This window comes from Plantibacter sp. MMLR14_011 (genome assembly GCF_001865025.1).
Lineage (GTDB): Bacteria > Actinomycetota > Actinomycetes > Actinomycetales > Microbacteriaceae > Plantibacter > Plantibacter flavus_A.
The window spans coordinates 1-56533 of the sequence record NZ_MJGW01000083.1 but is presented as its reverse complement, the minus strand read 5'-3'; the positions used below and the strand labels follow the sequence as shown (position 1 = coordinate 56533).

The following is a 56533-nucleotide window of genomic DNA, read 5'->3' as shown; positions in this document are numbered from 1 at the left end:
CCGCGCTCCGCCCCGACGCGACGGTCGCCGTCGTCACCGAACTCGCGCGGTCCCTCGGCGCCTGGGTCGTGCTCTTCGACGCGCACGCGACCCCGGTGGCGATCGCGGGCGACGGGCCCACCGCCGGTCCCGAGGCCGAGCGCCTCCTGGAGCGGGTGGCCGGCGAGGCCACCATGCTCCTGAGCCGCGGACAGCGTTCGGGGGCGACGCTCGCGAGCCGCACCCGCACGGTGTCGCTCCAGACCCTCGGTCGGCGCGGGGACCTCCGGGGCGTGCTCGCCATCGACGGGACCGACGGCCCGTTGGACGCCGCGGCCCAGAGCGTCGTGACCTCCGTCGTCGCCATCGCCGGGCTCACCCTCGAGCAGGGCGGCGCACTCGGACGGGCGGGGCGCTCGCTGCGCACCGGTGTCTGGCAGCTGCTCCGCGCCGGACAGGCCACCGCGGCGCGCGAGGTCGCCGAACAGCTCGGCACGCCGTTGCCGAGCGGAGCTGTTCGTGTCGGCGTCTGCTCCGGGCCGACCGACGGGCGCGAGGCGCTCCTCACCGAGCTGGAACGGGCCGAGACGCTCGGTCCGGGTTCGCTCTTCGTCGCCGAGCAGGACGGACGGCCCGTCCTGCTTCTCGCAGCGGCTGAGGGGGACACCGAGACGGACGTCGATCGGGCGGTCGAGGCGGTGATCGCGGCGGCCCCCGCACGCCGGCTCGGACTCTCCCGATCCCTCGCGCTCGCTGATCTGCCGACGGGGATCGAGCAGGCTGTCTCCGCGCACGAGCACGCCGTCTCCGCAGGCGAGGCCGTCGTGCGGTTCGGGGCGCTCGCCGCGGCAGGGATGGCAGGGTTGCTCGACCCCGTCCGCGCCGCCGCCGTGGCCGAGGAACTGCTCGAGCCCGTGCTCCGCGTCGACCGCGAGGAGGGCTCCGACCTCGTGCCGAGCCTCCGCGGCTGGCTCGAGGCGAACGGCCAGTGGGAGCCCGCCGCGCGGCGACTCGGGATCCATCGACACACGCTCCGCAACCGCATCACCCGGGTGGAACAGGTGCTCGGGCGACCGCTCGACACCTTCGCCGCTCGGGCCGAACTCTGGCTCGCGCTGGCCAGCCTGCCGGACGGGGATGCGTTGCGGTCCCGCGAGGCCGTTCTGTAGCCTCGACCGCACGGCGCGCGTGTGCTCCGTGGAACCACGAAGGGGGCGGCGCGCATGAGGATCCGAACGGTGGTCGCCCGGGTGCCGGTCACGATCGCCCTGGTGCTGGTCGTCCTCGTCGTGGGTGTCGTCGGGCGTGGCCTCTGGGAGTCGACGACGGCGCAACCGTGGTGGGACGCGGTCGCCTACGGCTTGCCCGCCTTCGAGGCCGGGCGCTGGTGGACTCCCGTCACCGGGACGTTCCTCGTCGTGGAGCCGTGGGCCTACGTGTTCGCGGTGATCGGGTTCGCCTGGGTCGGCCTGCTGGAGTGGTGGCGGGGATCGAAGGTCGCGCTCATCACCTTCGCCGCCGGTCAGCTCGTCGCCGTCCTCGCCACCGCCGGGTTCCTCTGGGCCGCGAGTCAACTGCCCTGGCCGTGGGCGACGAGCCTCGCCGGGATGCTCGACGTCGGTCCCTCCGGCGGGACGATGGCCTGCTTCGCCGCGTGCGTGTCGCTCTTCGCCTCTCCGTGGCGGCAGCGGGGCTGGATCATCGTCGCGTCCTACGCCGCGATCGGGGTCCTCTTCATCGGGTCGCTCGCGGACCTCGAGCACGCCTTCGCGGTGCTCTTCGTCCTCGCGGTGAACCGTTCCTTCCGCATCCAGCGGGCCAGTGTGCGCGAGCGCCGACTGCTCGCGTTCACGACGAGCGTGGCCCTCGGCGTCGTCCAGATCGTCGCCCTGCTCGTGCCGACCAACGGCCCGTTCGGTCCGACCGCTCCGGCGGAGGGCCCGTGGCTCGACGTCGCGATCGACACGGTCGTGATCATCGTCGTCGCCAACGGCCTGCGGCTCGGTCGTCGCTGGGCGTGGGTGCTGAGCGTCGTCTGGGCGATCCTCAACGTCCTGGTCGCGGTCCTGTACCTGGCGCTGTCGCCGCTCGATCCCGCCGACCTCCCGATCGACTGGGGCGACACCGACGTGTTCCTGGCGACGTCGGTGCTCTGGCTCGCCTTCCTGGTCTACCTCGTCGCGACCCGCAGCGCGTTCTCATCCCACCGACGCCGACAGCTCGGCGTCGGGCGCAAGCAGCAGCAGGACCTGCCGTCGGCGGACGACGCCCGCGCGCTCATCCGGACCGAGGGCGGCGGCTCGCTCTCCTGGATGGCCACGTGGGACGGCATGGAGTACTTCCGCACCTCGGTGGGCCTCGTGCCCTACCAGAAGCACGCCGGTGTCGCGATCGTGCTGGCCGACCCGCTCGGCCCACCGGATCACCTGCGGGCGAGCGTCGCGGAGTTCGTCCAGGCGGCCGAGCGCGACTCCCTCATCCCGTGCTTCTTCAGTTCCAGCCAGGGGACGAAGGACGCGATGCCCGAGGGATGGCGCGACCTCATCATCGCGGACGACACGATCGTCGACCTTCCCGGTCTCGCGTTCACCGGCAAGGCCTGGTCGAACATCCGCACGGCGCTCAACAAGGCCGAGCGCGAGGGGATGGTCTTCCGGATGAGCACCTACGCCGCCGAGACGTGGGGCGTCCGACAGCAGATCCGCGCCATCTCCGAGGGCTGGGTCGGCGACAAGGGTCTGCCGGAGATGCGGTTCACCCTCGGGACCCTGCAGGAGGCCGACGACCCCGAGGTCCGTCTGGCACTCGCGATCTCGCCGGACGGCGACGTCGACGGCTTCCTCAGCTGGCTCCCGGTCTTCGGCCCCGACGGCGAGCACCGCGGATGGACGCTCGACCTCATGCGGCGCCGCGAGGAGGGCTTCGGTTCGGTCATGGAGTTCCTCATCGCCTCCTCGGCCAAGGTCTTCGCCGAGGAGGGCGCGCAGATCCTCTCGCTCTCGGGTGCGCCGCTCGCACACCGGGTGGAGGACGACGAGGGCCGCATCGCGCACCTGCTGGGTCAGCTCAGCGGCATCCTGGAGCCCGTGTACGGCTTCTCGTCCCTCCACCGGTTCAAGCAGAAGTTCAACCCGCGATCGGAGCCGATCTACCTCCTGTACCGCGACGAGGGCGACCTCACGCGGATCGCGGCGGCGCTCACCCGTGCGTTCCTGCCGGACGCGACCCTCCGGCAGTTCGCCGGCGCCGGCATCGACATGCTCAAGCGCGACTGAGCGAGGCCGGCCCTCAGGCGGTGTCGCCGCCCGGGAGTCCCGCTGCGCCGAGGTGTGTCGCCCCGCGGGACCGCGCTCGCTGCTCGGCGAGGGCGGCGGCGAACTCCGTCTCCCAGTCGGAAGCGACCTCGATGCCGAGGCGCCCGGCCTCCTCGATGGTCAGCTCCTTCGGGAAGCCGTTCGTGTCGGACAGCCGGAACACGTCGTGTCCCGTCATGATCCGTCCGGCGTACCCCTGGACCATCTGGAGCCCTGCGCCCAGCGTGCGCCGGAACGACTGCTCCTCCTTGACGAGGACGGCGACGACCTCGTCGCGGGCGGCGGCCACCTCCGGGTAGTCGTCGGCGTACAACCCGGCGATGACGGGCACGATCTCGCCGAAGAAGTTCTCGTGGAGATCGAGCGAGAGCGCCAGCCGGATCGCCCGTCGGAGCAGTCGTCGCATGACGTAGCCCTGCTCCTTGTTCGACGGACGCACACCGTCCACCGCGAGGAAGGTCGCACCCCGCAGGTGGTCGGCGATGATGCGCATGGCGGTGGTCTCGTCCTCGTAGCGTCTCCCGGTGAGCTCCTCGAGGCGCGCGACGATGGGCCAGAGCAGCGAGATGCGGAAGACGTCGTCGGAGTCGATCGACGCGGCGGCGATGCGTTCGAGGCCGCCGCCGAAGTCGACGTTGCGTCTGGCGAGTTCCTCGAACGAGCCGTCCTCGCGCCGTCGGTACTGCATGAACACCTGGTTGCCGATCTCCATGAACCGTCCGCCGTCGCTCGCGGGATGCGCGAGGCCGTACGACGGGTCCTGGAACTCGGGGCCGAAGTCGTAGAACACCTCGCTGTCGGGGCCGCACGGGTCGCCGATCGGGGTGCCCTCGAGTGACCCGCCGCGGGACCACCAGTTCTCGCCGCCGTCGTAGAAGAAGATCCGCTCGCCGGGCCGCACCCCGCGGGCGTCGCCGTCGGCCTGGGAGCCGATCTCCGCGATCCCGTTGGAGACCCCGCGCTCGGCGAACACCGACGCCCAGATCGACGCGGCCTCGTCGTCGCGCGGGATGCCGTTCGCGGGATCGCCGATGAAGCAGGTGACGGAGATCCGCTCCGGATCCAGTCCGACGACGTCGACCAGGAAGGTGAAGAACTGCCGGATCTGCGTCTCCTTGAAATAGTCGCCGAGCGACCAGTTGCCGAGCATCTCGAAGAAGGTGGTGTGCCGGTTGTCGCCGACGTCCTCGATGTCCTGGGCCCGGACGCACGGCTGGCTGTCGGTCAACCGCCTCCCATCGGGGTGATCCTCACCGAGGAGGAACGGCAGGAGCGCCTGCATCCCGCTGCCGTTGAAGAGGGTGCTCGTGTCGCCGCGCGGGACGAGCGGAGCCCGCTTGATCAACGCGTGGCCGTTCCGTTCGAGGAAGTCGAGGTAGGCGTTCCGGATGTCGTGGGCGTCCATGCCGACACGATTCCAGCTTTCCGGTCCGAGGGGAAGCCGCTGGCGCGGCGACCCGACTCAGTCCGCGTCGTGGAGTGACCGCAGGGCGGTCACGACGTCGTCGTGCCAGCGGCGGGCCGCAGGGAGCACGCCGCCGAAGATCGGGGTGTCGTGCGTCGCGCCCAGGTACATCGTCCCGCTCGCGTCGACGCCGTCGGCCCGGAGCGCGGCGAGGTAGGCCGCGCCGTCACCGCGGAGGGGGTCGTACTCGGCCGTGAGGATCACGGCGCGGGGGAGGTCCGCGTGCGACCGGGCGAGGAGGGGCGACGCGTGCGGCTCCTTCGCCTGACGTCGGTCCAGGAGGTAGGTCTTCGCCACGGAGCGCAGCTCCTTGATCGCGAAGATCCTCGGGATGCCCATCTCCCGCACAGGACGGAGGTCGATGTGGCCGCCGGTGAGGTCCGTGACCGGCACCTCGAGCAGCTGGAGTCGGATGGGCAGCCGGCCGCGTTCACGGTTCGCGAGCGTGAGCGCCGCCGCGATGCTGCCGCCGGCGGACACCCCGGCGACGGCGATCCGCCCCGTGTCGATCCCGAGCGTCGTGGCCTGGGCGAACAGCCACTCGAGCGCCGCGTGGGCCTGCTCCAGCTGGGTCGGGTACCGGTGCTCGGGAGCGAGCGCGTAGTCGACGGCGGCGATGACCACGCCGGCGTCGGCCGCCCGACGACGGAACCCCGCGTCGGTCGTCGGGTAGTCGATCCCGCCGATGCGGAACGCCCCACCGAAGAAGGACAGGACCGCGGGCACCGCCTGGTGTCCGTCGGCCGTGGGCGGGTGATAGAGCCGGATCCGGACGTCGGGGAAGCCGGCGACCGCGATCGTGTGCTCCTCGATGCGCAGCTCCGGGCCCGGGACGCCGACGGTCGCGAGCTCCTTCTTGTCCCAGTTCCGCGCGGCCTTGCGGTGCTGTGCGCGTGTCTTCTTGCGGCGGGGTTCGGCGGTGGTGGCCTTCGCCGTCGGGCTCGAGGGCTTCGCCTTCGGTCCGGTGGCCTTCGGGGAGGTCGACTTCGGGTCCGCGGCGGGAGCGGGCTTCGGGCGTGCGACGGTGGTCGTCTTCGGCCGCAGGAAGAAGGCCTTCGCCTGCTCGAGTGCGGTCGAGATGAGGTAGGCGCGGTGCGTCCGCGCTCGTTCGACGAAGATCGGGTCGAGAGGCAAACGACTCACCTGCCTTGCTGCTCGGATGGGCGGATCCCAGCAGTCTAGGCGGGCTCGGCAGACGACGACCGTGGCTTGCCTGATCGATCCTTCCGCGCGGCTTCACCTCCTGTTCACCGGGAGGCCCGGCCCTGTTCGGGTGCCGCTCGTAGCGTGATCACACGTACGGCACACAGCAGTGCCCGCGTCGGTCACTCGCGGTTCCGCTCCACCGGAGCCACGCGCGGAGCGGGCGGGTGCATCGGTCCTTCTGAAAGGTACGTCCCAGCACATGAAGCTCTCCCTCACCCGCGTCGCTGCGCTCGGCGCCGCCGCCCTCCTCTCGATCGGCCTGGCCGCCTGCTCGAGCGCCAGCGCCACCGACACCGGTTCCGCCGCGGCCGGGACCTTCGCGGTCGACGACCAGACCCTCGTCTTCGGCGTCGTCCCCGACTCGGTCGACACGCAGACCAACTACCAGCCGCTCATGGACTACATCGCCAAGGAGACCGGCAAGAAGGTCGAATACCACGAGTCGACCGACTACGCGGCCCTCATCGAGGCGGCCGTCGCCGGCAAGATCGACGTCGCGTCCTTCTCCGGCTTCACCTACGTGACCGCGCTCAACAACGGGGCCAAGATCACGCCGATCTCGTCGATCATCACCGTCGAGGGGCAGGAGCCGGGCTACTACTCCGAGGCGATCGTCCCGAAGGACTCGTCGATCAGCAAGATCGAGGAGTTCAAGGGCAAGAAGGTCTGCTTCGTCGACCCGTCCTCGACGTCCGGGTACCTCTTCCCGAGCTACAACCTGCTCGAGGCCGGCATCGACCCCGAGCAGGACATCACCCCGGTCTTCGCCGGCAAGCACGACGTCTCGGTGACGAAGACCGCCGAGGGCGTCGAGTGCGAGGCGGGCTTCGCCGAGGACTCCGAGGTCGAGAAGAACGACGGCGTGAAGGTCATCGACCGCACGATGGTCCCCGGTGCGCCGATCGTCGAGTCCGACTCCCTGCCCGCCGACGTGAAGGAGAAGCTCGAGAAGGCCCTCTCCGAGGTCACGATCGACCAGATCATCGACTCCGGCGTGAAGAGCGCCGACAGCGACGCCTTCCGCGCGACCTTCTACGGCACCTCGCCGGTCGACGACGCGTACTACGACACCATCCGCGACATCTGCAAGAAGACCAACGCCAAGCAGTGCCAGGCCTGATCTGAGCACCGGCACGCCCTTCGACAAGCGGTTCCTGAGCTTGTCGAAGGGCGGTGGCCGGTGCTCCTTTCCAGGTCACCAAGCCCGTCGCGGTGCGACGTCCGCATCACCACCAACCTCACGAGAGGCAGCAGTCATGAGCGTCACCGAGCAGCAGGCGCGTCACACCGCACCCGACGGAGCGGAACCACTCGTGCGTCTCCGCGGGGTCACGAAGCGCTTCGACCGGACGGTCGCCCTGCAGCGCGTCGACCTCGACATCCGTCGCGGTGAGATCGTCGTCCTCCTCGGCCTGTCGGGATCCGGCAAGTCGACGCTCCTCCGTCACCTGGACGGTCTCGAGCGGCCCACCGCCGGGTCCGTCTCGGTCCTCGGCGACGAGGTGCCGGCCCTCGGGCAGCGCGCCCTGCGCCGGCTCCGCGCCCGCGTCGGGTTCGTCTTCCAGCAGTTCGAGCTGGTCCCGTCGCTCACCGTCCTCGAGAACGTCCTGACCGGTTCGCTGGCGGGCGTCCGCGGACCACGTCTCGGCATCCTCGGCTACGGCCGCAACCTGAAGATGAAGGCGCTCGGCCACCTCGATCGCGTCGGCCTCCTGGAGCGCGCCTACCAGCGCGCCGACACCCTCTCCGGTGGTCAGCAGCAGCGCGTGGCCATCGCCAGAGCGCTCATGCAGGACCCCGAGATCCTGCTCGCCGACGAGCCCGTCGCCTCCCTCGACCCGGAGTCGAGCGAGCAGGTGATGGCCCTCATCCGTGAGATCGCGATCGACCGTGGACTCACCGTCGTGTGCAGCCTGCACCAGGTCGACCTCGCGCTCTCCTGGGGCGACCGTATCGTCGGTCTCCGGCACGGCGAGGTGGTCCTCGACACCACGACCGACGGCCTGTCGAAGACCGAGGTGATGGAGATCTACGGCCGGGTCGCGACGAGCACCCGTGAGCTGCAGGCGATCGCCGTGGAGTTGGAGACCGACGAGCTGCTCGGCGACCCCGACGACGACCTCCGCGGCCTGCTCGGCGTCGAGGAGCGCGTGGGCGAGGACGAACTCCCCGACGAACCGGAGTGGGAGTTCGACGCCGATGTCGACGGCCGCGAGCCCGACGAGCTCCGTCGACCTGGCAGGACCCGCTGATGGTCGTCACCGCGCCCGCGAAGACGGCACCGCCCGCCGACCGCCCGCCCGGACTCTCCGGACCCGTCCCGGTCGGTCGGCTCCGCCCGCAGACGATCGCCGCCGTGCTCACGCTCGTCGCGCTGCTCGCGTTCTCGGTCTACTCGCTCCTCGAGGTCGGGATCTCGATCCCGAACATGGTGGCGAGCTGGGGCAACGCGGTCAACTTCTTCAACCGGGTGGGGACGATCACGTTCCCGCCGCCCGGGGAACTGCTGTCGCTCACCGCCCTGACCCTGGGGATCGTGATCTCCGGCACCGTCCTCGCTGCGGTGCTCTCCATCCCGGTCGCGTACCTCGCAGCCGCCAACACGACCCCGGGACCGGCCTGGCGCGCAGTCGGTCGGTTCATCGGCGTGCTCAGCCGTGCCGTGCCGGACGTCGTCATCGCGATGATCCTCGTGCTCATGTTCTCGCTCGGATCGCTGCCCGGCATCATCGCGATCGGGCTGCACTCCGTCGGGATGATCTCGAAGCTCTTCGCGGACGCGATCGAGCAGGTCGACGAAGGGCCGCGACTCGCGATCCGGGCAGCCGGCGGCTCGAAGCTGCAGGAGTTCACCTCGGGCGTCCTGCCGCAGGTCCTCCCGTCCTGGGTGGCCACGGTCCTCCACCGCGGCGACATCAACCTGCGCGGTTCGGTCCTGCTCGGCTACGTCGGCGTCCTCGGCCTCGGCCGTGAACTGTCGCTCGCGTTCAAGTCACTCGACTACTCGCTCGGCATCGGACTCGCGATCGTCATCTTCGCGCTGTGCGTCGTCATGGAGATCGTGTCGAGCACCGTGCGCACCGTGATGCTCGGGGTACAGCCGACCGGACGCGGACTCGGTGACCGCGTCGTGCGTCGGGTGGCCGCGGGTCGGGACGCGCGTCGCGCGGTGAATGGGAGCAGCCGGACGACCGCTGCTCCGAGCGCCGAGTCCCGGATCGCCGCTGCAGCGAAGCGACCCTGGACGCCGGCCCGCGTCCGCGACACCGTCGGTGCCTGGCTCGCCGTGGCGGTGGTGGTCTGGGGCGTCGTCGTGTCCGACATCCAGTGGGGCGACCTCGTGACGTTCTGGGCGAAGGCGCCCGACGTCCTCGCCCGTCTCTGGCCGCCGTCGTTCGGCATGCGCACGACGGAGCAGATGGTCGAGGCGATGTTCGAGACCGTCGCGATCGCCTTCGCGGCGACCCTCATCGCCCTCGTCTGCTCGATCGTCATCGGGTCCCTCGCCGCACGGAACGTCGCCCCGAACCGTGGTGTCCGCACCGGCGCCCGGTTCGCGCTCGTCGGCATCCGCGGCATCCCGGAGCTCATCCTCGCGATCCTGCTCATCGTCGTCACCGGGCTCGGTGCCCAGGCGGGGACGCTCGCGCTCGGCATCTGCGGGATCGGCCTCCTCGGCAAGCTCATCGCCGACTCCTTCGAGGAGGTCGCGCCCGGACCGGAACGGGCGCTGATCGCCGTCGGGGCGACCCGACCGCAGGTCTACGCCGCCGCGACCCTCCCGCAGGGGGCCCGCGCGCTGGTCGGGCACACCTTCTACACGCTCGACACGAACATCCGCGCCGCGACCATGCTCGGCATCGTCGGCGGAGGCGGCATCGGCTACTACCTGATCCAGGCGGACCAGGGCGGGAACTACGACCAGGTCACGGCCATCGTGCTGATGATCCTCGCGGTGGTCCTCGTCGTCGAGGGCATCGCCATGTGGATGCGGAGGGTGTTCTCGTGAACGGACGACGGATGAGCGGCGGGGTGTCGGCGGCGCGGGTCGGCCTCGGCGTCGGCTCGCTGGGTGCTTCGGCCGATCGCGCCGATGTCGTGATCGTCGGAGGCGGCATCGTCGGGCTGTCGGCGGCGCTCGCCGCCGTTGACGCCGGTGCCGAGGTCGTGGTCGTCGAACGCGCGGCTGAAGCCCAGGGCGCGTCGGTCCGCAACTTCGGCCACCTGGCGGCGACGCCGCAGGCCGGGCTCGCCTCGCGCCTCGCCGCGCGTTCGGCCGAGATCTGGCAACGACTCGAGCAGGACGCGGGGCTGTGGGTCCGGCGTTCGGGCACGCACGTGGTCGCCCGGCACCTCGACGAGCTGCGCGTCCTCGAGGACTTCGCGGCGTCCCGTGCTCAGGCGGGTGCCGCGGCCGACGTCCGCCTGTACGACGCGGCCGAGTTCCTGCAGCAGGTGCCGATCAGCGCCGACGACGTGGTGGGCGGCGCCTGGCTGCCACGCGATCTCCAGGTGAATCCGCGTCAGGCCCTGGGCGCCGTCACGGCGTACCTGGAACGCCGCGGTGTCGAGTTCCGGCGCCGGACGACGGTGACCGGACTGCGCTCCGGCTTCGTCGACACCAGCCGCGGCGTCATCGCCGCAGGCCTCACCGTGGTCGCGGTGAACCACGACATCGACACGCTGCTGCCCGAGCTGGCCGAGCGGGCGGTCGTCCGTCGATGCGCGCTCGACATGGTCCGGGTGCGCGCCGAGCTCCCGATGCCGATGCCGGCGCCGCTCCTGACCGGGTGGTCGCTCCTGCGCTACGCGGGATTCGCCGACTCGCCCGCCATCCCGGCACTCCGGGAGCGACTGCAGCAGGACCACCCCGGGCTCGCTTCGCTCGACGTCAACCTCATGGCGACCCAGCTGCCGGACGGCTCGATCATCCTCGGCGACACCCACAGCCGCGGCGAGGCGGTCTCCCCGTTCCAGTCCGAGCACGCCTTCGACGAACTCCTCCGGGCAGGGAGCGCGCTGTTCGGGACGAGGCTCGACGTCCTCGAACGCTGGCAGGGCGTCTACGCCACCGCCCCGGAGGAGTTGCTCATCGACGAACCGACCCCGGGCGTCCGCGTGGTCGCCGCGACGACGGGCATCGGGATGACCACCGGACCCGCACTCGGCGAGCTGGCCGTCGCCGAGCACCTCGGCCCGACCTTCTCGCCGGCGCAGCCGACCAGTGTCCGCGCCGCATCAGCCCACCTTCAGAAAGGCCTCTCGTGACCAGCATCGATCGATCCCAGCAGGACAGCACCACCGCTCCCGACCCCGTCGACGACGTGGAGACCGACCTCGACGACCTCGACGAGCTGGAGGACGGGTTCGACGACGCGCACGAGGAGGACCTCCTGCTCGAACTGGTGGTCCTCGACCTCGCCGGGACGACGGTCTCGGACGACGGCGTCGTCGAGGACGCCTTCCGCGTCGCCGCCGAGACGATCGGCATCGACACCGAGGACGCGCTCGACGCGGCCATCGAGCTCGTCCGCGACACGATGGGCCAGTCGAAGCTCGACGTGTTCCTCATGCTGACCGACGGCGACGAGGCTCGAGCCGCTTCAGGCAACGCCACCTTCGAAGCGGCCTACGAGCGCCTCGTCGGCGAGGGGCGCGTCGAGGCGATCCCCGGAGCCGAGGACACGGTGCGGCGGCTCCGCGAGCTCGGCGTGGGCGTCGTGTTCACCACCGGGTTCGCCCCCGCCACGCGCGACGCGCTCCTCGCGAGCCTCGGGTGGTCCGAACTCGCCGACGACGCCCTGTCGCCCGCCGACGCCGGCCGAGGGCGTCCAGCGCCCGACCTGCCGCTGACGGCGCTCCTCCGGTTCGGTGCGAGCGCCGTCGACACCATGGTCGTCGTCGGCGACACGGCCAGCGACATGCTGTCCGGGGTGAACGCCGGCGCCGGGCTCGTCGTCGGGGTGCTCACCGGAGCGCACGACGAGGAGACGCTGCTCGAGGCGGGCGCCGACGAGATCATCACGAGCATCGCCGAGTTGCCCGCGCTGCTCGGTCTCGACTGAACGACCGACCGGGGGAACCATGCACACGACGCTCACCGCGCACGAGGGCAACGACGTCTTCATCAGACCGTCGCCGATCGCGATGGTCTGGCAGGGGCCTGGGCACCCGCACCAGGCGATGGCGGTGCCCGGGGTGACGCTCGGGCCGGGGGACGTCCTCGTCGAGGTGGAACTGGCGACCGTGTGCGGCTCCGACGTGCACACCGTCCTCGGGCACCGTGACGCCGCCACACCGCTCGTCCTCGGGCACGAACAGGTGGGACGCGTCGTGGCGGTCGGGGGACCCGTCACCGCGGTGGACGGCACCGTCCTCGTCGCTGGGATGCGGGTCGTGTGGTCGGTCGTCGTGAGCTGCGGCGTCTGCGATCGCTGCTCCGCCGGCCTGGAGCAGAAGTGCCGCAGGCTCGCGAAGTACGGGCACGACCGGGTCCACCGCGGCTGGGAGTTGAGCGGCGGGTTCGCGACCCACGTCGAACTCCTCGAGGGCACGGCCATCGTGATCGTGGGGGAGACGCCGCCCGCCGCCGTCTTCGCGCCCGCGTCCTGCGCGACGGCCACCGCGATCGCCGCACTGGATGCGGCCGGGCACGACCTGCCCGGCACGGCGGTGCTCGTGACCGGCGCCGGGATGCTCGGGTTGACCGTCGCGGCCATGGCGGCCGATGCCGGGGCGCGCGTCGTCGTGAGTGATCCGGACCCCGCCCGCCGGCTGCTCGCCGGCCGCTTCGGCGCCATCGCGACGGTCGACCCCACGATCGGCGCCGCCGAGCACCTCGACGCCGCACACCTCGCGGCGGGTGTGGAGGGCTTCCCCGTCGCCATCGAGATGTCCGGCGACGCCCGTGCCGTGGACGCCGCCATCGCGTCGCTGTCGATCGGTGGAACAGCTGTCCTCGTCGGCAGTGTGTCGCCCGGTGCACCGCTCGGCATCGACGCCGAACGCATCGTCCGACGCCTCCTCACGGTGCGCGGGGCACACAACTACCGACCGCGGGATCTGGCCCGCGCGGTCGACTTCCTCACCGGTGCGTGGCGTCGGTATCCGTTCGCCGAACTCGTCGGCCCGGAGTTCCCCTTGCAGGACGTCGACGACGCGCTCGCCGCAGCCGCGTCGGGCACCTTCCCGCGCGTCGGGGTACGACCCTGAACGGACCACGGGGTGCGCTTCGACCTGGCGCGGATCGTCCGATGAGCCAGGCGGGGTCCCGACGACGGCTCGGCGACGGCCCGCCAAGGCGGCGTGACCCCTTCGGGCGCCCCCATTCCGGGGGCCACCGCGGTCGATCCGCCGCGGATTTCCGCCGATCTCGGCTCGTGAATCCCGCCGCATGACCCACCTTGTGGGGTATCCTCGGGCCATGACGGTCACGACTCGCCACCCCGGGGTGGTCCGTGTCGGTGGTCGCCTCATGGTCGTGGATCCCTTCGCGGAACGAGGCGAGCTCACCGAGGGTCAGCAGCGCGGTCACCAGCTGCGGCGGAGGATCACCCTCCTGCTCGGTGCCTTCCTCCTCCTCACGGGCTTCGTCCTCGGTGCGACGGCGGGCGTGCTGGTCGAGTGGTGGCTCGTGCACGACGAACGCTCGTCCGTGTCACTCCCCGGCTTCGACCCGGATTGGGCGCCCGGACTCGACGTCGTCGGCGCCTTGCTCGGTGCGATCCTCGTCGCCGTCCTCCTGCTCGCGTCGGCCGAGCGACGCAACCGCCGCCGCCGACTGGACGGCGGACACCAGCCGTCGCGGTGGATCGATCCGCTCAACGATCACCTCATCGGGCTGAGTGACGACCTTCCGTGGACCTCGCTCTGGACGCTGACGCGCATGTACGCCACTGCGGAGCGGCTGCAGCGGGAGCTCGTGGAGCGCAGCGGCACACGCAGCGAGGTGGGCAGTGACGATTCATGCGATCTCGTCGAGGCACGGCTCGCGGCCGACGATGCACGCGACGCGCTCGAGAAGACGGCCACGCTCATGGGTGTCATCGTGCCGGAGGGGCCGCTGCCCGATGCGCAGGCCATCCTGGCCGACAGCGCTCGGCTCCGTGCCCGTCGGAAGACGAGCTGACCGGTACCTTCGATCAGCGACCGGTGCCGGTGAGGCGCTCGAGGAGTTCGCGGTAGCGGGCGGCCGTCTGCGTGACGATCTCGGCAGGCAGGGTGGGTGGTGTGGGCGTCGAGGCGTCGTTTTGGTCCCAGTTGTGGGCCAACCAGTTGCGGACGATCTGCTTGTCGAAACTCGCCATCCGTGCGGTGGGGTCGTCGCTCGTCAGGTAGACGTCGCGGTCCCAGTATCGGCTTGAGTCGGAGGTGAGCACTTCGTCGCCCAGCGTGATGACGCCGGTCGCCGGGTTGCGGCCGAACTCGAACTTCGTGTCGGCCAGGATGACGCCGTGACGCTCCGCCGTGAGCGATGCCGTCTCGTAGATGCCGAGTGACAGGTCCTTCAGTGCGACCGCGTCGTCCTCGCCGATGAGTTCGACCATGCGGCTGAACGAGATGTTCTCGTCGTGCTCGCCGAGCGGCGCCTTGTACGCGGGGGTGAACAGCGGCTCGGGCAGGCGATCGCCGTCGCGCAGACCCTCGGGCAGCGGGATGCCGCAGACGGTGCGGTTCGCGACGTACTCCTTCCAGCCGGAGCCGGTGAGGTAGCCGCGGACGACGCACTCGACGGGGAACATGTCGAGCTTCCTGACGAGCATCGCGCGCCCGGCGAACTCCACCGGGATGCTGGACACCGCGACGCCCGCGGCGTCGAGCTCATGATCGGGCACGAGGTGGTTCGGCACCTCGCGGAGCTGGTCGAACCACCAGAGGCTCAGGCTGGTGAGCAGATCGCCCTTGCCGGGGATGCCCGGCTCGAGGACATGGTCGAAGGCGCTCACCCGGTCGCTCGCGACGACGAGCAGGAGGTCGTCGGGGCCGGCGGCCGGCTCGTACAGGTCGCGGACCTTGCCCGAGTAGACGTGGTTCCAGGCGTTGGTCTCCGAGGGTGCGCTCACTCGTTCATTATCGCGCATGGCCTCCTCTCTGGCCGATCGTCGGCCTTGCGTCAGCGTCGACGGCAGCGTATATTCCATGTGGAATAGTTCGAGCGGAACGATGGTGGGGGTCATGGGCAAGGTCAAGCCGCTCGGTCCGCTCGCCGTCGCCGCGCTCGGGTATCTGGCCGAGCGACCCATGCACCCCTACGAGATGTACCAACTCGCGCTCCACCGCCAGGAGGACCGCGTCGTCAAGGTGAGTCCCGGCTCGCTCTACCGCGCCGTCTACGGACTCGAGGCCGACGGCCTCGTGCTCGCTTCCGGGACCGACCGCGAGGGAGCCCGTCCCGAGCGCACCACGTTCGAGATCACCGACCTCGGTCGGCACCTGCTGGGGGAGCGGCTGCGCGAGCTGCTCAGCACCCCCACGAACGAGTACCCGGAGCTCGGGCTCGCGCTGTCCGAGGCCCACGAACTGGGCGCCGAGGAGGTGCGGATGCTGCTCGAGACCCGTATCCTCCGGCAGGAGGCCGAGCTCGCCGACCTCGATCGCCGCATGACGTGGGCGCTCGAACGCGGGATCCCGCGCGTGTACTGGATCAACGTCCCCTACTCGGCCGCCATGGTGCGCGCCGAGATCGCCCACCTCGAATCGCTCCTCGCCGAGATCGCCGACGGTGCACTCGCCTGGCACGTGCCGGGGACCCGTGCGCCACTCCACGAGCAGGCGGCGACCCCGCCCGTGTCCTCTCAGCCGACACCCTCCCCGTGAACCTCCGGGACGACCGACCAGTCCGGCCGGCGGTCCCGCTCATCCTCGCGTCCCGAACGCGAACCCGTCCTCCATGCAGAAAGGGACATCATGTCCGCATCCCCCACGCCGCCGCCCGCCGGCGTCCCGTCTCCTGCGAAGGGGGCCGTGCGCCCCTGGCCGGCGCTCTGGTCCCTGGTCATCGGCTTCTTCATGATCCTCATCGACACGACCATCGTGTCCGTGGCGAACCCCGCGATCATGCGCGGCCTCGACACCGACATCAACAACGTCATCTGGGTCACGAGCGCCTACCTGCTCGCCTATGCCGTGCCGCTGCTCATCACCGGTCGTCTCGGCGACCGCTTCGGCCCGAAGAACCTCTACCTCACCGGTCTCGTCGTCTTCACCCTCGCCTCGCTCTGGTGCGGCCTGTCGGGCTCCATCGAGATGCTCATCGTCGCCCGCGTCGTGCAGGGTCTCGGTGCGGCGCTCATGACGCCGCAGACGATGGCCGTCATCACGCGCATCTTCCCGCCGGATCGCCGTGGCGCGGCCATGGGTCTCTGGGGAGCGACCGCCGGTGTCGCGACGCTCGTCGGCCCGATCCTCGGCGGCGTGCTCGTCGACGGCTTCGGGTGGGAGTGGATCTTCTTCATCAACGTGCCCGTCGGTGTCATCGGCTTCATCATGGTCTGGCGCAACGTCCCCGCGCTCGCCACGCACCCGCACAGGTTCGACGTGCTCGGGGTCGTCCTCAGCGGACTCGGGATGTTCCTCCTCGTGTTCGGCATCCAGGAGGGCCAGAGCTACGACTGGGGCACGATCACCGGTCCGATCACCGTGTGGAGTCTCATCATCGCCGGCGTCGTCGTCCTCGGCCTGTTCGTCGTGTGGCAGGCCGTCATGAAGGGTGAGCCGCTGCTCCCGCTGGCGTTGTTCCGCGATCGCAACTTCTCGGTCGGCAACCTCGCGATCTCGACGATCGGGTTCACGATCACGAGCATGTCGCTGCCGCTCGTCTTCTTCTACCAGACCGTCCGCGGCCTGACCCCGACGCAGTCCGCGCTCATGCTCGTCCCGATGGCCGTGCTCTCCGCCGGCCTCGCGCCCGTGGTCGGGCGGGCGATCGACCGCGTGAACCCGAAGTGGTTCGCGCTCGCGGGGCTCCTCCTGCTGGCCCTTGCGCTCGGCTGGTACTCGATCCTGCTCACGCCGGAGCAGCCGATCCTCTTGCTGCTCCTCCCGAGCGCCGTCCTCGGTCTCGCCAATGGCTTCATGTGGGGCCCGGTCTCCAATCTCACTACCCGAGGGCTCCCGCAGCACCAGGCCGGCGCCGGCTCAGGTGTGTTCAACACGACCCGTCAGATCGGAGCCGTCCTCGGCAGCGCCGCGATCGCCGCGCTCATCCAGGGACGTCTCGCGGCCGAGCTGCCCGCCGCTCCCGGTGGGGCGACCGGAGGCGTGAGCGAGGTGACGGGCGGCGAGCTGCCCGAGTTCCTGCACGCCGGCTTCACCACCGCGATGGCCCAGTCGCTGCTCCTGCCCGCAGCGTTGGCGCTCGTGGGCGCCGTCGTGGTGCTGTTCTTCCAGAAGCCGAAGGCGGCGTCCTGGTCGACCCCGGAGACCCAGCACGGTCAAGCGACCGCAGCGGCCGAGGCGGCGAGTCGCGCAGCCGCCGAGTGACGCGTTCGGAGCGACGACACCGGGTCGGCTCAGGGATCGACGAGGTCGCTGACCGTCCTGGTGCCGCCGTTCCAGAATCGGAGGCCGAGGACCCGTCCGTCCGGGTACGGGCCGATCGCAGCCAAGGTGTCGAGCGCTGTGGCCGTCTGCTCCCGGGTCAGCCGACGGGAGAGCGTGACGTGCGGCGTCCAGAACCCCGGCCGAGTGTGGTCGAAGGCGCCCTGGACCAGCGCGGCGATCCGGTCGTGCAGCTCGAGCAGAGCCACCCCTGGGACGACACCGAGCGCGAGGACCGCGCCCGACCGACGAGGGAAGAACAGCGGGGCGCCGAGGCGGACGGGGAACGGTCGGAAGTCGGGTCGTCCCTGCAGCTCCAGCGTCGCCCCGGCGGCCAGGGTGACATGCGGACGGTTGCTGGCACCCTGATGGGTGGACAAGCTCGGCAGGCCGGCCTCGGCCAGGGCACGCCATCGAGCCCGGACGGCCGCGTCGAGCTCGTCGTCGAAGGTCACGTCGATACTGTCCGTCATCAGTCGGTCGGCACCGGCCAGACGTCGTCGAGCGTCGCCGGGTCGTCGGGGAAGATGCCGCTGTAGAGCTCCGGCGCTTTGGCGAGGAGCTTGGACCGGTGGGAGCGATGGACGTCGGCCCGCCCGAGCCACGGCGGCAGCTCGAAGTCGTCCGCCTCGTAGGCTCCGAAGTCGTCCGGGGCGTCGGCGAGTGCCAGCAGGGTCTTCTCGAGGCAGGTGTCGGCGTGACCTCGGCCGACCCAGACCGCGCAGGTGGCGACCTGGTAGTCCATGAGCGCGGGCCGATACCCTCGCCACATCGCCGTCACCGGATGATGCTGCCAGCCGTACCCCGGGACGATGAGCGCCTTCATCACCTGCAGCGTCTCCACCCGCTGCTTGCCCAACCGCTTGTCGTCGAGGACCTCGGCACTCGCCAGGAAGTCGGGGTAGGGGAGGAACGTCTGCACCCTCCCAGTCAACACGGCGGCAGCGCCCGTCGACAGGGCTTGCGGTCCTGGACCGCCTCAGTCGACGGGGAAAAACGGGAAGACGGCTGCGGCGAAGGATCGCGGCTGCTCCACCCAGGGGTAGTGTCCGCACCCGTCGAGCACGATGGCCTGGCCAAGGGGGAACCGCTGCGCGAGGGCGACGACGGGCGCGAGTCCCGTCAGGCCGTCCTCGGAACCCGCGACCACGAGCACGGGTGCCGTGACGGTTCGGAGGGCGTCGCGGATGTCCTCGACCTCGTCGATCGTGGGGGTGTGCACGAACGCGTCCTGCGCGGCCGGGTGCCAGGCGCCCAGGCGCTCGTGTTCGCGGGCGGTGTCGTCCCACTCGCCCCAGGCGATGGGCGCCACCGCCGGGAACAAGCGGTTCCCCGACGCGGAGTCCGGGGCCGCGAGCAGTTCGGGCAGCGCCTCGAGGAAGCCGGGATACCAGTCCTCCGCCGCGTGTCGGGCGATGATCTCCGCGCTGTCGTCGTCCGTGTCGACGAGCCAGGTGGCGGGTGGCGTGATGAGGCACAGGCGGTCGAGCCGGTGCGGGTAGCGCGCTGCGTAGCTCACGGCGACGCGGGTACCGGCGGAGTGCCCGAGGAGTTCGAGGCGGTCGACGTCCAGCCAGCGACGCACGGCCTCGACGTCCTCGGCGAGTTCCGGCCAGCTCGCCGCCGCGGTCGACGACCCGCTCTCGGACCGTCCGACCCCGCGCTGGTGCAGCAGGATGAGGCGACGCCTGGTGCTCAGGCCCGCGAGATCACCGAGGTAGGCCGGGTGACGCGCCGGACCGCCGGCGAGGACGACGAGGGGCGGCAAGGCGTCGTCGCCGATCACGTCCACGTGCAGCCTGGTGCCGTCGTGACTCTCGACGACGGCCGACGACCCGGTTCCCGCTGCTGCGCTCATCCGGGCCGCGATCAGGAGACGCGTGCGGCGATGTCGGTGCGGTACTGACCGCCCTCGAGTTCGATGCGCGACAGCGCCTCGTACGCACGTCCGCGTGCCTCCGGGAACGTGGATCCGAGGGCCACGACGTTGAGGACGCGGCCGCCGGTGGCGACCAGGCCACCGTCGACGTCGGCCGTGGCCGCGTGGACGAGGTGGACCCCCTCGACGGCGACGGCGACGTCGAGGCCGGTGATGCTCCGGCCGGTGACGGGCGTCTCGGGGTAGTTCTGGCTCGCGAGCACCACCGTCACCGCGCTCGCCTCGGCGAACGCGGGCCGTGGCTGCTGGTCGAGCGTGCCGGTGGCCGAGCCGAGCAGGAGCGCCGACAGCGGGGTGACGAGCCGGGGGAGGACGACCTGCGTCTCCGGGTCGCCGAAGCGTGCATTGAACTCGATCACGCGGATCCCGCGCTCCGTGAGGATGAGCCCGGCGTAGAGGAGGCCCTGGAACGGGTTTCCCTCCGACGCCAGCTGCCGCACGACGGGGACGGCGACGGTCTCGAGGACCTCGTCGACGAAGGCCGTCTCGCTCCCGAAGCGGTTGTCGAGCCAGGGCAGCGGGGAGTAGGCGCCCATCCCGCCGGTGTTCGGGCCGGCGTCGCCGTCGAGCAGTCGCTTGTAGTCCTGCGCGGGGGAGAGCGGGAGCACCGTCTCGCCGTCGGTGATGAAGAAGAGGGAGACCTCCTGGCCGTCGAGGAACTCCTCGACGAGGACGCCGCCGTAGCCGAGCCAGTTGGTGGCGTGCTGGATGGCCGCGTCGCGGTCGTGGGTGACGAGGACGCCCTTGCCCGCCGCGAGGCCGTCGGCCTTGACGACGTACGGGGCACCGAAGTCGTCGAGCGCGGCGATCGCCGCGTCGAGGTCCTCGGCGCGGATCGCGCGACCAGTGGGCACGCCGGCCTCGTCCATGATCCGCTTCGCGAAGGACTTCGAGCCCTCGAGCGCGGCCGCCGAGCGGTTGGGGCCGAAGACCGGGATGCCTGCGGCGCGCAGCTTGTCGGCCACGCCGGCGACGAGCGGGGCCTCGGGCCCGATGACGACGAGATCGACCGCTTCGTCGCGGGCGAAGTCGCGCACGATCGAGGGGTTCTCCTGGTCGATGCCGACCACGGTCACGTCGCCCGCGATGCCCGCGTTGCCGGGGGCGGCGATGATGTGGTGCCCGGCCTCTTCGGAGAGGAGAGCCTTGATGATGGCGTGCTCGCGAGCACCGGAACCGAGGACGAGGATCTTCACCCGTCTAGCTTAAGGCGCAATGGCCTAGCCTCGAATGCATGGCCAGACCCAGGATCACGGACGCCGTCGGTCGCGCTGCCCTGGAGCAGGCACTCGGGGACGCACCGGCATCGCGCACGGACACGGCGACCGCGGTCCGCTACCTGTTGGAGCTCCTCGTCGAGCGGGCACCCGGCAACACCGTCGAGGTGCGGGTGCCGCCGTTCGGCGCGGTGCAGTGCATCGAGGGCCCCCGCCACACCCGAGGCACGCCGCCGAACGTCATCGAGATGGATGCGCCGACCTGGCTCGCCCTCGCCTCAGGCCGCATCGACTGGACCACGGCGATGGCCGGCGGCACGGTGCACGCGTCCGGCCAACGCGCGGACCTCACGGGCCTCGTGCCACTGCTGCTGCCGCGCTGACGTTCGGCGGGATTCCGCGTGCTGCCGGGAGCGAACCGGGGTGGTGCATCACCGCCTCGTGCGCTGTGATGGAGGCATGAGCACGAAACGGCTGTTGGTCCTGGGCGGGACGGAGTTCGTCGGGCGAGCGGTCGTCGACGAGGCCGTCGCCGCCGGCTGGGAGGTCACCGTCTTCCATCGCGGCACGAACCGGTCCTCCCCGTCGGACTTCGTCAGCGTGCTGCACGGCGACCGGACGCTGCCCGGCGGACTCGACGCGCTCCGGGTCGGGTCGTGGGACCTCGCCGTCGACACCTGGTCATGGGCTCCGGTCGCCGTCCGCGACGCGGCCGCGCTGCTGGCCGACCGGGTCGGGAGCTACGTCTACGTCTCGAGCCGTTCCGTCTACGCCGACCCGCTTCCCGCCGGAGCTTCGGAGGACGCGCCGGTCGTCGACGGATCGGCGCACGACGAGGGCTTCGCGGACTACGCCCGTGCCAAGCGCGGCGGTGAGCTGGCCGCCGTGCAGGCGTTCGGTGACCGAGCGGTTTTGGTGCGAGCGGGCCTCATCCTCGGCCCGCACGAGAACATCGGGCGGCTTCCCTGGTGGCTGGCGCGGATCGCCGAGGGCGGTGCGGTGCTCGCCCCCGGCGCCGCCTCCGACCCCATCCAGTACATCGATGCGCGGGATCTCGCGGCCTTCCTCCTCACGGCCGGTTCGACGGGCGCGAGTGGTGCGTTCAACGTCGTGAGCGAGCCGCGGGCGGCCACGCTGGGCGATCTGCTCGACGCCTGTATCGCCGCGACCGGGTCAGGCGCGACCCTCCGCTGGGTGGATCAGGAGCGGGTGCTCGCGGCCGGGATCCAACCCTGGACCCAGCTCCCCGTCTGGCTTCCGACCGGACCCCACGCGGACGCGATGCATCACGGAGCGGTCTCGCGTGCGCTCGCGGCGGGTCTCCGTCGGCGTCCGCTCGCCGAGACCGTCGCCGACACCTGGGGTTGGCTGCAGGCCCTCGGCGGTGTGGCGCCGCAGCGTCCGGACCGCCCCGTCGTCGGACTGGACCGTGCCCTCGAGCGGGCCGTGCTCGCCGGGAGCTGAGCGCCTGTCAGCGGACCTCGCGGAGGAGGGCGAGCCGACTGCGCGTCCTGACCGCGTCGCGGGCGAAGCCGCCCGGCCCGAGGGCGGGGTCGGTCACGAAGGTCTCCCGGTCGGTGGCGGCCACGACGTGGAGTTCGACGCCGAGATCGCACAGGGCGTCGATGAGCAGGACGAACCGGGCGCGCGCCTCCCTGGTGAGGGCATGGGATTCGGGCAGGGCGTCGAGCACCCACCGGTCGTAGTCCGCCGCCCAGGCGAGGTAGTCGCCCACGGAGGTCGGACGTTCGATGAGTTCGGCGCTGGCGAACCACACCCTGCCGTCGCGCGCGGCGGCCGCGTGGAACGTGTGGCCACTGATCGTCAACGTCGTCGCCTCGCCCGGCCCCGGTCGATGGAGGCCGAGGGTCGCGAGGCGGGCGTCCGCGGCCTCGCCGGCGATGGACCAGCTGCCACGGGCGAAGCCGCCGCGGTGACTGACCGGCGAACTGCGACGGTGGTCGGTCGAGCCGGCGAGTTCGAGCACCTGCATGTTCGCCTCGATCAGGGCGATGCCGGGCTCGAAGACGTGATGGTACGCCGGGTCCGGCAGGAGGTCCTGCGGCCGGAAGTTCGAGCTCGTCAACAGGGTCACCCGTCGGGCGAAGAGGGCGTCGAGCAGTCGGATCATGAGGGTGCCGTCGCCGGGATCGTGCACGTGGAACTCGTCGAAGAGCACGACGTCCACGTCGGCGAGCAGCTCGTTGACGGCTTGCTCGACCGCGTTCGTCACCGCTCCCGCCGCCGCCCGGGACGCGGCGCCCGGCTCGCCCGTCGCGCGGGCCGCGTCGGCGGCCTCCGCGCGGACCCGGTGGATCGCGGCGTGCAGCCCGCGGAAGAAGGAGTGGAAGTGGACGCGACGCCTCCGCTGCGTCGGGAGCGCTGCGAAGAACGCGTCGAGGAGCCAGGTCTTGCCCCGCCCGGCCGCACCCCACAGGTACAGGTGTGCGGGTCGATCGTCGGCGATCCGGAGCGATGCCAGGCGCCTCGCCACCTCCAGCTGCTCCGGCTCGAGCGTGAACCCGGCGTCGGCGGCGGCGGACTCGACCGCCGAGAGCAGGGCGTCGCCGGGAGGGATCGGAGCGGGATCGGTCGTCTCGGTCCCCGTCGTGTCCACCGCTCGATCGTACCCGTCTGCTCGTCGACCGCGGCCGTTCACCATCGGTTCACGATGCCCAGGATCGTGGGGGAGAATGGAGGCATGACAGACGCCACCGGGCAGCCAGCACCGGAAGCTCAGCACCCATCCGAACCGACCGGTCCGACGCCCTCGACCGAGCCCGACACCGAGGTCGCGACCGTGTACTCCTCCGGTTCGGTCTCGGTGCGCCGGTCACCCCGCTACTGGCGGTTCCTCGTCATCGGTGCCTTCGTCGGTGTCATCGCCGCACTCATCCTCACCTTCGCATTCCCGGGGAGCGCCGACTACTCGCTCACCCAGGTGTTCGGCTTCCTCCTGCTCGTGTGCGTCGTGGTCTTCGGCGCGATCGCCCTCGTCGTCGGTCTCCTCATCGACCGCTCCATGGCGCGACGGACGCGGATCGTCGCAGCGGATAGAGTTGACGTGCATCCAGCCGGGACCCCCGCGGCCGACGCGGAACCGACCGGTTCCGTCAGTGCCGAGCCAGGTGAGTCCGGCCCCCCGAATCCACCCATCGCAGAAGGTTCAGGACGGTCATGACCTCATCCACCAGCTACCGGGAGGCCGGTGTCGACACGGCGGCCGGTGACCGCGCCGTCGAGCTCATGAAGGCCGCCGTCGCGAAGACGCACGGCCCGGAGGTCTTCGGCGGCTTCGGCGGGTTCGCCGGCCTGTTCGACGCCTCGGCCCTCACGGCCTTCCGTCGGCCCCTGCTCGCGACGTCGACCGACGGCGTCGGCACGAAGGTCGCCATCGCCCAGGCCATCGACAAGCACGACACCATCGGCCAGGACCTCGTCGGCATGGTCGTCGACGACATCGTCGTGGTCGGTGCGAAGCCGCTCTTCATGACCGACTACATCGCCTGCGGCAAGGTCCACCCGGAGCGCATCGCCTCCATCGTCGCGGGCATCGCCCGGGCCTGCTCCGACACCGGGACGGCGCTCATCGGCGGCGAGACCGCGGAGCACCCCGGACTCCTCGGGGTCGACGACTACGACGTCGCCGGCGCCTGCACCGGTGCGGTCGAGGCCGACGCCATCCTCGGTGAGCACCGCGTCGAGGACGGCGACGTCGTCCTGGCGCTCGCCTCCTCGGGCCTGCACTCGAACGGCTTCTCCCTCGTGCGGCACATCCTCGCCCAGGCGGGCGTCGGGTACGCCGACCACAGCGACGAGCTCGGCACGACGTTCGGCGAGGCCCTCCTCGAGCCGACGCGGCTCTACACCCTGCCCCTCCTGCGGCTGCTCGACTCCCCGGCCTTCGCGGGTGGCGTCCACTCGCTCAGCCACGTCACCGGCGGCGGGATCGCCGCCAACCTCGCGCGCGTCCTGCCCAAGGGGTCCTGGGCCGAGGTCGACCGCTCCACCTGGAGCCCGTCACCGGTGTTCCGCACCCTGAGCGAGCTGGCCGGATCCTCGCTCGAGTCGAGCGAGGGCACCTGGAACCTGGGCGTCGGGTTCTTCGCCGTCGTCTCGCCGGCGGTCGCCGACGGCGTCACGGCCGCCCTCGAGGCCGACGGGATCGCGACCTGGCAGGTCGGCACCGTGCACCTCGGCGACGACGCCGCAGACCTCAGCGCGTTCGAACAGGGTGCCAAGGGGGTCGACGGCGGCGCCGTCCGCCTCGTCGGCGCCTACCGCGACTAGTCCCACCGCTCTCCGGCCCACCTTCCTCCGTTCCGCCACTCGCCCAGCACGAACCCCAAGGAGTCCCCACGCATGTGCGGCATCGTCGGCATCGTCTCAACCGAGCCTGCCAACCAGCAGGTCTACGACAGCCTCCTGCTCCTCCAGCACCGCGGTCAGGACTCCACCGGCATCGCGACCGCCGACGGCAACACCTTCCACATGGTCAAGGCCAAGGGCCAGGTGCGTGAAGCCTTCCGCACCCGCGACATGCGCTCGCTCCTCGGCAACATGGGCCTCGGCCACGTGCGCTACGCGACGAAGGGCGACGCCGCCAACGAGAGCGAGGCGCAGCCGTTCTACGTGAACGCGCCCTACGGCATCACGCTCATCCACAACGGCAACCTCACGAACACGCGCGAGCTCAGCAAGGACCTGTTCCACGTCGACCGTCGTCACGTGAACTCCACGAGCGACACCGAGCTGCTGCTCAACGTCCTCGCGACGGAGCTGCAGGGTCAGATCAGCGGCCTCGACCTCGATCCCGACCAGGTGTTCAACGCCGTCGAGAACGTGCACGAGCGGGTCGAGGGCTCCTACGCGACGATCGCCCTCATCGCCGGTCACGGCCTGCTCGCCTTCCGCGACCCGTTCGGTATCCGCCCGCTCATCCTCGGCAAGCGCCAGACGGGCATGGTCGGCAACGACTGGGTGGTCGCCTCGGAGTCGCTCGTCCTCGAAGCCGGCGGCTACGAGATCGTCCGTGAGATCGCCCCGGGAGAGGCCGTCTTCATCACCGCGTCGGGTGAGCTGTACTCGCGGCAGTGCGCGAAGAACCCGCGGCTCGTGCCGTGCTCCTTCGAGTACGTCTACCTCGCGCGCCCCGACTCCGTCATGAACGGCATCTCGGTCTACGAGGCCCGGCTGCGTCTCGGCAACCGGCTCGCCGACACCATCGCCGAGTACACGCCGATGGGCGACATCGACGTCGTCATGCCGATTCCGGACTCCTCCCGTCCAGCGGCCATGCAGGTCGCGCAGAAGCTCGGCATCGAATACCGCGAGGGCTTCTACAAGAACCGGTACGTGGGGCGCACCTTCATCATGCCGGGCCAGGCGCAGCGCAAGAAGAGCGTCCGTCAGAAGCTCAACGCGATGGGCTCCGAGTTCAAGGGCAAAAACATCCTCATCGTCGACGACTCGATCGTCCGCGGGACGACGTCGAAGGAGATCGTCGACATGGCGCGTCTCGCCGGTGCCAACAAGGTGACCTTCACCTCCGCCGCACCGCCGGTCCGCTACCCCCACGTGTACGGCATCAACATGCCGTCCCGCCAGGAGCTCGTCGCACACGGTAAGAAGATCCCCGACATCGCGCGTGAGTTGGGCGCTGACAACCTCATCTACCAGGAGGTCGCCGACATGAAGGCCGCCATCCTCGAGGGCTCCGGCATCAGCGACCTCGAGATGAGCTGCTTCACCGGCGAGTACGTCACCGGTACGGTCTCCGAGGAGTATCTCGAGTGGGTGGAGCGCTCGCAGCTCTCCTGAGCCCTGCCTGAATGACGAAGCGCGCGAGCCCCGAGGGGATCGCGCGCTTCGTCGTTCAGGAACCGACTGCTACTCCGGCGCACCGGGCTGCTCGAGCGGCGCCGGCGTGGCTGCGGGGGCCGCCTTCGGCTTCGTCGTGCGCGGCTTCGCCGGTGCCTTCGCGGTGGCCGTCTTCGCTGCGGCGCCCGTCGTCTTCGTCGTCGGTGCCTTCGCGGCTGCGGTCTTCGGCGTCGTGGTCTTGGCCGCTGCCGCCTTGGGCGTCGTCGAACCGGTGGTGGCGCGCGTCGAACTCGTCTTGCGGACGGTGCTCCCCGCGGCCGTCGCCGTGGTCGTCTTCGCGGCGGGCTTCCGAGCCGTCGTCGAACGCGTCGTCGTCGACCGGCTGGTCGAGGTGCGTGGCGCGCTCACGGCCGCGGCCGGTGCGGTGGCCGACACGGTCTCGTCGCGTCCGGTCGTGTCTGCGGCTCCGGTCTCGTCGCTCGCGAGGCGCGCCTCGGTCTCGTCGGCGGCGGCTGCGACGGTCTCCGCGTCGCCGGTGGACGTCGACTCCAGGACGATCGACTCGGCCGGTTCGGCGGAGGTGTTCGCTGCGGCGGCGGCCTCGGGCGCGCGGTCGGTGCCGGAGAAGACCGCGGCGAACTGCTCGGTCGGGGTGGGCTCGGCGGCGCGCACCCAGTCCGAGGTGGGCTCCGCGGCCGGAGCCTCAGCGGTCGGAGCCTCGGTCGACGGTGCCTGGTGGGCGCCGTACTGCTGCGTCGCCTGGGAGCCCTGCTGGGTCTGCGTCGTGCCGTATCCGCCCGTCTGGCCACCGGCATACTGCGAGGTGTCGTAAGCGGTGGTCTGTCCGTACTGTGCGGGGTCGTACACCGGCGCCTGGCCGGTCTGGCCCGCCTGGTAGGGGTGCTGCTCGTAACCGCTCTGACCGGCGTACGGTGCCTGCGTGGGGTTCGGCTGCGAGGCGGCCTCGCGAGCGGCAGCGCGCTGCTGCTGCTGGTTCACGAGGCGCGCGACCTCGGCGTCGATGGCGTCCTCGGTGATGTGCTTGGACGGACCGTAGGCGTCGAGTCCGACGAAGACCAGGGCGATGCCCATCACGAAGATCGGCCAGATCGGCCAGAAGTACCCCCAGGCGCCGGTGAGGAGCCAGATGACGATCAGGAGGACGGAGACCGCACCCCAGACGGCGAGAAACTGCTTGAAATCGTGCTGCGCCTTCAGGCGCTTCTTGGCGGCAACGCGGAGTTCGTCGGTGTTCATCCGTCCAGGCTAGTCTCCGCCCAGTGAGAACTCCATTTGCCGACATTCGTCTGGGAGATCACCCGGCCGAGACGTGCCGGAGCGATGGCGAACCGCTGATGCAGACGCGCCGGAACGGTGGGAAGGACGCGCCTACGCGCCCTTCGCCTCACCGTCGGCGTACTTCTCGGCGTACTCAGCCCACTTGGCGATCTCGTCGTCGTAGCTCTCGTCGACGCCCGTGCCCGGGTGGTCGACGGAGTGCCCCGTGAGCTCGCGCTCGAGCGCGTTGTAGTTCACGTCCGGGCTGAACGACTTGAGCTCACGAGCGATCTTCGTGTGCTTTGCCTTTTGACGGCCACGACCCATGCGAGACCCCCTCATGATTTTCTGACCGGCCGCGCTTGCGGGGCGTCCGGGGCTTTCGCCTACCAGGGAACGATAAAGACTAGCGTTGAGCTTACCATGCCGCCCGTGGACGGGGCGCTCGTACGGGGACGGTCCGGCGCGCACCGGTGCCGACACCGCGACGGAACGGGGCTGGGCCAGCACGCCGAGTGGTGGGACGATGGACCCATGACCGGAACCCTGCACATCACCGGAGATGCGGACGCCGACCGCCTGTTGTCGACCGACCCGCTCGCCCTGCTCGTCGGCATGCTGCTCGATCAGCAGGTGCCGATGGAGACCGCGTTCGCCGGCCCGCTGAAGATCAGCGACCGCCTCGGTTCCTTCGACGCGGCCACCATCGCTCGGGAGGAACCCGAGGCGTTCGCCTCGCTCTTCAAGACGAGTCCCGCCGTGCACCGGTTCCCGGGTTCCATGGCAGGCCGGGTGCAGGGGCTCTGCGCCGCGATCGTCGACGACTGGGACGGCGACGCGGAGGCGATCTGGACGCGCGACGCGCCCGACGGCCCGGAGATCCTGAAGCGCCTGCTCGCCCTGCCGGGGTTCGGCGAGCAGAAGGCGAAGATCTTCCTCGCGCTGCTCGGCAAGCAGTACGGACTCGACGCGGCCGACTGGCGAAAGGCCTCGGCGCCCTACGGCGAGGACGGCAGTCTCCGGTCCGTCGCCGACATCGTCGACCCGGAGTCGCTCGCGCAGGTGCGGGCGGCGAAGCAGGCGGCCAAGGCCGCCGCGAAGCGCGCGAAGGGGGAGTGACGACATGAGCGAAGCGCAGCGGGGTACCGCGATCGTGGTCGGTGTCACGCCGGGGCAGCCCGACACCGTGCTCGTCGAGGCGGCGTCGTTCGCGCAGGCCTTCGCCTGCCGGCTCGTCCTCGCCCACGTCGACGCGAGTCGGTTCGTCGTGGTCGAGAACGTCGACGGCACCGTCACGTCGTTGCCGTTCGACGCCGATCTGCACGACTTCGACCCGGAGCCGGCCGATCCCGGCCTCGAGGCGACCGCGCATCGTCTCCTCGACGACACCGGTGTCGCGTGGGAACTGACCCAGCTCGCCGGCGACCCGGCTCGCGCCCTCGGTCGACTCGCCGATTCGGTGTCCGCGCGGGCGATCATCGTCGGGACCCGGGAGCGCGGCCTCCGCAAGGGGATCCTCGAGTTCTTCAACGGTTCCGTCGCCGCGACGCTGGCCCATCGGCAGGCGCGTCCGGTGGTCGTGGTCCCGCTCGCGCCGAGCGCCACCGACGAACCGCTGTGGGACGCCCCCGCCGGCGACCTGCGGTGACGGCCGCTCCGACGGGGACACGGGCTCCGCACCTCCGACCCGCCACGATCGCGATGGTCGCGCTCGGTGGCGCGATCGGGACGGGCGCCCGCGAGGCGATCTCCCTCGCGGTCCCGCCCATCGGCGGTGTCCCCGTGGCCATCCTCGGCATCAACGTCGTCGGCGCCTTCCTGCTCGGCCTCCTCCTCGAGTCGCTCCTCCGACGCGGACCCGACGACGGCCGTCGACGCGATCTCCGCCTCTTCCTCGGTACCGGCGTCCTCGGTGGTTTCACGACGTACAGCGCGCTCGCGGCCGACAGCAGCGTCCTCCTCATCGAGGGGAACGCTGTGGTGGGGGTGCTGTACGCGGTGGGGAGCGTCGTGCTGGGCGTCCTCGCGGGCTGGGGCGGCATCGTCCTCGCCCGACGGATCGGCGGTGGCCGCTCGTGACGCCCTGGCTCTTCCTCGCGATCGCGGCGGCCGGCGGTGTCGGCGCCGCTGCTCGCTTCGTCGTCGACGGCCTCATCCGCTCCCGCGTGGGCGGCGCGTACCCCTGGGGGACGACCGCCATCAACGTCAGCGGGTCGCTCCTGCTCGGCCTCGTCACGGCGCTGGCCCTCGGCGGGGTCGTCGACGAGGCGTGGCGGCTCGTCCTCGGAGGTGGGCTGCTCGGTGGGTACACGACGTTCAGCACCGCGAGCATCGAGACCGTCCGGCTGCTCCACGACGAACGTTCCCGGGCCGGACTGGTGAACGCGTTCGGCATGCTCGTCGCCTCGGTCATCGCGGCCCTGGCCGGCTACTGGCTGGGCTCGCTCGTCGCATGACCGCTCGTTCGCCCAGACCTGGGCGAACGAACACGGCGGCTACGCCTCGAAGCGGCGGTTGTGCCGGAGGTTCAGCACGATCGGGATCCCGAGGGCGACGATGAGCAGCAGGATGCTCCAGAAGCCGATCTCCGACCACAGCAGGAAGACCCCGAAGACGCCGAGTCCGCCCGACAGGCCGCGCAGGATGATGGTGAACTGCGGGAGTCGCTGCGGGCGGCCCTGCCACATCGGCAGCGGCGAGTCGGGGTTCGCGGCGATGAGGCGGACCATCGACAGCGTCCCGAAGACGGCCGCGAGGAACAGCAGCGAGAGACCCCAGGTGAACATGTCCCCAGTCTGTCAGTCCGCGGCCGACCCCTCACGCCGTCGCCGGAGCGCGTGGCCGATCAGGAGCGAGGCTGCCCCGTGTTGCGGTCGATGTGCGGCTTCCGCTCGATCGGCTTCTTGACGCGGACGATCTCGCCCCGTCGCTCCTGGCCGGGCAGCGGCCGTGACCGACGCCCGTAGATGAGCTCCGAGGAGTCGAGCAGCCACGGCACGAGGGCGACGGTCACGCCGTGGACGAGCATGATCTGGTTGCGGATCCGCGACGCCCGCCGGTTGTGGAGGAGGCTCTCCCACCAGTGCCCGACGATGTACTGCGGCATGTAGACGGTCACGACCTCGGCGCCGTGCTCAGCACGGTGCGCCTTGATGTACTTCGCGAGCGGCATCGCGAACTCGCGATACGGCGACTCCAGGATGACGAGCGGCACGTGGATGTTCTGTTCGATCCACTGCTGCTCAAGCAGCTTCGTGGCCTCCGGATCGATCGACATGTGGACCGCTTCGAGGCTGTCGTGCTTGGCGGCGATCGCGTAGTCCAGCGCCTTGAGGATCGGCTTCTGCATCTTGCCGACGAGGACGATCGCGTGGTCGCCGGTCGCGCCGAAGGTCGTGGTCGGGTCGACCTCGACCTCCTTCTCCACGTCGCGGTAGTAGCGGTTCACGCCGAGCATGAGGACGAAGAGGATCGGCATGAGCACGAAGACGAGCCAGGCGCCGTGGGTGAACTTCGTGATCGTGACGACGATGAGGACGCTCGCGGTGAGCAGGGCGCCGAACGCGTTGATCGCGAGTCCGCGGTAGACGGAGCCGCGGTTGTCGCAGCCCTCCCGGAGCATCCGCAGCCAGTGCTTCACCATGCCCGTCTGGCCGAGCGTGAACGACACGAACACCCCGATGATGTACAGCTGGATGAGCTGGGTGAGGTTCGCCTGGTAGACCACGAGGATCGCGCATGCAGCGAGACCCAGGATGATCATGCCGTTCGAGAACACGAGGCGGTCGCCGCGGGTGTTGAGCGACTTGGGGGCGTAGGAGTCGCGCGCGAGGACGGCACCGAGCAGCGGGAAGCCGTTGAAGGCCGTGTTGGCTGCGAGGAGCAGGACGCACGCGGTCGCCGCCTGGATGAGGAAGAACGGGATGCTGTTCGCGCCGAAGACCGCGGTCGCGACCTGTGCCATGAGGCTCGGCTGCGGCGTCGTCGCGCAGTCCGCGAACCCCTCGAGGTGACAGGCGTTCTCGGCGTAGTGCACGCGGGAGATGAGGGCGAGTGCGGTGAGGCCGACGAACAGCACGATCGCGGTGCCGCCCATGAGGACCAGCGTCTTCTGGGCGTTCTTGATCTGCGGGCGGCGGAACGCGGGCACACCGTTCGAGACCGCTTCGACACCGGTGAGTGCCGAGCAACCGGAGGAGAAGGCGCGCAGGAGGAGCAGGATGAACGCCGCCTGGGTGAGGCTCTCACCCTGCACGGTGAACTCGGCGCTCGAAGCGACCGGGGCGTCGCCCATGAAGGTGCGGGCGAGTCCTGCGACGATCATGACGAGCACGCTCGCGATGAAGAAGTAGGTGGGGATCGCGAAGGCCTTGCTCGACTCCCGGACACCGCGCAGGTTGACGGCCATGAGGACGAGGACGAATCCGACGGCCAGCTCGACGCGCCACGGGTTGAGCCCGGGGATCGCGGAGATGATGTTGTCGACGCCCGAGGCCACCGAGACGGCGACCGTGAGGACGTAGTCGACGAGGAGGGCGGAGGCGACCACGAGGCCGGCCTTCTCGCCGAGGTTCCGGTGGGCGACCTCGTAGTCGCCACCGCCCGACGGGTACGCCTTGATGAGCTGCCGGTAGCTCGCGACGACCACGACGAGGAGGATCACGACGCACGCGGCGACCCACGGCGCGAAGCTCAGGAAGGCGAGCCCGCCGAGCGTCAGGATCATGAGGAGTTCCTGCGGTGCGTACGCCACACTCGACAGCGCGTCGCTCGCGAAGATCGGCAGTGCGAGCCGTTTGGGGAGGAGCTGGCCCTCCAGGTTCTCGGTCGGCAGCGGGTCCCCGATCAACCAGCGTTTTGCCGATCGTGGTTCTGTCCCGGGCTCTCGACCCTCAGTTGTCACGAGCGGCGATATTACTCCTTCGGGAACCGGAGTCAAGCGGGGATGAGCTGGATGGACAGGCATCGTCACCCGACCGTGACGCAGTGTTCATCGACCGGGGGAGTGGCGGACCGGAATGGTCGACCAATATCCTGATCGACGGCTGTTGCCTGGCTGTGAGCCCGGACAGTCGCTCGTGATCGACCACCCACCTCAAGGACCCTCATCGTGACCGCTCGCCGTCGTCTCCTCCCGCTCGCCCTCGCCGCCCTCGCCGCGACCCTGACGCTCTCCGGGTGCAGTGTCGTGGAGGGCATCCTCCCGAAACCCGCCGAGACCCGGGACGCGCAGTCCGGCGAGATCGTCGGTGGAGGTACGACGGACGTCTTCACCCTGTCGGTCGGCGACTGCCTGAACGACGAGTCGTCGTCCGACGAGGTCACGGAGGTGCCGACCGTGCCCTGTTCCGAGCCCCACCAGTACGAGGTGTACGGCGAGGTCACGCTGGTCGGCGACGAGTGGCCCGGCGAGGAGGCCGTCACGCAGCAGGCCGACGACGGTTGTTACGCGCAGTTCCAGGCGTTCGTCGGGATCGTCTACGAGGACTCCAACCTCGAGTTCAACTACTACACGCCGACCGAGGCCAGCTGGAACGGGGTGGACGACCGGCTCGTCACCTGCGTGATCTACGACTCCGAGGCGACCACGGGCTCGCTGGCCGGGGCCGCACGGTAGCTCGACCGCGCGCGCTGCGCCGACGGAACCGCCCGACTCCAGCAAGGGGTCGGGCGGTTCCGTGTCTCGGCTCGCGTGGCGGGGCGATCAGCCCTGCAAGCGCTCCCGCAGGCGGTCGCGGACGGCGACGAGGTCGGCACGCAGGGCTGACACGGTGTCATCGTCCAGCGCGCCCCCACGGGCGACGTGCTCGCGGAGTTCGGCTCGGACCGCCTGTCGGAACTCGTTGATCGACACGTCGGTCTCGTGGAGCGCCAAGCGACCCTGCACCTTCTGATCGGCGCTCTCCTCGGCGGTCGACGTCCAGCTCGGACCGGGCTTCGCGGACTGCTTCGCCTCGCGCGCGGCGGAGGCGAGATCGGCCCGGAGGCTCTTCATGGCCGCCGTGACCCCGCTGCGGACCTCGTCGGCGATACGGCGGACGGAATCGGTGAGCTGGTCCTCGATGCCGTCGAGCTCACCCGCCCGTGCCGCGAGCTCGGCCCGGCCCGCCTCGGTGATCTCGTAGACGGTCTTCCGGCCGTCACTCGTCTTCGTGACGAGTCCCTCCTCCTCGAGCTTCGCGAGGCGCGGGTAGATGGTGCCGGCGCTCGGGCTGTAGGTGCCACCGCTCCGGTCGGTGAGCGCCTGGATGAGTTCGTAGCCGTGCTTCGGCGACTCGTCGAGCAGGCTCAGGAGGTACAGCCGCAGGCTGCCGTGGGCGAAGACGGGGCTCATGCGCCTGCCTCGCTCCCTGCGGTGGTGGCCGCGCCCGCCGGCTCGGCAGCCGAGCGGCGGAGGACGGTCACCGCGCCGCCGACGGTGTTCATGCGCACCTCGGCGAACTGTCCGGAGAGGGCGCCCGTGTGCGAGTTGTACCCGCCACCGCGCAGTCCCTTGAGGACGACGCCGTCGATCGCCAGGCGGCCGCCGACCGAGTTCGCCGTGTAGCGTGCGGCGAGTTCCTCGTCGAGACGGACCGTGATCGCGCCGCTCACGGTGTTCAGGTCGAGCTGCTCGCACGCACCGTGGATGTCGAGGAGTAGGTCGGAGGAGACGCCGTCGATCGAGGCGCGCGTGATGTCGCCGGAGACGGTGACGTCGCCCGAGACCGTGTGCGCCTGGATGCGACCCGTGTGGTTCTGGACCGTGAGCTCGCCGCTCACGGAGTTGAGGTCGAGTCGTCCGGTCATCCGGTCGGCCACGAGGTCGCCGGACACCGTGTTGAGCTTGGCGTCCGCGGTGAGGCCTGCGACCAGTCCGCTGGCGCTCACGACGCCGAACGTCAGAGCGATGTCGCGGGGGACGAGGACACTCACCTGGGCCGTGGCGCGGTTGGCGCCGAAGTTCGAGAACACTTCGAGGAAGTTGTCCCACCGCAACTGCGGGTGGTCGATCTCGGCGACGTCGCCGTCGATGGTGATCTTGAGGTCCTTGCCGGTGACGGCCCCCACCTCGATGCGTGCGCCGGGCTCGTCGTGTCCGATGATGTCGACCTGGCCGCCGATGAGGCCGACCTTGAGCCGTCTCACGAGTTCGAGGTCGATGATGCGGCTCTCGCCGGGAGCGATGATCCACTTCTCCTGTGCCATGGTGCGCTTCCTTCCGAGTGATCGCGATATATCGCGTTGAACTGAAGTTCACGATATATCGCGTCTCGGCGCATGGCAACCCCCGGAACCTCCGGGATCACCCTGAGTCGACCCTGGGATCGGCGGCCGCTCGGTCGCGGCCCCACACGTCCGGCCGGACCGGCCGCCGCTCAGTACCAGGGAGCGATGGCCAGGTCGTCGGGGACGGACCCCTCGTCGACCGGCGGCCCACTGCCGTCGAGGCAACTCGATCCGGCGGGGACCTCCGAGTGCGCCGACCACGGGTCGTCGGCCTCGGCATGGAAGGGCACGTAGCCGACGAGCTTCGAGGACGGGGGCCTCACCACGGCCTCGAGCGCAGCGGTGAAGTCGCCGAACTCCTTCGTGGCGAACACCGTCGCTCCCTCCAAGCCCGACGACCGATCCAGCTCGCAGGAGACGGCGACCGGCCGCCAGCCGGCTTCGCGCAGCTGGACCAACATGGCGGTGGCGGCAGGCCAAGCGGGCCCGCTCGGTCCTGGTTCCGCGGTCACGTCCGACGGCCAGAGGCCATCGACCGTGATCGCCCCGCGTTGCACGCTGACATTGGCGGAGGTGTCCGGAACCTGCGGCCCGCTGACGCTGCCGTCCGTGAAGAGCGGATCATCGGCCAGCGCGGCGAGCCGGGCGTCGTCGGTCTCGTCCGCCACGACGGGTGTCGACGACAGGCCGCATCCCGTACAAGCGAGCGCGGCGACGAGGATCGTCAGCGACACGGTCGCAAGGCGACGATGGATCTGCTGCATGACGGTTCCCTCCGCGGCGCCCGAGCGGACGCGTCACCCTCACCGTAACTGACACCCCGGCGTGCGCCACGTCCGACGCCCGACGGGTGATGGGGAGTGCTGCCCATCGTCTTCCGGAGCCGGCGGGGACAGGGTGGAACCATCGGATCAGGCGCCTCACCGGGATCGACCGGCAAGCGCGAACAGCACCGGAGAGCGGGGACCCATGAGTGGCACGATGCAGGTGGACGACGCGGGCCTGACGGCGGTCGTCCAGACGGTGGGTGGGGCGGCCACGAGCGCGACGGGGATGTTCTCCACGTGCCTCGACACGTCGTTCCTCGACGAGCAGGTGGCCGCGAACGCCGCCGCCTTCGAACTGACGTGGCGGACCGAGATGACGGAGGCGGGCAAGACGCTCGACGACTTCGCACGGTGGATGCAGCACGTCGCGGACACCATGGCCGGCACGGACGCGGCCCTCGCCGAGGACGCCTCATGACCGCGCCGACGCCGCAGGCTCCGCCACCCACGGTGGTCCCGTCCGATCGCCGTGACGCGTCCGAGCGGGCCGCGACCGGCGCACGGGTCGCGTCGCTCGCCGCGGAACTCCGCGGGGCCGGTGTCCCCGCCGGCGTCACCGAACAGGTCGCGAGCGTGGTCCGCACGGCCGGTCTCGACGCCGTGATCGACCTCGGTGCCGGCATGCTGACGGACGAGCAGGCGGGGGTCGTCCTGCTCGACGCCCTCCTCGACGCGCGTCGTCGAGGTGCCGGCAGCGCTGAGACCGCCGCCGAACTGCGCGCGGTCGCCCGATTGCAGACCGTCGTCCGGCAGCTCCTCTCCGGACTCGCCACGACCACGCGTACCGCCGGGATCGGGGATCGATCGTGAACCTCTCCGACCTCCGCACCAAGAGCTCAGCCGAGATCGATGTGCTCGCCACCTTCATCGGCTCGCTGAGCGGCGACCCGATGAGCTTCATCACCTCGATCGGATCGTTCGTCGATCGCGCGGTCGGGCTCATCCCCAGATCCTCCACGTTCGCGGACACCCCACCGCCGGGTGATCCGGCCACCATCGACGGGCTCGCGGAGCAGTACGAGCACGCGGCGCTCGCCGCCGAGACCATCCAGACCACGCTCTCCACCGTCACGGCGTCGAGCCTGCCGGACGCCTTGGTCGGGGTGACCGGCGCGAGCGCGGCACACGTCCTGGCCTCCGTCGACACCCTCGTCGGCAGCGAGATCGAGGGGCTCCGGACCGGGGCCACCGGTCTGCGCGACTACGCGGACGCCATCACCGCGGCCCGCAGCGCTCACCATCCGGGAGCGGACACCATCCGCGACGGTCAGCGGACCATCGGGAACATCTCCGTGAACCCATGGGCGATGACCAACCCGATCACCGGAGCCGGAGAGGTCGCCGGTGTGCTCTCGGACCTCATCCGCGGGGCCGGCCAGATCCTCGACGGCGTGTCCGTCTGCCACGACGCCTACGACGACGCATGGGCGGCCGGTGAGGCGCTGCAGCGGGCACTGTCGGACTCCGAGGGCCACGCCGTGCTCGCGGGCGTCGAGGTGCCCGTGGGTCAGACACGGCTGGACGTCCTCGTCTCGCGGACGCAGTTCCCGAACGGCGACCCGGACGGTTCGGTCCTCTCCGAGACGGAATGGGCGAACTACGTCCAGAACTGGAACGCGATGAGCGACGACGAACGCGAACGCATCCTCGCGGCGATGGAGGAGTCCGGCGATCCCGCCGTCAGCGCCCTCCTCATGAGCGCGATCGCCACCGGCGCCGGCAGTTCCTCCGTGCTCGCCCTCGCCGACGCGATCAAGAACGCTCCGGCCGGCGAACGTCAGCGCATGATCGACGAACTCACGAACCTCGGCGTCGGCGACAACGGGGACGCCACGGTGAACGGCGAGACCTTCGACCAGTACAACAACAAGACCTGCGGATCGACGACGCTCATCACCCTGGCCGCCCAGTCCGATCCGTTCCTCGCGTACTGGCTGCGGACCGGCGAGCTCCTCGACGGACATGTGCCCGACTACCTCCGGGGACTCGACCTGGCCGACGCGGCCGGTCTGGACACCGAGGATCGGATGACGTTCCTGCAGCAGGCCGTCCAGGACCGCGCGAACGACCTGTTCCCCGGCCCGGTCGATTACCCGAACGTCGCGGGTACGGCACCCGGCGGCGCGGTCGACGAAGCCGACCGCACCGGCACCGACTACCACATCGACTGGACCAACCTCCTGGGTGGCGACTCCGGCAGAGGGGCGGCGCTCACCGAGGCGGCGGTCGCCGCGAACGACGGGACCCCCGTCCCGCTGCTCGTCGGCCCCGGTGACAACACCATCCCGCAGCACTATGTGCTCATCATCGGCTTCCACGACGGCGACTACGAGATCTACGACCCGTCGACCGGCGAGACGAACTCGGTGGACGAGGACATCATGCTGAACGGCTCGGATGAGCCGGTCACGGGCTTCGCGAACTGGAACCAGATCTACGCCGTCGTGAACCCGAGCTGACCCTTCGACAAGCTCAGGGACCGGGTTGGGTGGCTCGGGGAGCGGGTGCGGCTCAGGGGGCCGGGGTGCGCGACCGGGTGGGGACCGACGTCCGCTCACCGCCAGCGGTACTCGAGCTCCGGGCGCCCAGGCGTGCCGTAGCGCGGCGAGCGCTCGACGGCGCCCGTCTCGGCGAGGTACTCGAGGTAGCGCCTCGCCGTCACCCGCGACAGGGACCCGGCGGCCGCCGCCTCGCTCGCCGAGAGCGGTCCGGCCGCCTGCCGGAGGAGGTCCGAGACCAGACGCAGGGTGTCCTCCGAGAGGCCCTTCGCCAACTGCGGACGGGAGGACGGCGCTCGCAGCGTGGCGAGGGTGAGGTCCACCTCCTGTTGGCTCGCGACCGAGCCCTCCGCCGACATCGTGTGCCGGAAGGAGCGGTACGCCTCCAGTTTGTCGGCGAACGCGGGGAACGCGAACGGTTTGATGAGGTATTGGACGATGCCCGCCGAGACCGCCGCCCGGACGATCCGGAGATCACGGGCCGCGGTGATGGCGATGACGTCGACGTCGATACCCGCCGTCCGGATGCGTCGGCACAGCTCGAGACCGTGCGCGTCCGGCAGGTTGAGGTCGAGCAGGACGAGGTCGATCCGGTCGTCGGGGGAGCGACCGGCCGCGGTGGCCCGAAGCGCCTGCATCGCGGTGGCCGCATCGCCCGCCACACCGGCGAGCTCGAAGCCCTCCACGCGGCGCAGGTAGGACGCGTGGGCCTGCTGGGCGATCGGTTCGTCCTCGACGACCAGGACCCGGATTTGCCCGCTCATGTGCCTGCCTCGTCGCGGACCCCGACCGCGGCCGGCAGCGTCACGACGAACGCCGAGGACGGCTCGCGGACGACCTCGATCGTGCCATCGAGCCGTGTCACGGCCTGGTGGACCAGCGCGAGACCGAACCCCCGACCGTATCGGCCGGGCTCCTTCGTCGACCAGCCGCGCACGAACGCGACGTCGAGCGCCTCCGGGGGCAGGCCCGGTCCGCTGTCGGTCACCTGGATCACGAGCTCCGTCGTCTCGGCGTCGGCGGACCGCCCGGCGCCGAGCTCGTCCGGCAGCCCCTGTCCGAGGTAGACCTCCACCCAGGGGCGATCGCCGGCCGCCGCGTCGATCGCGTTGTCGATGAGGTTGCCGAGGATGGTGACGATCACGGCCGGGTCGACGCGCACGCGTCCGAGCGCCGGGTCGCTCTCGAGGTGCAGCTCGACCCCCTGCTCGGCCGCCTGCGCCGTCTTGCCGAGCAGCAGGGCCGAGATCACCGGCTCGTGCTCCGCCGCGAGCACGCGGTCGGTCAACCGTTGACTGGCTCCGAGTCCCTGCGCCGCGAGGTCGAGCGCCTCCTCCCGCCGGTCGAGCTCGATGAGCGAGACGATCGTGTGCAGCCGGTTCGCGAACTCGTGGGTCTGCGAGCGCAGGGCGTCGCTCATCGTCCGCATGGACGCCAGTTCGCCGCTCAGGTGTTCGATCTCGGTGTGGTCGCGCAGCGTCATCACCCAGCCACGCGGGTGCGGGCCCGCCGTCTCGCCCGGACCGACCGCCGACTCCTGGTTCACGACGAGCACGTGCTCACGTGTGAGGTGGATCTCGTCGACGGCCTGACGCCCGCTTGCGAGGAGCTCCCGCAGGCCGACGTCGATCGGCAGCTCGTCGACCGGCACCGCGCCCGGGGAACGCTCACCGAGCGGCAGCCCGAGCAGTTCGGCCGCCTGGTCGTTGACGAGCACGAGACGGCGGTGTCGGTCCACGAGGACGAGCCCATCGCGCACCGAGTGGAGCACCGATTCGTAGTAGTCGAACATCCTGGCGAGGTCCTCAGGTCCGCGCGACCCGGTGACCCGCGCGAGGTAGCGGCGGAGCGTCCAGGAGCCGATCGCCCCGACGACGAGCACGAGCAGGGCCGTCCCGAGCAACCACGGCACCCGGGTCTCGAAGGTCTCGGACACGTTGCTGACCGTGACCCCCGCGGCGACGAGGGCGACGACCTCGCCGGCGCCGTCACGGATCGGTGCGACGGCGCGGACCGAGGGGCCGAGCGTGCCCGTGTACGTCTCGGTGAAGGTCCGTCCCTCGAGCGCCGGTCCGATCGTGCCGATGAACGGCTTGCCGATCTGGTCGCGCTCACGGTGCGTGTACCGGGTGCGGTCCGGAGCCATGATCGTCACGAAGTCGACGCCGGTGTCGCGCATGAGCGCCTCGGCGTACGGCTGGAGCGCGTCCGACGGGCGTTCCGAGCCGAGCTGCGCGACGACGTAGGGGTTGTCCGCGACGCCGTTCGCGACGTCGAGGCACTTCGCGACCGCGCGGTCCTCGGTCTCGGTACGGGCCTGGAACCAGAGCAGGACACCGGCGACGAGTGTCATCGCGACGACCGCGACGAGCTGAACGAGGAAGAGCCGCGAGGCGATGCTCCTGGACCGACCGGCCATCGTGTCACCTCCGTCTGCTCCGTCGCGTCGACCCCTCAAGTATCGGGGGTGACGAGGGCCTCAGGCGTCGCCGACCGCGACCAGTACGACCACAAGCGGTCACTACGACCACAACCCGGCCGATCCGCCGACGTGGTCGCAGCATGGGTCGATCGACCACCCGCTGCCGCACTGACGCGGCCGACGAAACGGATCCGGAATGGCAATGACGCTCTCCTCCCTGAAACGGCTGGACAAGACCCACTACCTCTACCTCGCGGTGATCGTCGCGGTGCTCGCCGGCATCGTCGTCGGCCTCGCCGCCCCGGAGTTCGCGAAGGGACTCAAACCCATCGGCGACGCCTTCGTGGCGCTGATCAAGATGATGATCGCCCCGGTCATCTTCTGCACCATCGTGATCGGCGTCGGGTCGATCGCGAAGGCCGCGACCGTCGGCAAGGTCGGCGGGCTCGCGCTGCTGTACTTCATCGTGATGTCGACCTTCGCCCTCGCGATCGGCCTCGTCGTCGGCAACCTCATCCAGCCGGGCGCCGGCTTGAACCTCGCCGAGACGAGCTACCAGGTCGAGGGGGAGGCCAAGAGCACGACCGAGTTCATCCTCGGCATCATCCCCACGACGCTCGTGTCCTCGCTGACCGGCGGCAACATCCTGCAGGTCCTCTTCGTCGCCCTGCTCGTCGGCTTCGGGCTGCAGAAGATGGGGACGACGGGTGAACCGATCCTGCGCGGCATCAAGCTCATCCAGGCGCTGGTGTTCCGGGTGCTCGCGATGATCATGTGGATCGCGCCCATCGGCGCCTTCGGCGCGATCGCCGCCGTGACCGGGTCCGCCGGTGCGAGCGCGCTCGTCGGGCTGGCCACCCTCATGATCGCGTTCTACATCACCTGCGCGTTGTTCATCGTCGTCGTGCTCGGCGGGGTCTTGCGCCTCGCCACGGGCTTCAACATCTTCAAGCTCATGAAGTACCTCGGCCGTGAGTACCTCCTCATCGTCGGCACCTCCTCCTCCGAGGCGGCGCTGCCGCGACTCATCGCGAAGATGGAGCACCTCGGTGTCTCCAAGCCGGTCGTCGGCATCACCGTCCCGACGGGCTACTCCTTCAACCTCGACGGCACCGCGATCTACCTCACCATGGCGTCGATCTTCATCGCCGACGTCATGGGCGTCCCGATGAACCTCGGGGAGCAGATCTCGCTCCTCGTGTTCATGATCATCGCGTCGAAGGGCGCCGCGGGCGTCACCGGCGCCGGTCTCGCGACCCTCGCCGGCGGGCTGCAGGCCAACCGGCCCGACCTCGTCGACGGGGTCGGCCTCATCGTCGGCATCGACCGCTTCATGTCGGAGGCGCGTGCGCTCACGAACTTCACCGGCAACGCGGTCGCCACGATCATCATCGGCACGTGGGTGAAGGAGGTCGACCGGGTGCAGGTCGGTGAGGTCCTCTCCGGTCGCTCGCGGTTCGACGAGGCGACGATGAGCGTCGACGACCACACGGGCGCGGTGGCGGTGGCGAAGCGCTGAGGCATCGGCACGTCGACAGGCTGAGGGACCGGACAACCCGGTCCCTCAGCCTGTCGCTCCCGGACCCTGAGCCTGTCGAAGGGTGCTCAGTTGGCCGGTGAGTCGACGATCGGCTTCGACGGCGGGGTGTCGCCCTCGAGCACCGCCTCGTCCACGGCGGTGGTCGAGTGTTCCGTACGCGGAGCGATCCGGAACAACGGGATCGTGTAGCCGCAGATGGGGCCGATGAGCACGGCGAAGACCACCGTTCCGATGCCGACGTTCCCGCCGAGCAGCCACCCGATGCCGAGGACGACGAGCTCCACGCCCGTGCGCCCGACCCAGATCGGCCAGCCGGTGACGCGGTGGATGCCGGTCATGAGGCCGTCTCGCGGGCCGGGGCCGAAGTTGCCGCCGATGTAGAGGCCCGAGGCGACGCCGAGGAGGAGCAGTCCGCCGGCGAACAACAGGATGCGCCCCCACAGGTCGAGGTCTGCGGGGATGAACGCCAGCCCGATGTCGGCCGATGGCCCCACGAGGAGGACGTTCAGGACGGTGCCGACACCCGGCCGCTGCTTGAGCGGGATCCAGGCGAGGAGCACGAGCCCGCCGACGATGATCGTGATGAGTCCGAAGCTCAGGCCGGTCCGCAGGTTGAGTCCCTGAGTGAGGACGTCCCAGGGGGCGACCCCGACGGCACCGCGCACGATCATCGCGATGGCGATGCCGTACAGGAAGAGGCCGATGAGGAGTTGGAGCACACGACGGGTCATGGTGGACAATCCAATTGCACGATTGGCTTTGGCGCTAGAGGCCAATCTGGGTATCGTGGTTCAATGGCTTCCATCACCCTGAGTGCCCGATCGCTCGCCGCCCTGCTCGGGCAGTGGAAGACCGCTGCGCCCGCATACCGCGGTCTCGCCGACCGAATCCGACTCCTCGTCCTCGACGGACGCATCCCGGTCGGTACCCGTCTGCCGGCCGAGCGGGAACTGGCCGATCGGCTCGCGCTGAGCCGCACCACGGTCACCGCGGCGTACCGCGAACTGCGCGAGGCGGGCTACCTCCGCAGCATCCGCGGTTCTGGCAGCGTCACCCTCCTGCCGTCGGCACCCACTGCGCTGGCTCCCGTGCCACAGGGCGGGTTCCTCGACTTCAGCAAGGCGGCCGTCCCGCCGTGCCCTGAGATCATCGACGCCGTGGCCACCGCCGCCGCAGAGCTGCCGCGGTACATGCACGACTTCGACTACGACCTCGTCGGCATGCCCGAGCTCCGGCAGGCCATCGCCGACCGCTACACCGCGCGCGGCCTGCCCACCGACCCCGACGAGATCATGGTGACCGTCGGGGCCCAGCACGCGATCGCCCTCATCGCCCGCACCCTGCTCAGCCGAGGCGACCGCGTCCTCGTCGAGATGCCGAGCTATCCCCACGCCTACGAGGCGCTCCGGGCGGCCGGAGCCAGGCTCGGCGCGGCGACCGTCTCCTCGGAGACCGGCTGGGACGTCCGCGAACTCGAGCAGTGGTTCGAGCGCACGAGCCCCGCGATGGCGTACCTCATGCCGGACTTCCACAACCCGACCGGGGCGTCGATGCCGCTCGAGACCCGCCGACGGGTCGCCGCAGCCGCCGAGCGGCACGGGACGGTGCTCGTGATCGACGAGACCACGGCGGAACTCGACATCGACCGGCCGACGGACCAGGGGCTCGACGGCACGCCGTTCGCTGCTCTCGAGGGTGCGCCGGTGTCGATCATCACGATCGGTTCGGTGGGCAAGACGACCTGGGGCGGGCTCCGCATCGGGTGGATCCGGGCCGAGCGCGGCACGATCAGGAAGCTCGTCTCGGCACGCTCGCTGGGCGACCTCGGCACCCCGATCCTCGACCAGCTGACCGTCCAGCAGTTGATGCCGGCGATGGACGGCATCGTCGCCCGGCGCGGGGTCGCGCTCGGCGAGACCCGCGACCGGCTCGTCGACCTCCTGGCCGACCGCCTCCCCGAGTGGACCGTGCCGCGGGTCGACGGTGGGATCGCCACCTGGGTGAACCTCGGCGAGGCCGCGTCATCGCAGCTCTCGCTCGCGGCGCGGAGTCACGGGCTCGTGATCGTCGCGGGGCCGCGGTTCGGCATCGACGGTGCGTTCGAGCGCTACCTGCGCATCCCGATCAGCTATCCGTGGGCCCAGACGGAGCAGGCGGTCGAGCTGCTGACGCAGACGTGGCACTCCGCGATGTTCGGGCACGTGCCGGCCCTGGACTACCTCGAAGACGTCGTCTGACCTCGTCGCCGACGAGTGTGACACCGCTCCACACGCAGTGCTTGTGCGTGCCGTGTCCAGCCTCCGCGCGAGACCGCCGTCGGACGGGTGCGCGGTGACATAATTACAGCGTCCGCACCTCTCGCAACAACCGAAAGCGGCTCCGTGCACCTGCTCTCCGTCCTCAGCATGAAGAACCGCGCGTTGATCGCGCTCGTCACCATCGTGGCAGCCGTGTTCGGCGTCCTGGCGGTGGGCGGCCTCAAGCAGGAGCTCATCCCGTCGGTCCAGTTCCCGCAGCTCGCGATCATCACGAGCTACCCGGGTGCGGCACCCGAGGTCGTCAACGACGACGTCTCGACCCCGATCGAGACCGCGATCCAGGGCGTGCCCGGTATCGAGTCCACCTCGGCGACGTCGAGCACGAACTCGAGCCTCATCAGCGCGACCTTCACCTACGGCACGGACCTCGCCACCGCCGAACAGAAGATCACCCAGGCGATCAACCGCATCAAGTCGACCCTGCCCGACACCGTCGACCCGCAGGTGGTCAGCGGCAGCATCGACGACCTCCCGGTCATCCAGATCGCCGTGTCCGGTGCGGCCGACCAGGACTCCCTGGCCGAGGTGCTCTCGAGCTCCGTGGTCCCCGACATCAAGGACGTCGACGGCGTCCGCGACGCGGCGATCGTCGGCGAGGTGGGCAAGCGGGTCACGATCACCCCCGACGACGCCAAACTGGCCCTCGCGGGGCAGACCAGCCGGGTCATCGGGACGACGCTGCAGCAGAACGGCTCCCTGCAGCCAGCGGGCGACATCACCGAAGGCGACAAGACGTTCTCCGTCCAGACGGGCACGAAGCTCACCTCGGTCGACGACATCGCCGCCCTGCCGATCACGGGCGCCTTCGCCGCCGACGGCTCCGTCCTGACCATCGGCGACGTCGCGACGGTCGCCCTGAGCGACGACCCGATCACCTCGATCTCCCGCGTCGACGGCGAGCCGGCGCTCACCATCGCCGTCACGAAACTGCCCGCGGCGAACACCGTCGAGGTCTCGCAGGGCGTGCGCGACATCCTCCCCGAGCTCGAGCGCACCATCGGGTCCGACGCCAAACTCACCGTCGTCTTCGATCAGGCGCCCTACATCGAGCAGTCGATCGAGTCGCTGACGACGGAGGGGCTCCTCGGTCTGGTCTTCGCGGTCCTCATCATCCTCATCTTCCTGCTCGACGTCCGCGCGACGATCGTGACCGCCATCTCCATCCCGACCTCGGTGCTCATCACCTTCATCGGTCTCCAGGTGGCCGAGTACTCGCTCAACATCCTCACGCTGGGTGCGTTGACGATCGCCATCGGGCGCGTGGTCGACGACTCCATCGTCGTCATCGAGAACATCAAGCGGCACCTCTCGTTCGGCGACAACCGCACGGGCGCGCAGCGCGCCGGATCGATCCTGAGCGCCGTCCAGGAGGTCGCCGGAGCCATCACCGCGTCGACCGTCACGACCGTGGCCGTGTTCCTGCCCATTGCCTTCGTCGGCGACGTCACCGGCGAGCTGTTCCGACCCTTCGCCCTCACCGTCACGATCGCGCTGCTCGCGTCGCTCCTCGTCGCGCTCACCATCGTGCCGGTGCTCGCCTACTGGTTCCTGCGTTCTCCGAAGGCACAGCGGCTCGCGGCCGCTGCCGCAGCCGAGGAGGCCTCGGCCGACGCGAACGCCGAGCCGGTGCGGAGCCGACGGGAACGCCGAGTCAGCGTGCAGGACGAGGACGACCTCGCAAAGCCGTCGAGGCTCCAGCGGGCGTACCTCCCGATCATCCACTGGACGCTGAAGCACTCGGCCGTCACCCTGCTCCTGTCGCTGCTCGTGCTCGGCGGAACGATCGCGCTGATCCCCTCGATGAAGACGAACTTCCTCGGCGACTCGGGCCAGAACACGCTGACGGTCACACAGACCCTCCCGGTCGGCACGAGCCTCGACGCCCAGGACGCGGCGGCGAAGCAGGTCGAGACGAAGCTGCGCGACATCGACGGCATCGACACCGTCCAGCTCTCGATCGGGTCGAGCGGGAGCTCCCTGCGCGACGCGTTCTCGGGCGGCGGCGGTGGAGCCATCACCTACTCGATCACGACCAGCGAAGACGCCGACCAGACGGCACTCCAGAAGACGGTCCGCAGGGACCTTTCCGGGCTCGACGACGTCGGCGAGATCGAGGTCGCCGCGTCCGCGGGCTTCGGTGGGTCGAGCGACATCGAGATCGACATCACCTCCGCACGGCAGAGCGATCTCGCGGAGGCCGCCGAGGCGATCCAGCAGGCCGTCACCGGCCTCGACGGCCTCGACCAGGTCACGAGCAACCTCAGCGAATCGCGACCCTACGTCCAGGTGGCCGTCGACCGCGACGCCGCTGCCGCTGCAGGGTTCAGCGAGGTCGCGCTCGGCGCGTACGTCTCGCAGCTCATGCAGCCGACGACGGTGGGCTCGATCGTCATCGACGACACCACGCTCACCATCTACGTCGACGCCCAGGACCCGCCGACCACCATCGACGCCCTCGCGGCGACGGAAGTCCCGACCGCCACCGGCCCGAAACGCCTCGACGCCCTCGCGACGGTCTCGCAGGTCGACGGACCCGCGTCGATCTCGACCGTCAAGGGCCTTCGCTCGGCCACGATCAGCGCGACTCCGGGCAGTGACAACCTCGGCACCGCCAGTGCCGAGGTGCAGACGGCGATCGACGACGTCAAGCTGCCCGCCGGCACCACGGCGACCCTCGGGGGTGTCACGGCATCGCAGAGCGACGCCTTCGGCCAGTTGGGCCTCGCGCTCCTCGCCGCGATCCTCATCGTGTACGTCATCATGGTCGCGACGTTCCGTTCGCTGCGGCAGCCGCTCGAACTCCTGGTGTCGGTGCCGTTCGCCGCCACCGGTGCGATCGGCCTCCAGGTGATCACCGGCGTGCCGCTCGGTGTCCCGTCCATCATCGGCGCGTTGATGCTGATCGGTATCGTCGTGACGAACGCGATCGTCCTGGTCGACCTCGTGAACCAATACCGGCGACGCGGCATGACGGTGGTCGAGGCGGTCGAGCACGGCGCGGCACGCAGACTCCGCCCGATCCTCATGACGGCACTCGCGACGATCTTCGCGCTCACCCCGATGGCGCTCGGTGTCACCGGGCACGGCGGGTTCATCTCGCAGCCGCTCGCGATCATCGTGATCGGCGGGCTTGTTTCGTCCACCGTGCTGACGCTCGTCGTCCTGCCGTCCCTCTACAACCTCGTCGAGGGGTTCCGCGAGCGTCGCGAGCAGCGGCGGGTTGCAGCCGAGCCGAAGCCGACAGCGCGCACGGTCGCCGCGATCGAGGGGCCGCGGGCCGCGACGGTCCCCGCTGAGGAACCGGCCCTCGTCGGCGCCGGTGGTGGAAGTGCTGCAACCGTGGCCACCGCGCCTGACGCGTCCGTTCCGTCGGCCACGGCGGACGCGGCTTCGGCGGACGCGGCTCCAGATGCCGCCGCTCCCGCTGGCGCGGAACCGGCGGAGGATGCCCCGATCGATTCGGTTCCCGCGGACGCCGGACCGGCCGATGCGGTTCCCATGGACTCGGATGCGGCACCCGAGCCGCAGGTCGCTGCGCCGAGTGAGCCGGCGGTGGATCGACCGATGACGCGCCCGGCTGCGCACGAAGCCCACGAAGCCCACGAAGCCCACGAAGCTCACGAGGTGCACGGGGCGCATGTGGCGACGGGTGACGAGCTGCCGCGCACCGAGGCGATCACCCTCCCCGACGCGGTCTCCGACGCCCCTGCGGACGAGGTCGCGCATTCCGGCGAGCACGCCGCCCCAGCGGCGGAGCCTGAGCCGGACGCGCAGGCTGATGCTGATGCGGTCGCTGAGCCGGTCGCTGAGCCTGAGCCGGTCCTGGAGCCGGGGCCAGCGGCGGAGTCCGAGCTCCCTGCTGAGTCTGAGCGAGCTACCGAGTCCATGCCGACGCCCGACACCGAGTCGACGCCAGCCGCTGAGTCGGCGTCCGATGCCGATACGGCACCCGCTACCGAAGCGTCATCGGGCACCGAACGGCCGAAGCGCCGCCGCGCGCAGTGGCCGTGATCGACCACCTGCCGCTGGGTCGCTGAGCTGCGGCTCGCGCGGATCGACACGAAGCCCTCGGGAACGCCGTCACCGGCGCCCGAGGGCTTCGTCGTGTGACGCCCGACTCAGCGGAGATCGCCGACCGCGCCGGTGACCGCCCGCACGACCCCACCCGACTGCACCAGTGCGGTGACCGCCTCGATCTCGGGGGAGAGGAACCGGTCGGGACCGGGACCCGTGACCTGCTCACGCACCCGGCGGAGCACCGCTCCCGTGCCGACGGCCGGCTCGAGCGGGCCGCGCAGGTCGAGGCCCCGGGCTGCCGTCATGACCTCGATCGCCAGCACCCGGCTGAGACCGTCGATCGCCCTCCGGAGCTTCCGCGCCGCCGCCCAACCCATCGAGACGTGGTCCTCCTGCATCGCGGAGGACGGGATCGAGTCGACGGACGCCGGGTGCGCCAGGCGTTTCAGCTCGCTCACGATGCCGGCCGCCGTGTACTGGGCGATCATGAGGCCCGAGTCGACACCGACCTCGTGTGCGAGGAACGGCGGGAGGCCGTTGCTCCGGCTCCGGTCCAGGAAACGGTCGGTGCGGCGCTCCGACATGGACGCGACATCCGCGACGGCGATCGCGAGGAAGTCGAGCACGTAGGCGACCGGGGCACCGTGGAAGTTCCCGTTCGACTCGACGCGTCCGTCCGGCGTGAGCACCGGGTTGTCGACGGCACTCGCGAGCTCACGCTCGGCGACCGTCGCGGCGTGGTCGACCGTGTCCCTGGCGGCACCGTGCACCTGCGGGGTACAGCGCAGGGAGTAGGCGTCCTGCACCCGGGTGCACTCGGGACCCCGGTGGCTCGCGACGATCGGGGAGCCGTCGAGCAGCAACCGCAGGTTCGCGGCGCTCTCGGCTTGACCCGCCTGCGGGCGCAGGGCCTGCAGGTCCGCGGCGAACACGGCGTCCGTGCCGAGCAGGCCCTCGACGCTCATCGCCGCGGCGACATCGGCGGTGCGCAGGAGCATCCGCAGGTCGTCCACGGCGAGCGCGAGCATCCCCAGCATGCCGTCGGTGCCGTTGATGAGCGCGAGCCCCTCCTTCTCGGCGAGCTGTGCCGGGACGAGGCCGGCGTCGGCGAGGGCGTCGGCTGCAGGACGACGGCGTCCGTGCGAGTCGGTCACCTCGCCTTCACCCATCACCGCCAGCGCGCAGTGCGCGAGGGGCGCGAGGTCGCCGGAGCAGCCGAGCGACCCGTACTCGCGCACGACCGGGGTGATGCCGGCGTTGAGCATCGCCGCGTAGGCGCGGACCGTCTCGACCCGCACCCCGGTGCGGCCCGTCATGAGCGTCGAGAGCCGCAGCGTCATCAGGGAACGCACGACCTCCCGCTCGACGACGTCACCGCTGCCGGCGGCGTGCGAGCGGACGAGACTCGCCTGCAACTGCGAGCGGCGTGCCGGCTCGATGAACGTGGTCGCGAGCGCACCGAACCCGGTTGAGATCCCGTAGTGGGGCTCGGGGTCGGAGGCGAGCGCTTCGATGATCCGACGGGATGCGGCGACGTCGTCGAGGGCCTCGCCGTCGAGGTCGATCCGAGCGCCGTGCCGGGCGACGGCGACGACCTCGTCGATCGACAGCGGTCCGGTGCCGAGGGAGACCGAGGTCGGACCGACGGGCTCGGGATGCGGGCGACCGGAGGTCGTCGGGTCGCTGGTGGTCGGGGTCGCGCCGGGCTGGATGTCCATGTTCCGATCGAACACCCGGACGCCGACCGCGGCGGTGCGCGTAGAGTCGTCCGTGTCTGGGATGACAGACATGGACGACCAGGCGGCCGCGCCCGAGCCGCGGAGACGAGGTCAACGGTGAGTCAGGTCCCGGCAGCCGACGCCACTCTGCGCGTGCTGAGCCATCTCGCCGGAGCCCGCGGCCCGCTTCCGGCCGCGGCCATCGCCTCGGCACTCGACCTCCCGCGATCGACGGTCTACCACCTCCTCAGCGTGCTGCAGGAGCACGGCTTCGTGGTCCACCTGCCCGAAGCCCGTCGCTACGGGCTCGGGGTCGCCGCCTTCGAACTCTCCGGCGGGTACGCCCGGCAGGAGCCGCTCAGCATGCTCGGGCGCCCGTTGCTTGCCGAGCTGGTCGACCGGGTGGGTGAGAGCGCGCACCTCGCCGTGCTGCACGGCCGGGATGTGCTCTACATCGTGGACGAGCGTGCCCCGCGTCGGCCGCACCTCGTCACCGATGTCGGTGTGCGCCTCCCGGCTCACCTGACCGCCAGCGGCTGCGCGATCCTCGCCGCGCTCCCGGCCGGCCAGCTGCGCGCCCTGTTCCCCGACCAGGCGGCGTTCGTCGACCGCACCGGCCATGGGCCGAAGCGGTACCGGGAGTTACGACAGGTCCTGACCCAGACGACCCAGGACGGCTATGCGCGCGAGGCGGGCGGGGTGACGCTCGGGCTCGCGAGTGTCGGGGTGGTCGTCCGCGACCACACGGGGTGGCCGGCGGCGGCGATCGCGGTCACCTACGACGCCGATGCGGGACTCGATCCGGCGTGGCTGGCCCGCGAAATCCAGCCGGCGGCCGCCGAGCTGTCGCGGCGGATCCGAGGTCGCTGAGCGCTCGGCGGAGCGGGCGGAGCGGGCGGGCGGTGCGGCGGCTCAGGAACCGTGGTCAGGCGACCGAGCGCAGGATGAGCTCGAGCAGTGCGGTCGCATACGCGTCGGGCGCCGTCGCGGCGCTGAACCGTCGCAGTTCGCCGCCGAGCTCGACCACGACGGTGTACGCCTCGGCGTCGCCCAACGACAGGAGGACGTCGAGTTCGTCGTCGAGCGTCGGCTCGCCGTCGGTCGGCGCAGCCGGGGACACCGCGCGTTCGAGCGACCGGAACGAGCCGCGCAGCAGAGCGCGCAGCTGGTGCTCCGACGGCAGCCAGAGTGTCTCCTCCTGGTCGACGGAGTCCAACGCCCACTCGGTCGTCCCGTTGAAGCCGAAACTGCGGCCACCCGGGTGTTCGTGCACCTCGACGGTCATCTCGCTCACCGTGAACACGTCGCCGGCGAGCTCGCCGCCGTCGATGGTGAAGCGGTCGCCGGGTTCGGGGGTCCAGCGCAGGCCGGCGGTGCGGAGCGCTCGGGCGAGGTCAGCGGAGATCATCAGTCCAGTATCGCCGACCACCGTGCGATGCGGCTGGCAACCCCTCGATTCGGACGGAACCCTGTGCGAGGGTGGATGGACTCTTCGAAGGGTCCGATGATGCCCGCACCTGATGATGGCCTATCCGGTCGCTTCCCTGCGCGCGGCCGCGTGACCACACGACGGTTCGAGGGGACGACCGGGATGCAGGAGGCGTCGGGCGCGCTGCGATTCGTGGACGTGGACCCCGATCGGTTCTCGATGACCGTCGACTCGGTCATGCTCGGCGAGTATGTCCTCCATCGCAACACGGTCGGGCCCGGGACGTTCGACGTCCTCGCTGACGCCTACGGGCTCGATGAGCCGGTCGCGACGATCGTGATGCTCATCGAGGGTGCGGCCAGCCTGGTCCACGGCCGACAGCAACTCGACCTGCTCCCCGGGACCGGAACGCTCACGGAGGGCGCCGAGACGTATCGGACGACGATCCACGACCACGCGACCTATCTGTACGTGTTCGTGCCGATGCGTGCGCTCCGCCGCCTCGGCATCGCCCCGACGAGCGCCCTCGGCCCGTTGGCGCCGTCGCCGCTGCTGCGGGGGAGCGCCGCGTTCCTCGTGGAGGTCATCTCCGCGTTCGAGCCGATCGGCGGCGCCGCGCAGCTCAGACTCTGCCGGGTGATCGACACGATGCTCGCGACCCTGTACGCGGAGAACGACCTCTTCCGCGCCGAAGGTGAGGCCGGACGGGTTCCGCTCCGGCTCCGGATCATCGAGCACATCGCCGCGTCCTTCGCCGAGCGGGAGCTGCGACCGGAGACGCTGGCGCGTCGCTTCAACATGTCGACCAGGTCCCTGCAACGGGTGTTCGAGGGCTCGGGAACGAGCGCCGCGGGCGAGATCGCCGAGCGGCGGGTGCAGCTCGCGCTCGCCCTCCTCTCGGACCCCGATCACCGAGGCCTGTCGATCGCCGAGGTCGCGGCCCGCTGCGGCTACCACTCGCAGGCGCACCTCCGTCGAGCGGTCGTCGCGCACACCGGGCTCAGCCCGAGCCAGTTCCGGGAGCAGACGAAGGCGGAGGACGCCTGACGTCGCAGCGTCGTCAGGCCGCCGGATCAGCCTGCGGTACGCCTGCTTCGACGCGGGGCCGTCAACCAGGGACGCAGCAGCCTCGTGACGAGCGGCAGGAGCCAGTAGGTCATGATCGGCGTCAGGATGAGCGTCGAGATGAGCACGTGGAGGAACACGCCGAGCGGTTCCCAACCCGGCACGAGCGCCGTGACGAGGAGGGTGAAGACGAGGTTGAGCGGGAAGAAGCCCAACCAGATGCTCACCGCCTGCTTCCAGCGCGGCGGTGCCGGCGGGATCGGGTCCGGGTCGCCGGAGAGCTCGGCCTCCTCGACGCGGAGGATCCCGTCGGGCGCGTCGAACCACCCCTCGATCCCGCTGCGCCGTTCGACGCGGGACTGCTCCATGAACTCGCGGCCGCTCGAGAGCCACCAGGCGCGTTCCTTCGACTCCTCCCAGTCGGTGAGCGTCTGTTCGTCCGCGAAGCGGTACAGCATGTACCAGACGTCGCTCTCGGCACCCGCGCGCACCCAGCCGGAGCCGAGGAAGCCGGGGTACCGGTTCGCCAGGTTGATGCCCGCCTGGACCCAGATGGTGGCCTCGGAGATCGACGCCGGGTTGACGCGTCGCTCGATCGAGACGGTGATGGGATCGTGTTCCATACGCCCAGTAGACCGCACTCGTGTTTCGATCTCGTGTCCCACCGCAGCCGCCGTAGAGTCGAGGCATGGCGACTCCTGACTTCGTACTGGCCCTCCGCGAGCGGATCGGGCACGCGCCCCTCTGGTTGACCGGGGTGACCGCGGTCGTCCTCCGCGGTCTCGGGACCCCCGAGGCCGAGGTCCTGCTCGTCCGGCGACAGGACAACGGGGCGTGGACACCGGTCACGGGGATCATCGACCCGGGCGAGGAACCCGCGGTGGCGGCGGAACGCGAGGTCCTCGAGGAGGCGGCCGTCGTCGCCGTCGCCGAGCGTCTCGCCCAGGTGCAGGTGCTCCCGCAGAACGTCTACGACAACGGCGACATCACGCAGTACATCGACCTCGTGTTCCGATGCCGCTATGAGTCGGGCGAGCCGTATCCGGCCGACGGCGAGAACTCCGAGGCGCGGTGGTTCCCGCTCGACGCCCTGCCCGAGCAGGTCTCGCAGAACTTCCGCACCCGGATCGCGCTCGCCGCCTCCGACGAGCGCGAGGCCCGCTTCACCCGCTGACGTCGCCCCACCTGCCCGCGAACTGTCACTTGAGGTCGGTTCTGTGGCCCCGGACTAGCCGTTGGTGACAGTTCGCGGGCTGGAGGGGGTGGCGGTGGCTGCGGCGATGGCGTCGGCGGCTCGGACGAGGGTGAGGTGCGAGAGCGCCTGCGGGGTGTTGCCGACCTGCCGCGCCTGCTGCACGTCGTACTCCTCGGAGAGCAGTCCGAGGTCGTTGCGGAAGGACAGCAGCCGGTCCATCAGCTCGCGGGCGTCGTCGAGTCGGCCCGAGGCCGCGTACTGCTGCACGAGCCAGAACGAGCACGCGAGGAACGGGTGCTCGTCGCCCGGCAGACCGTCGACCCCGCTCGTGGTGCGGTAGCGCAGGAGGAGACCGTCCTGGAGGAGGTCCTCCTCGATCGCGGCCACCGTCGCGAGCATGCGCGGGTCGCCGGGCGCCACGTAGCCGATCTGCGCGAGGACGAGCAGGGACGCGTCGACCTCGGTCGTCCCGGCGTGCTGGACGTAGCACCCGCGTGCGTGGTCGACGTTCTCGCGCTCGATCGTCTCGCGAAGGGTCTCGCGCAGGGCCTCCCAACGTTCGACGGGCCCGTCCAGGCCGTGCTCGCGGACCGCGCGGACGCCGCGGTCGAGCGCCGCCCAGATCATCGCGCGCGAGTGGGTGAAGTGCTGCTCGTCGCCCCGTACCTCCCAGATGCCGCGGTCGGGGCGGTTCCAGTGCTCCTCGAGGACGCCGAGCAGGGCGCGCTGGAGGCTCCACGAGAAGTCGTCGTCCGCGAGACCGACCGCGCGTGCCTCGTCGAGGGCGATCATCACGGACCCGAAGACGTCGCCCTGGTACTGCGTGTAGGCGCCGTTGCCGACGCGCACCGGGGCGGCACCGAAGTAGCCGGGGAGGCTGTCGAGCTCCTCCTCCACAAGGTGGCGTTCGCCCGCGAGGCCGTACATGATCTGCAGGTCGTTCGGATCACCGGCGATCGCCCGGAGGAGCCACCTGCGCCAGTCGTGCGCCTCCTCGGTGAAGCCGTGCTGCATGAGGGCTTCGAGGGTCAGCGAGGCGTCGCGCAGCCAGACGTAGCGGTAGTCCCAGTTGCGGACGCCCCCGAACGACTCCGGCAGGCTCGTGGTCGCGGCGGCGACGATGCCCCCGGTGTCCTCGTGCGTGAGGGCGCGGAGGACGAGCAGCGAACGCACGACCGCCTCCTCGTACTCGGCGGCGGGATCGCAGCGGGACGCCCAGTCGCGCCACCAGGCGATCGTGTGGTCGATGCGCGATCCGACGTCGACCGGGTCCGGCACCTCGCGGTGCGACGGGTACCAGGTGAGGGTGAGGTCGACGGTGTCGCCCGCGGACACCTCGACGGTCGCCGAGTGGGCGTGATCGGACGCCGTCAGGTGCACACCGCGGACCACGACGGCGTCGGGGCCGGCGACCGCGACGATCCCGGAGCCGTCCGGGAGCTGCCGCACCCACGGGATCGCGTCGGCGTACCCGAAGCGGAGGCGCACCTCGACGTCGACCGCGACGGTGCCGCTGACGCCCTCGATGCGCCGGACGACATCGGCCCGGCGGTCGCCGTGGGGCATGAGGTCGGTCACGCGCACCTGGCCGTCGGGGGTCGTCCAGACGGTCTCGAGGACGAAGGTGTCGTCGAGGTAGGCGCGGCTCGCCGTCGCCCGCGCGTCGGCGGGCCGGACCGTCCAGCACCCGTGGTCTTCGGTGCCGAGCAGTGCACCGAACATCGAGGGCGAGTCGAACCGGGGGAGGCACAGCCAGTCGATGCTGCCCTCCGACGACACGAGCGCGGCGGTGTGGCAATCGCCGATGAGGGCGTAATCCTCGATGGGGCTGGGCATGCACCCATGCTGCCACGCCGCCGTGCCCCTCCCTGGGAGTGATGCTCCGTGACTTCTCAGGAGGGATCGGGTAACGTAGGTGAGTCGGCTCGAGACACCGCGTTTGTACCGCGGAGGGTTATGTCAGTCTGGTGGGCCGGTTTCGTCGGAGAGAACTCCGCGAACACACACATGATGTGGACGGCCCCGGCCAGTGATCGCCCGGGTATGAGCATGCCGCAGCGCAGCCGAGGTTTCGGATGGCGCTGTGTGAGTCATGCAGGTTGTTCATGCGAACGAGTTATAACCCGGAAAGCATTTCTCCATGCCCAAGAACAACACCCCCGCCGGCAAACGCCCGGCCAAGAACTTCGACCCCAAGTCCAAGTACGGCGAGAACAAGCGACCCTTCGGCTCGCGCCCCGGCGCGAAGTCCGGCAGCAAGAGCGAAGGCCACCGCGGCTACCGTCCCGACACCGGTGGGGCGCCGCAGAAGTCCCGCTGGAACGCCGACGAGCGCGCCGAGCGCGCCGCCCGCTTCGAGTCGGAGGAGCGCGGTGACCGCGCACCCCGCGGTGACCGCAACGAGCGCCCCGCGTACAACCGTGGTGGCGACCGCAACGAGCGTCCTGCGTACAACCGTGGCGGCGACCGCAATGAGCGTCCTGCGTACAACCGTGGTGGCGACCGGAACGAGCGTCCTGCGTACAACCGTGGTGAGCGG

Annotated in this window: 51 protein-coding genes and 2 pseudogenes (1 of these 53 cut by a window edge); 31 read left to right on the top strand and 22 right to left on the bottom strand. The window is 70.5% G+C overall.

Annotated elements, in window-relative coordinates; all coding sequences use genetic code 11:
* Together BIU99_RS17905 and BIU99_RS17900 are read left to right on the top strand one after the other, a co-directional pair.
* Positions 1 to 1148: the 3' portion of a PucR family transcriptional regulator gene (locus tag BIU99_RS17905; protein ID WP_071262425.1), read on the top strand. Its footprint begins 448 nt before the window's first position; 1148 of the gene's 1596 nt are visible here — the last part of the coding sequence; its start codon lies beyond the left edge, outside the window; it ends in the stop codon at positions 1146 to 1148.
* 54 nt (positions 1149 to 1202) lie between these two features.
* Complete coding sequence (locus BIU99_RS17900) at positions 1203 to 3254, top strand: bifunctional lysylphosphatidylglycerol flippase/synthetase MprF (protein ID WP_083397454.1); 2052 nt, start codon at positions 1203 to 1205, stop codon at positions 3252 to 3254.
* Between the two features lie 13 nt (positions 3255 to 3267).
* On the opposite strand, the gene BIU99_RS17895 is transcribed toward BIU99_RS17900, so the two are convergent.
* Positions 3268 to 4698, bottom strand: coding sequence for an alanine--tRNA ligase-related protein (locus BIU99_RS17895; protein ID WP_071262423.1), 1431 nt, complete (start codon positions 4696 to 4698; stop codon positions 3268 to 3270).
* A gap of 57 nt (positions 4699 to 4755) precedes the next feature.
* A complete protein-coding gene (locus tag BIU99_RS17890; protein WP_254773652.1) occupies positions 4756 to 5901 on the bottom strand; it encodes an alpha/beta hydrolase in 1146 nt (381 codons plus the stop codon).
* 262 nt (positions 5902 to 6163) lie between these two features.
* On the opposite strand from BIU99_RS17890, the gene BIU99_RS17885 reads away from it, so the two are divergent.
* The 7 genes from BIU99_RS17885 to BIU99_RS17855 all read left to right on the top strand — a co-directional run bounded on the left by BIU99_RS17885 (position 6164) and on the right by BIU99_RS17855 (position 14092).
* Complete coding sequence (locus BIU99_RS17885; protein ID WP_071262421.1) at positions 6164 to 7084, top strand: phosphate/phosphite/phosphonate ABC transporter substrate-binding protein; 921 nt, start codon at positions 6164 to 6166, stop codon at positions 7082 to 7084.
* A gap of 136 nt (positions 7085 to 7220) precedes the next feature.
* Positions 7221 to 8216, top strand: a complete 996-nt coding sequence (phnC, locus tag BIU99_RS17880; protein ID WP_079001426.1) for a phosphonate ABC transporter ATP-binding protein — start codon at positions 7221 to 7223, stop codon at positions 8214 to 8216.
* On the top strand, positions 8216 to 9973 hold the full coding sequence (gene phnE / locus BIU99_RS17875; protein ID WP_064294193.1) for a phosphonate ABC transporter, permease protein PhnE: 1758 nt from the start codon (positions 8216 to 8218) through the stop codon (positions 9971 to 9973). Before phnC ends, phnE begins: the two co-directional genes overlap by 1 nt.
* Positions 9970 to 11232, top strand: coding sequence for a TIGR03364 family FAD-dependent oxidoreductase (locus BIU99_RS17870; RefSeq protein ID WP_254773651.1), 1263 nt, complete (start codon positions 9970 to 9972; stop codon positions 11230 to 11232). The genes phnE and BIU99_RS17870 overlap by 4 nt, the downstream gene beginning before the upstream one ends.
* Positions 11229 to 12029, top strand: coding sequence for an HAD family hydrolase (locus BIU99_RS17865; protein WP_231884278.1), 801 nt, complete (start codon positions 11229 to 11231; stop codon positions 12027 to 12029). The genes BIU99_RS17870 and BIU99_RS17865 overlap by 4 nt, the downstream gene beginning before the upstream one ends.
* Before the next feature lie 19 nt (positions 12030 to 12048).
* A complete protein-coding gene (locus tag BIU99_RS17860) occupies positions 12049 to 13176 on the top strand; it encodes a zinc-binding dehydrogenase (RefSeq protein WP_064294194.1) in 1128 nt (375 codons plus the stop codon).
* Between the two features lie 211 nt (positions 13177 to 13387).
* Positions 13388 to 14092 (top strand): hypothetical protein, encoded by a 705-nt coding sequence (locus tag BIU99_RS17855; protein ID WP_139205499.1) that lies wholly within the window; start codon positions 13388 to 13390, stop codon positions 14090 to 14092.
* A 13-nt stretch (positions 14093 to 14105) separates the two neighbouring features.
* On the opposite strand, the gene BIU99_RS17850 is transcribed toward BIU99_RS17855, so the two are convergent.
* The gene (locus BIU99_RS17850) at positions 14106 to 15044 is read right to left on the bottom strand and encodes a phosphoribosylaminoimidazolesuccinocarboxamide synthase (protein ID WP_071262420.1); all 939 of its coding nucleotides are present in this window, start codon (positions 15042 to 15044) and stop codon (positions 14106 to 14108) included.
* Positions 15045 to 15138: 94 nt separating this feature from the next.
* Between BIU99_RS17850 and BIU99_RS17845 the strand changes: the two genes are divergently transcribed.
* Together BIU99_RS17845 and BIU99_RS17840 are read left to right on the top strand one after the other, a co-directional pair.
* Positions 15139 to 15780 (top strand): PadR family transcriptional regulator, encoded by a 642-nt coding sequence (locus BIU99_RS17845; protein WP_064294197.1) that lies wholly within the window; start codon positions 15139 to 15141, stop codon positions 15778 to 15780.
* Positions 15781 to 15870: 90 nt separating this feature from the next.
* Complete coding sequence (locus tag BIU99_RS17840) at positions 15871 to 17445, top strand: DHA2 family efflux MFS transporter permease subunit (protein ID WP_071262419.1); 1575 nt, start codon at positions 15871 to 15873, stop codon at positions 17443 to 17445.
* Between the two features lie 29 nt (positions 17446 to 17474).
* Here BIU99_RS17840 and BIU99_RS17835 read toward each other — a convergent pair whose 3' ends face one another.
* From BIU99_RS17835 to purD, 4 genes are read right to left on the bottom strand one after another with little or no spacing between them, the layout of a single operon-like run.
* Complete coding sequence (locus tag BIU99_RS17835) at positions 17475 to 17975, bottom strand: 2'-5' RNA ligase family protein (protein ID WP_064294199.1); 501 nt, start codon at positions 17973 to 17975, stop codon at positions 17475 to 17477.
* Entirely contained in the window at positions 17975 to 18424 is a 450-nt protein-coding gene (locus BIU99_RS17830) for an MSMEG_6728 family protein (protein WP_071262418.1), read from the bottom strand. The genes BIU99_RS17835 and BIU99_RS17830 overlap by 1 nt, the downstream gene beginning before the upstream one ends.
* A gap of 57 nt (positions 18425 to 18481) precedes the next feature.
* The gene (locus tag BIU99_RS17825) at positions 18482 to 19360 is read right to left on the bottom strand and encodes an alpha/beta fold hydrolase (RefSeq protein ID WP_064294201.1); all 879 of its coding nucleotides are present in this window, start codon (positions 19358 to 19360) and stop codon (positions 18482 to 18484) included.
* Positions 19361 to 19371: 11 nt separating this feature from the next.
* Positions 19372 to 20637, bottom strand: coding sequence for a phosphoribosylamine--glycine ligase (gene purD / locus BIU99_RS17820; protein ID WP_071262417.1), 1266 nt, complete (start codon positions 20635 to 20637; stop codon positions 19372 to 19374).
* 38 nt (positions 20638 to 20675) lie between these two features.
* On the opposite strand from purD, the gene BIU99_RS17815 reads away from it, so the two are divergent.
* Both BIU99_RS17815 and BIU99_RS17810 read left to right on the top strand, forming a co-directional pair.
* Positions 20676 to 21041: a sterol carrier family protein gene (locus BIU99_RS17815; protein ID WP_064294203.1), complete on the top strand. Its 366-nt coding sequence runs from the start codon at positions 20676 to 20678 to the stop codon at positions 21039 to 21041.
* Between the two features lie 76 nt (positions 21042 to 21117).
* A complete protein-coding gene (locus BIU99_RS17810; RefSeq protein WP_071262416.1) occupies positions 21118 to 22122 on the top strand; it encodes an NAD-dependent epimerase/dehydratase family protein in 1005 nt (334 codons plus the stop codon).
* Between the two features lie 7 nt (positions 22123 to 22129).
* On the opposite strand, the gene zapE is transcribed toward BIU99_RS17810, so the two are convergent.
* A complete protein-coding gene (zapE, locus tag BIU99_RS17805; protein ID WP_175484433.1) occupies positions 22130 to 23275 on the bottom strand; it encodes an AFG1/ZapE family ATPase in 1146 nt (381 codons plus the stop codon).
* Positions 23276 to 23359: 84 nt separating this feature from the next.
* On the opposite strand from zapE, the gene BIU99_RS20080 reads away from it, so the two are divergent.
* The 3 genes from BIU99_RS20080 (at position 23360) to purF (ending at position 26478) form a co-directional block, all read left to right on the top strand.
* Positions 23360 to 23839 carry a DUF2273 domain-containing protein gene (locus tag BIU99_RS20080; protein ID WP_071262414.1) on the top strand — a complete coding sequence of 160 codons (480 nt, stop codon included), beginning with the start codon at positions 23360 to 23362 and terminating at the stop codon, positions 23837 to 23839.
* The gene (gene purM, locus BIU99_RS17795) at positions 23836 to 24948 is read left to right on the top strand and encodes a phosphoribosylformylglycinamidine cyclo-ligase (RefSeq protein WP_071262413.1); all 1113 of its coding nucleotides are present in this window, start codon (positions 23836 to 23838) and stop codon (positions 24946 to 24948) included. Before BIU99_RS20080 ends, purM begins: the two co-directional genes overlap by 4 nt.
* 72 nt (positions 24949 to 25020) lie before the next feature.
* On the top strand, positions 25021 to 26478 hold the full coding sequence (gene purF, locus BIU99_RS17790) for an amidophosphoribosyltransferase (protein WP_071262412.1): 1458 nt from the start codon (positions 25021 to 25023) through the stop codon (positions 26476 to 26478).
* Positions 26479 to 26547: 69 nt separating this feature from the next.
* Here the strand turns inward: purF and BIU99_RS17785 are convergent, their stop codons facing one another.
* On the bottom strand, positions 26548 to 27735 hold the full coding sequence (locus BIU99_RS17785) for a 2TM domain-containing protein (RefSeq protein WP_071262411.1): 1188 nt from the start codon (positions 27733 to 27735) through the stop codon (positions 26548 to 26550).
* Between the two features lie 132 nt (positions 27736 to 27867).
* Positions 27868 to 28083: a DUF3073 domain-containing protein gene (locus BIU99_RS17780; RefSeq protein WP_064294210.1), complete on the bottom strand. Its 216-nt coding sequence runs from the start codon at positions 28081 to 28083 to the stop codon at positions 27868 to 27870.
* A 207-nt stretch (positions 28084 to 28290) separates the two neighbouring features.
* Here BIU99_RS17780 and BIU99_RS17775 point away from each other — a divergent pair, with 207 nt between their 5' ends.
* From BIU99_RS17775 to crcB, 4 genes are read left to right on the top strand one after another with little or no spacing between them, the layout of a single operon-like run.
* A complete protein-coding gene (locus BIU99_RS17775; RefSeq protein WP_071262410.1) occupies positions 28291 to 28875 on the top strand; it encodes an HhH-GPD-type base excision DNA repair protein in 585 nt (194 codons plus the stop codon).
* 4 nt (positions 28876 to 28879) lie between these two features.
* Positions 28880 to 29404: a universal stress protein gene (locus tag BIU99_RS17770; protein ID WP_071262409.1), complete on the top strand. Its 525-nt coding sequence runs from the start codon at positions 28880 to 28882 to the stop codon at positions 29402 to 29404.
* Complete coding sequence (locus BIU99_RS17765; RefSeq protein ID WP_369808442.1) at positions 29401 to 29835, top strand: CrcB family protein; 435 nt, start codon at positions 29401 to 29403, stop codon at positions 29833 to 29835. The genes BIU99_RS17770 and BIU99_RS17765 overlap by 4 nt, the downstream gene beginning before the upstream one ends.
* Positions 29832 to 30212, top strand: a complete 381-nt coding sequence (gene crcB, locus BIU99_RS17760) for a fluoride efflux transporter CrcB (RefSeq protein WP_071262408.1) — start codon at positions 29832 to 29834, stop codon at positions 30210 to 30212. Before BIU99_RS17765 ends, crcB begins: the two co-directional genes overlap by 4 nt.
* A gap of 39 nt (positions 30213 to 30251) precedes the next feature.
* Here crcB and BIU99_RS17755 read toward each other — a convergent pair whose 3' ends face one another.
* Both BIU99_RS17755 and BIU99_RS17750 read right to left on the bottom strand, forming a co-directional pair.
* Positions 30252 to 30542 (bottom strand): hypothetical protein, encoded by a 291-nt coding sequence (locus tag BIU99_RS17755; protein ID WP_064294214.1) that lies wholly within the window; start codon positions 30540 to 30542, stop codon positions 30252 to 30254.
* A 59-nt stretch (positions 30543 to 30601) separates the two neighbouring features.
* Positions 30602 to 32605: an APC family permease gene (locus BIU99_RS17750; protein WP_085511822.1), complete on the bottom strand. Its 2004-nt coding sequence runs from the start codon at positions 32603 to 32605 to the stop codon at positions 30602 to 30604.
* A 261-nt stretch (positions 32606 to 32866) separates the two neighbouring features.
* On the opposite strand from BIU99_RS17750, the gene BIU99_RS17745 reads away from it, so the two are divergent.
* A complete protein-coding gene (locus BIU99_RS17745) occupies positions 32867 to 33373 on the top strand; it encodes a septum formation family protein (RefSeq protein WP_231884279.1) in 507 nt (168 codons plus the stop codon).
* 87 nt (positions 33374 to 33460) lie between these two features.
* Here the strand turns inward: BIU99_RS17745 and BIU99_RS17740 are convergent, their stop codons facing one another.
* The 3 genes from BIU99_RS17740 to BIU99_RS17730 form a co-directional block, all read right to left on the bottom strand.
* Positions 33461 to 34090 (bottom strand): PadR family transcriptional regulator, encoded by a 630-nt coding sequence (locus BIU99_RS17740; protein ID WP_064294217.1) that lies wholly within the window; start codon positions 34088 to 34090, stop codon positions 33461 to 33463.
* Positions 34087 to 34944 (bottom strand): DUF4097 family beta strand repeat-containing protein, encoded by an 858-nt coding sequence (locus BIU99_RS17735; RefSeq protein ID WP_071262407.1) that lies wholly within the window; start codon positions 34942 to 34944, stop codon positions 34087 to 34089. The genes BIU99_RS17740 and BIU99_RS17735 overlap by 4 nt, the downstream gene beginning before the upstream one ends.
* Positions 34945 to 35114: 170 nt before the next feature.
* Positions 35115 to 35729 (bottom strand): hypothetical protein, encoded by a 615-nt coding sequence (locus BIU99_RS17730; protein ID WP_064294219.1) that lies wholly within the window; start codon positions 35727 to 35729, stop codon positions 35115 to 35117.
* 205 nt (positions 35730 to 35934) lie between these two features.
* Between BIU99_RS17730 and BIU99_RS17725 the strand changes: the two genes are divergently transcribed.
* The 3 genes from BIU99_RS17725 to BIU99_RS17715 are packed head-to-tail and all read left to right on the top strand — an operon-like array spanning position 35935 to position 38251.
* Complete coding sequence (locus tag BIU99_RS17725; RefSeq protein WP_064294220.1) at positions 35935 to 36210, top strand: hypothetical protein; 276 nt, start codon at positions 35935 to 35937, stop codon at positions 36208 to 36210.
* Positions 36207 to 36602, top strand: a complete 396-nt coding sequence (locus BIU99_RS17720) for a hypothetical protein (RefSeq protein WP_071262406.1) — start codon at positions 36207 to 36209, stop codon at positions 36600 to 36602. Before BIU99_RS17725 ends, BIU99_RS17720 begins: the two co-directional genes overlap by 4 nt.
* Positions 36599 to 38251 carry a hypothetical protein gene (locus BIU99_RS17715; protein WP_071262405.1) on the top strand — a complete coding sequence of 551 codons (1653 nt, stop codon included), beginning with the start codon at positions 36599 to 36601 and terminating at the stop codon, positions 38249 to 38251. Before BIU99_RS17720 ends, BIU99_RS17715 begins: the two co-directional genes overlap by 4 nt.
* Before the next feature lie 95 nt (positions 38252 to 38346).
* Here BIU99_RS17715 and BIU99_RS17710 read toward each other — a convergent pair whose 3' ends face one another.
* Together BIU99_RS17710 and BIU99_RS17705 are read right to left on the bottom strand one after the other, a co-directional pair.
* Complete coding sequence (locus tag BIU99_RS17710; RefSeq protein ID WP_071262404.1) at positions 38347 to 39054, bottom strand: response regulator; 708 nt, start codon at positions 39052 to 39054, stop codon at positions 38347 to 38349.
* Positions 39051 to 40709: a sensor histidine kinase gene (locus BIU99_RS17705; RefSeq protein ID WP_071262403.1), complete on the bottom strand. Its 1659-nt coding sequence runs from the start codon at positions 40707 to 40709 to the stop codon at positions 39051 to 39053. The genes BIU99_RS17710 and BIU99_RS17705 overlap by 4 nt, the downstream gene beginning before the upstream one ends.
* 199 nt (positions 40710 to 40908) lie before the next feature.
* Here BIU99_RS17705 and BIU99_RS17700 point away from each other — a divergent pair, with 199 nt between their 5' ends.
* A complete protein-coding gene (locus BIU99_RS17700) occupies positions 40909 to 42231 on the top strand; it encodes a cation:dicarboxylate symporter family transporter (protein WP_071262402.1) in 1323 nt (440 codons plus the stop codon).
* A gap of 86 nt (positions 42232 to 42317) precedes the next feature.
* On the opposite strand, the gene BIU99_RS17695 is transcribed toward BIU99_RS17700, so the two are convergent.
* Positions 42318 to 42983 carry a YitT family protein gene (locus BIU99_RS17695; protein WP_071262401.1) on the bottom strand — a complete coding sequence of 222 codons (666 nt, stop codon included), beginning with the start codon at positions 42981 to 42983 and terminating at the stop codon, positions 42318 to 42320.
* Between the two features lie 63 nt (positions 42984 to 43046).
* Between BIU99_RS17695 and BIU99_RS17690 the strand changes: the two genes are divergently transcribed.
* Together BIU99_RS17690 and BIU99_RS17685 are read left to right on the top strand one after the other, a co-directional pair.
* Positions 43047 to 44489 carry a PLP-dependent aminotransferase family protein gene (locus BIU99_RS17690; protein ID WP_071262400.1) on the top strand — a complete coding sequence of 481 codons (1443 nt, stop codon included), beginning with the start codon at positions 43047 to 43049 and terminating at the stop codon, positions 44487 to 44489.
* Positions 44490 to 44633: 144 nt separating this feature from the next.
* Positions 44634 to 47798, top strand: a pseudogene (locus tag BIU99_RS17685) (efflux RND transporter permease subunit); the annotation flags it as partial.
* Positions 47799 to 48688: 890 nt separating this feature from the next.
* Here the strand turns inward: BIU99_RS17685 and hutH are convergent.
* The gene (gene hutH, locus BIU99_RS17680) at positions 48689 to 50377 is read right to left on the bottom strand and encodes a histidine ammonia-lyase (RefSeq protein WP_254773650.1); all 1689 of its coding nucleotides are present in this window, start codon (positions 50375 to 50377) and stop codon (positions 48689 to 48691) included.
* A gap of 45 nt (positions 50378 to 50422) precedes the next feature.
* Here hutH and BIU99_RS17675 point away from each other — a divergent pair, with 45 nt between their 5' ends.
* Positions 50423 to 51175 (top strand): IclR family transcriptional regulator, encoded by a 753-nt coding sequence (locus BIU99_RS17675; RefSeq protein WP_071262398.1) that lies wholly within the window; start codon positions 50423 to 50425, stop codon positions 51173 to 51175.
* Between the two features lie 55 nt (positions 51176 to 51230).
* Here the strand turns inward: BIU99_RS17675 and BIU99_RS17670 are convergent, their stop codons facing one another.
* Positions 51231 to 51713, bottom strand: a complete 483-nt coding sequence (locus BIU99_RS17670; RefSeq protein ID WP_064294230.1) for a hypothetical protein — start codon at positions 51711 to 51713, stop codon at positions 51231 to 51233.
* Positions 51714 to 51863: 150 nt separating this feature from the next.
* Here BIU99_RS17670 and BIU99_RS17665 point away from each other — a divergent pair, with 150 nt between their 5' ends.
* The gene (locus BIU99_RS17665) at positions 51864 to 52781 is read left to right on the top strand and encodes an AraC family transcriptional regulator (RefSeq protein WP_175484431.1); all 918 of its coding nucleotides are present in this window, start codon (positions 51864 to 51866) and stop codon (positions 52779 to 52781) included.
* Positions 52782 to 52807: 26 nt separating this feature from the next.
* Here the strand turns inward: BIU99_RS17665 and BIU99_RS17660 are convergent, their stop codons facing one another.
* On the bottom strand, positions 52808 to 53422 hold the full coding sequence (locus BIU99_RS17660) for a hypothetical protein (RefSeq protein WP_064294232.1): 615 nt from the start codon (positions 53420 to 53422) through the stop codon (positions 52808 to 52810).
* A 65-nt stretch (positions 53423 to 53487) separates the two neighbouring features.
* Between BIU99_RS17660 and BIU99_RS17655 the strand changes: the two genes are divergently transcribed.
* Positions 53488 to 53973 (top strand): NUDIX domain-containing protein, encoded by a 486-nt coding sequence (locus BIU99_RS17655; protein WP_071262396.1) that lies wholly within the window; start codon positions 53488 to 53490, stop codon positions 53971 to 53973.
* A gap of 54 nt (positions 53974 to 54027) precedes the next feature.
* On the opposite strand, the gene BIU99_RS17650 is transcribed toward BIU99_RS17655, so the two are convergent.
* The gene (locus tag BIU99_RS17650) at positions 54028 to 55890 is read right to left on the bottom strand and encodes a glycoside hydrolase family 15 protein (RefSeq protein ID WP_256374765.1); all 1863 of its coding nucleotides are present in this window, start codon (positions 55888 to 55890) and stop codon (positions 54028 to 54030) included.
* A gap of 244 nt (positions 55891 to 56134) precedes the next feature.
* Here BIU99_RS17650 and BIU99_RS17645 point away from each other — a divergent pair.
* Positions 56135 to 56533: pseudogene (locus BIU99_RS17645) on the top strand (ATP-dependent helicase); the annotation flags it as partial.

Bases quoted from the DNA above. Each gene is read 5' to 3' on its own strand.
- phnE (WP_064294193.1), top strand. From the start codon at position 8,216: ATGGTCGTCACCGCGCCCGCGAAGACGGCACCGCCCGCCGACCGCCCG.
- BIU99_RS17835 (WP_064294199.1), bottom strand. From the start codon at position 17,975: ATGACGGACAGTATCGACGTGACCTTCGACGACGAGCTCGACGCGGCC.
- BIU99_RS17895 (WP_071262423.1), bottom strand. From the start codon at position 4,698: ATGGACGCCCACGACATCCGGAACGCCTACCTCGACTTCCTCGAACGG.
- BIU99_RS17730 (WP_064294219.1), bottom strand. From the start codon at position 35,729: ATGCAGCAGATCCATCGTCGCCTTGCGACCGTGTCGCTGACGATCCTC.
- BIU99_RS17850 (WP_071262420.1), bottom strand. From the start codon at position 15,044: ATGCGCGATAATGAACGAGTGAGCGCACCCTCGGAGACCAACGCCTGG.
- BIU99_RS20080 (WP_071262414.1), top strand. From the start codon at position 23,360: ATGACAGACGCCACCGGGCAGCCAGCACCGGAAGCTCAGCACCCATCC.
- BIU99_RS17735 (WP_071262407.1), bottom strand. From the start codon at position 34,944: ATGGCACAGGAGAAGTGGATCATCGCTCCCGGCGAGAGCCGCATCATC.
- BIU99_RS17755 (WP_064294214.1), bottom strand. From the start codon at position 30,542: ATGTTCACCTGGGGTCTCTCGCTGCTGTTCCTCGCGGCCGTCTTCGGG.
- BIU99_RS17885 (WP_071262421.1), top strand. From the start codon at position 6,164: ATGAAGCTCTCCCTCACCCGCGTCGCTGCGCTCGGCGCCGCCGCCCTC.
- hutH (WP_254773650.1), bottom strand. From the start codon at position 50,377: ATGTCTGTCATCCCAGACACGGACGACTCTACGCGCACCGCCGCGGTC.
- BIU99_RS17810 (WP_071262416.1), top strand. From the start codon at position 21,118: ATGAGCACGAAACGGCTGTTGGTCCTGGGCGGGACGGAGTTCGTCGGG.
- BIU99_RS17780 (WP_064294210.1), bottom strand. From the start codon at position 28,083: ATGGGTCGTGGCCGTCAAAAGGCAAAGCACACGAAGATCGCTCGTGAG.
- purM (WP_071262413.1), top strand. From the start codon at position 23,836: ATGACCTCATCCACCAGCTACCGGGAGGCCGGTGTCGACACGGCGGCC.
- phnC (WP_079001426.1), top strand. From the start codon at position 7,221: ATGAGCGTCACCGAGCAGCAGGCGCGTCACACCGCACCCGACGGAGCG.
- BIU99_RS17695 (WP_071262401.1), bottom strand. From the start codon at position 42,983: ATGACCCGTCGTGTGCTCCAACTCCTCATCGGCCTCTTCCTGTACGGC.
- BIU99_RS17655 (WP_071262396.1), top strand. From the start codon at position 53,488: ATGGCGACTCCTGACTTCGTACTGGCCCTCCGCGAGCGGATCGGGCAC.
- BIU99_RS17705 (WP_071262403.1), bottom strand. From the start codon at position 40,709: ATGGCCGGTCGGTCCAGGAGCATCGCCTCGCGGCTCTTCCTCGTTCAG.
- BIU99_RS17690 (WP_071262400.1), top strand. From the start codon at position 43,047: ATGGCTTCCATCACCCTGAGTGCCCGATCGCTCGCCGCCCTGCTCGGG.
- BIU99_RS17785 (WP_071262411.1), bottom strand. From the start codon at position 27,735: ATGAACACCGACGAACTCCGCGTTGCCGCCAAGAAGCGCCTGAAGGCG.
- BIU99_RS17815 (WP_064294203.1), top strand. From the start codon at position 20,676: ATGGCCAGACCCAGGATCACGGACGCCGTCGGTCGCGCTGCCCTGGAG.
- BIU99_RS17740 (WP_064294217.1), bottom strand. From the start codon at position 34,090: ATGAGCCCCGTCTTCGCCCACGGCAGCCTGCGGCTGTACCTCCTGAGC.
- purF (WP_071262412.1), top strand. From the start codon at position 25,021: ATGTGCGGCATCGTCGGCATCGTCTCAACCGAGCCTGCCAACCAGCAG.
- BIU99_RS17670 (WP_064294230.1), bottom strand. From the start codon at position 51,713: ATGATCTCCGCTGACCTCGCCCGAGCGCTCCGCACCGCCGGCCTGCGC.
- BIU99_RS17860 (WP_064294194.1), top strand. From the start codon at position 12,049: ATGCACACGACGCTCACCGCGCACGAGGGCAACGACGTCTTCATCAGA.
- BIU99_RS17775 (WP_071262410.1), top strand. From the start codon at position 28,291: ATGACCGGAACCCTGCACATCACCGGAGATGCGGACGCCGACCGCCTG.
- BIU99_RS17660 (WP_064294232.1), bottom strand. From the start codon at position 53,422: ATGGAACACGATCCCATCACCGTCTCGATCGAGCGACGCGTCAACCCG.
- BIU99_RS17770 (WP_071262409.1), top strand. From the start codon at position 28,880: ATGAGCGAAGCGCAGCGGGGTACCGCGATCGTGGTCGGTGTCACGCCG.
- BIU99_RS17840 (WP_071262419.1), top strand. From the start codon at position 15,871: ATGTCCGCATCCCCCACGCCGCCGCCCGCCGGCGTCCCGTCTCCTGCG.
- BIU99_RS17900 (WP_083397454.1), top strand. From the start codon at position 1,203: ATGAGGATCCGAACGGTGGTCGCCCGGGTGCCGGTCACGATCGCCCTG.
- BIU99_RS17825 (WP_064294201.1), bottom strand. From the start codon at position 19,360: ATGAGCGCAGCAGCGGGAACCGGGTCGTCGGCCGTCGTCGAGAGTCAC.
- BIU99_RS17855 (WP_139205499.1), top strand. From the start codon at position 13,388: ATGACGGTCACGACTCGCCACCCCGGGGTGGTCCGTGTCGGTGGTCGC.
- BIU99_RS17725 (WP_064294220.1), top strand. From the start codon at position 35,935: ATGAGTGGCACGATGCAGGTGGACGACGCGGGCCTGACGGCGGTCGTC.
- BIU99_RS17720 (WP_071262406.1), top strand. From the start codon at position 36,207: ATGACCGCGCCGACGCCGCAGGCTCCGCCACCCACGGTGGTCCCGTCC.
- BIU99_RS17700 (WP_071262402.1), top strand. From the start codon at position 40,909: ATGGCAATGACGCTCTCCTCCCTGAAACGGCTGGACAAGACCCACTAC.
- BIU99_RS17845 (WP_064294197.1), top strand. From the start codon at position 15,139: ATGGGCAAGGTCAAGCCGCTCGGTCCGCTCGCCGTCGCCGCGCTCGGG.
- BIU99_RS17710 (WP_071262404.1), bottom strand. From the start codon at position 39,054: ATGAGCGGGCAAATCCGGGTCCTGGTCGTCGAGGACGAACCGATCGCC.